This window comes from Streptomyces sp. SM18, from assembly GCF_002910775.2.
Taxonomy (GTDB): Bacteria; Actinomycetota; Actinomycetes; order Streptomycetales; family Streptomycetaceae; genus Streptomyces; species Streptomyces halstedii.
Window position 1 is genome coordinate 5,428,277 of sequence record NZ_CP029342.1, and the last position, 57,671, is coordinate 5,485,947.

The following is a 57,671-nucleotide window of genomic DNA, read 5'->3' on the forward strand; positions in this document are numbered from 1 at the left end:
GTACTACAACAAGCCCCCGCAGGAAGGCCTCCTGCGGCACTTCGGCGCCATCGCCGACTCCACCGGGCTCCCGGTCATGCTGTACGACATCCCCGGCCGCAGCGGCGTGCCGATCGACACGGAGACGCTCGTACGGCTCGCCGAGCACCCCCGCATCGTCGCCAACAAGGACGCCAAGGGAGACCTGGGGCGCGCCAGCTGGGCCATCGCCCAGTCGGGCCTCGCCTGGTACTCCGGCGACGACATGCTGAACCTCCCGCTGCTGTCGGTCGGGGCCGTCGGCTTCGTCTCCGTAGTCGGCCACGTCGTCACCCCCGACCTGCGCGCGCTCATCGAGGCGTTCCGCGGCGGGGACGTGCAGAAGGCCACCGAGATCCACCAGAAGCTGCTCCCGGTCTTCACCGGCATGTTCCGCACCCAGGGTGTGATCACCACCAAGGCCGCCCTCACCCTTCAGGGCCTGCCCGCGGGCCCGCTGCGCCTGCCTCTGGTGGAACTCTCCGCCCAGGAGACGGCCCAGCTCAAGATCGATCTCGCGGCCGGCGGGGTACAGCTGTAACCACTGACTTCACAACTGAATACGCGAGGACACTCGCACGGAAACATCATCCGACAACAGCAAGTGCACGAATGACACGCGCGCCACGTGCCCTCCGCGGTACGTGGCGCGCGTGGGTAAGGAGAGTCTTTTGAGTCATCCGCATCCTGAACTCGGTACCCCGCCGAAGCTCCCGAAGGGCGGTCTGCGGGTCACCCCGCTCGGCGGCCTGGGGGAGATCGGCCGCAACATGACGGTCTTCGAATACGGCGGCCGTCTGCTCATCGTCGACTGCGGTGTGCTCTTCCCCGAGGAGGAGCAGCCCGGCATCGACCTGATCCTTCCGGACTTCACCACGATCCGGGACCGCCTGGACGACGTCGAGGGCATCGTCCTCACGCACGGCCACGAGGACCACATCGGCGGTGTCCCCTACCTGCTCCGGCTGAAGCCGGACATCCCGCTCATCGGCTCCAAGCTGACCCTCGCGCTCATCGAGGCCAAGCTCCAGGAGCACCGCATCCGCCCGTACACCCTGGAGGTGGCCGAGGGGCAGCGGGAGCGCATCGGTGTCTTCGACTGCGAGTTCATCGCGGTCAACCACTCCATCCCGGACGCGCTCGCGGTCGCCATCCGCACGCCTGCGGGCATGGCCGTCGCCACCGGCGACTTCAAGATGGACCAGCTCCCGCTGGACGGCCGTCTCACCGACCTGCACGCCTTCGCGCGGCTGAGCGAGGAGGGCATCGACCTGCTGCTCTCCGACTCGACCAATGCCGAGGTCCCCGGCTTCGTGCCGCCGGAGCGGGACATCTCCAACGTGCTGCGCACGGTCTTCGCGAACGCGCAGAAGCGCATCATCGTGGCCAGTTTCGCCAGCCACGTGCACCGCATCCAGCAGATCCTGGACGCCGCCCACGAGTACGGACGGCGCGTCGCCTTCGTGGGGCGCTCCATGGTCCGCAACATGGGCATCGCCCGTGACCTGGGCTACCTGCGGGTTCCCGCGGGGCTGGTGGTGGACGTCAAGACGCTCGACGACCTGCCGGACGACGAGGTCGTCCTGGTCTGCACGGGCTCCCAGGGCGAGCCGATGGCGGCCCTGTCCCGGATGGCCAACCGCGACCACCAGATCCGGATCGTCCCGGGTGACACGGTGATCCTGGCGTCGTCGCTCATCCCGGGCAACGAGAACGCGGTCTACCGCGTGATCAACGGCCTGACCCGGTGGGGCGCGAACGTCGTCCACAAGGGCAACGCCAAGGTCCACGTCTCGGGCCACGCCTCGGCCGGCGAGCTGCTGTACTTCTACAACATCTGCAAGCCCAAGAACCTGATGCCGGTCCACGGCGAGTGGCGTCACCTGCGGGCCAACGCCGAACTCGGCGCGCTGACCGGTGTGCCCAAGGACCACATCGTCATCGCCGAGGACGGCGTGGTCGTCGACCTGATCGACGGCAAGGCGAAGATCGTCGGCAAGGTGCAGGCCGGCTATGTGTACGTCGACGGGCTCTCGGTAGGCGACGTCACGGAGACCCACCTCAAGGACCGCCGCATCCTCGGCGACGAGGGGATCATCTCGGTCTTCATCGTGGTGGACAGCTCGTCCGGCAAGATCGTGGGCGGGCCGCACATCCAGGCCCGCGGCTCGGGCATCGACGACGGCGCGTTCACCGCGGTGGTGCCCAAGGTCGAGGACGCCCTCAACAAGTCGGCGCAGGACGGCGTGATGGAGCCGCACCAGCTCCAGCAGCTCGTCCGCCGCACGGTGGGCAAGTGGGTCTCGGACACCTACCGCCGGCGCCCGATGATCCTTCCGGTGGTCGTCGAGGTCTGACCGACAGGCCGTGACCAGGGGCGGGGCACCTCGATTTGCATCGGGGTGCCCCGCTCCAGTAGGTTTCAGGTTCCGCCTGAACGGGAAGCACCGCGCACAGTCATGTGTGCAGGGCGCTCCCTCACCGGGTTGGGAATTCCGACGCAGAATCTCTGATAACGTCGGGCCCGCCGAAAGGCAGCCGAAAGGCAAAGGCCGATCCACAGGCCATCGGATTCAGTATGCGAACCGGAAACGGAACGGATAAAGAGTCTGGTAAGGTTGGAACCGCCGGAAAGGGAAACGCGAAAGCGAAGAACTGGAAAGCGGAACATGCGGGACCCGCTTCGACCGGGAATCGGACACGAAAGAGTCTGATAGAGTCGGAAACGCAAGAACGAAGGGAAGCGCCCGGAGGGCCCCGGTGAAACGGGACCGAAGGAAGCGTCCGTTCCTTGAGAACTCAACAGCGTGCCAAAAGTCAACGCCAGATATGTTGATACCCCGGCCTGCTTCGGCAGGTTGGTGGTTCCTTTGAAAAGACCTGCCCGGTCCCTTCGGGGGTGCGGGTAGGCGAAACACAGCGAGGACGCTGTGAACGACCGGTCTTATTCCGACCTGGTCGTTCCGCTCTCGTGGTGTTCATCCCGATTACGGGAAAACATTCACGGAGAGTTTGATCCTGGCTCAGGACGAACGCTGGCGGCGTGCTTAACACATGCAAGTCGAACGATGAAGCCTTTCGGGGTGGATTAGTGGCGAACGGGTGAGTAACACGTGGGCAATCTGCCCTTCACTCTGGGACAAGCCCTGGAAACGGGGTCTAATACCGGATAACACTCTGTCCCGCATGGGACGGGGTTAAAAGCTCCGGCGGTGAAGGATGAGCCCGCGGCCTATCAGCTTGTTGGTGGGGTGATGGCCTACCAAGGCGACGACGGGTAGCCGGCCTGAGAGGGCGACCGGCCACACTGGGACTGAGACACGGCCCAGACTCCTACGGGAGGCAGCAGTGGGGAATATTGCACAATGGGCGAAAGCCTGATGCAGCGACGCCGCGTGAGGGATGACGGCCTTCGGGTTGTAAACCTCTTTCAGCAGGGAAGAAGCGAAAGTGACGGTACCTGCAGAAGAAGCGCCGGCTAACTACGTGCCAGCAGCCGCGGTAATACGTAGGGCGCAAGCGTTGTCCGGAATTATTGGGCGTAAAGAGCTCGTAGGCGGCTTGTCACGTCGGATGTGAAAGCCCGGGGCTTAACCCCGGGTCTGCATTCGATACGGGCTAGCTAGAGTGTGGTAGGGGAGATCGGAATTCCTGGTGTAGCGGTGAAATGCGCAGATATCAGGAGGAACACCGGTGGCGAAGGCGGATCTCTGGGCCATTACTGACGCTGAGGAGCGAAAGCGTGGGGAGCGAACAGGATTAGATACCCTGGTAGTCCACGCCGTAAACGTTGGGAACTAGGTGTTGGCGACATTCCACGTCGTCGGTGCCGCAGCTAACGCATTAAGTTCCCCGCCTGGGGAGTACGGCCGCAAGGCTAAAACTCAAAGGAATTGACGGGGGCCCGCACAAGCAGCGGAGCATGTGGCTTAATTCGACGCAACGCGAAGAACCTTACCAAGGCTTGACATATACCGGAAAGCATCAGAGATGGTGCCCCCCTTGTGGTCGGTATACAGGTGGTGCATGGCTGTCGTCAGCTCGTGTCGTGAGATGTTGGGTTAAGTCCCGCAACGAGCGCAACCCTTGTTCTGTGTTGCCAGCATGCCCTTCGGGGTGATGGGGACTCACAGGAGACTGCCGGGGTCAACTCGGAGGAAGGTGGGGACGACGTCAAGTCATCATGCCCCTTATGTCTTGGGCTGCACACGTGCTACAATGGCCGGTACAATGAGCTGCGATGTCGCAAGGCGGAGCGAATCTCAAAAAGCCGGTCTCAGTTCGGATTGGGGTCTGCAACTCGACCCCATGAAGTCGGAGTTGCTAGTAATCGCAGATCAGCATTGCTGCGGTGAATACGTTCCCGGGCCTTGTACACACCGCCCGTCACGTCACGAAAGTCGGTAACACCCGAAGCCGGTGGCCCAACCCCTTGTGGGAGGGAGCTGTCGAAGGTGGGACTGGCGATTGGGACGAAGTCGTAACAAGGTAGCCGTACCGGAAGGTGCGGCTGGATCACCTCCTTTCTAAGGAGCATTTCTTACCCGGCTTCGGTTGGGTCAGAGGCCAGTACACCGGCGAATGTTCGGTGCTGGTTGCTCATGGGTGGAACGTTGACTACTCGGCACGGTGGACACGGTTTTGTGAGTACTGCTTCGGCGTGGAAAACGGGATCGGGTTGATCGGGTCGGGCACGCTGTTGGGTATCTGAAGGTACGGGCTCGTTGAGTCTGTTCCTTTGGTTGCCGGCCCCAGTGCACTCGTCCGTGAGGACGGGGTGATGGGTGGCTGGTCGTTGTTTGAGAACTGCACAGTGGACGCGAGCATCTGTGGCCAAGTTTTTAAGGGCGCACGGTGGATGCCTTGGCACCAGGAACCGATGAAGGACGTGGGAGGCCACGATAGTCCCCGGGGAGCTGTCAACCAAGCTTTGATCCGGGGGTTTCCGAATGGGGAAACCCGGCAGTCGTCATGGGCTGTCACCCGCTGCTGAACACATAGGCAGTGTGGAGGGAACGAGGGGAAGTGAAACATCTCAGTACCCTCAGGAAGAGAAAACAACCGTGATTCCGGGAGTAGTGGCGAGCGAAACTGGATGAGGCCAAACCGTATGCGTGTGATACCCGGCAGGGGTTGCGCATGCGGGGTTGTGGGATCTCTCTTTCACAGTCTGCCGGCTGTGAGGCGAGTCAGAAACCGTTGATGTAGGCGAAGGACATGCGAAAGGTCCGGCGTAGAGGGTAAGACCCCCGTAGCTGAAACATTGACGGCTCGTTTGAGAGACACCCAAGTAGCACGGGGCCCGAGAAATCCCGTGTGAATCTGGCGGGACCACCCGCTAAGCCTAAATATTCCCTGGTGACCGATAGCGGATAGTACCGTGAGGGAATGGTGAAAAGTACCGCGGGAGCGGAGTGAAATAGTACCTGAAACCGTGTGCCTACAAGCCGTGGGAGCGTCGCTGTTGTTCTTCGGAACAGCAGTCGTGACTGCGTGCCTTTTGAAGAATGAGCCTGCGAGTTAGCGGTGTGTAGCGAGGTTAACCCGTGTGGGGAAGCCGTAGCGAAAGCGAGTCCGAACAGGGCGTTTGAGTTGCACGCTCTAGACCCGAAGCGGAGTGATCTAGCCATGGGCAGGTTGAAGCGGAGGTAAGACTTCGTGGAGGACCGAACCCACCAGGGTTGAAAACCTGGGGGATGACCTGTGGTTAGGGGTGAAAGGCCAATCAAACTCCGTGATAGCTGGTTCTCCCCGAAATGCATTTAGGTGCAGCGTCGTGTGTTTCTTGCCGGAGGTAGAGCACTGGATAGGCGATGGGCCCTACCGGGTTACTGACCTTAGCCAAACTCCGAATGCCGGTAAGTGAGAGCGCGGCAGTGAGACTGTGGGGGATAAGCTCCATGGTCGAGAGGGAAACAGCCCAGAGCATCGACTAAGGCCCCTAAGCGTACGCTAAGTGGGAAAGGATGTGGAGTCGCAGAGACAACCAGGAGGTTGGCTTAGAAGCAGCCACCCTTGAAAGAGTGCGTAATAGCTCACTGGTCAAGTGATTCCGCGCCGACAATGTAGCGGGGCTCAAGCGTACCGCCGAAGTCGTGTCATTCCAGCATGAGGGCCAACGCCCGCTGGGATGGGTAGGGGAGCGTCGTGTGCCGGGTGAAGCAGCCGCGGAAGCGAGTTGTGGACGGTTCACGAGTGAGAATGCAGGCATGAGTAGCGATACACACGTGAGAAACGTGTGCGCCGATTGACTAAGGGTTCCTGGGTCAAGCTGATCTGCCCAGGGTAAGTCGGGACCTAAGGCGAGGCCGACAGGCGTAGTCGATGGACAACCGGTTGATATTCCGGTACCCGCTTTGAAACGCCCAGTACTGAATCAGGCGATGCTAAGTCCGTGAAGCCGGCCTGATCTCTTCGGAGTTGAGGGTAGTGGTGGAGCCGATGAACCAGACTTGTAGTAGGTAAGCGATGGGGTGACGCAGGAAGGTAGTCCAGCCCGGGCGGTGGTTGTCCCGGGGTAAGGGTGTAGGCCGTGTGGTAGGTAAATCCGTCACACGTTAAGGCTGAGACCTGATGCCGAGCCGATTGTGGTGAAGTGGATGATCCTATGCTGTCGAGAAAAGCCTCTAGCGAGTTTCATGGCGGCCCGTACCCTAAACCGACTCAGGTAGTCAGGTAGAGAATACCGAGGCGTTCGGGTGAACTATGGTTAAGGAACTCGGCAAAATGCCCCCGTAACTTCGGGAGAAGGGGGGCCATCTCTGGTGAGGGGACTTGCTTCCTGAGCTGGGGGTGGCCGCAGAGACCAGCGAGAAGCGACTGTTTACTAAAAACACAGGTCCGTGCGAAGCCGTAAGGCGATGTATACGGACTGACGCCTGCCCGGTGCTGGAACGTTAAGGGGACCGGTTAGTGCACTTTCGGGTGTGCGAAGCTGAGAACTTAAGCGCCAGTAAACGGCGGTGGTAACTATAACCATCCTAAGGTAGCGAAATTCCTTGTCGGGTAAGTTCCGACCTGCACGAATGGCGTAACGACTTCTCGACTGTCTCAACCATAGGCCCGGTGAAATTGCACTACGAGTAAAGATGCTCGTTTCGCGCAGCAGGACGGAAAGACCCCGGGACCTTTACTATAGTTTGATATTGGTGTTCGGTTCGGCTTGTGTAGGATAGGTGGGAGACTTTGAAGCGGCCACGCCAGTGGTTGTGGAGTCGTCGTTGAAATACCACTCTGGTCGTGCTGGATGTCTAACCTGGGTCCGTGATCCGGATCAGGGACAGTGTCTGATGGGTAGTTTAACTGGGGCGGTTGCCTCCTAAAGAGTAACGGAGGCGCCCAAAGGTTCCCTCAGCCTGGTTGGCAATCAGGTGTTGAGTGTAAGTGCACAAGGGAGCTTGACTGTGAGACCGACGGGTCGAGCAGGGACGAAAGTCGGGACTAGTGATCCGGCAGTGGCTTGTGGAAGCGCTGTCGCTCAACGGATAAAAGGTACCCCGGGGATAACAGGCTGATCTTCCCCAAGAGTCCATATCGACGGGATGGTTTGGCACCTCGATGTCGGCTCGTCGCATCCTGGGGCTGGAGTCGGTCCCAAGGGTTGGGCTGTTCGCCCATTAAAGCGGTACGCGAGCTGGGTTTAGAACGTCGTGAGACAGTTCGGTCCCTATCCGCTGTGCGCGTAGGAATATTGAGAAGGGCTGTCCCTAGTACGAGAGGACCGGGACGGACGAACCTCTGGTGTGCCAGTTGTTCTGCCAAGGGCATGGCTGGTTGGCTACGTTCGGAAAGGATAACCGCTGAAAGCATCTAAGCGGGAAGCCTGCTTCGAGATGAGTGTTCCCACCACCTTGAGTGGTTAAGGCTCCCAGTAGACGACTGGGTTGATAGGCCAGATGTGGAAGCCCGGTAACGGGTGGAGCTGACTGGTACTAATAGGCCGAGGGCTTGTCCTCAGTTGCTCGCGTCCACTGTGTTGGTTCTGAAATAACGAACTGCCGTGTTGTTGCCCGGTGTTGGTTAATTTCATAGTGTTTCGGTGGTCATTGCGTTAGGGAAACGCCCGGTTACATTCCGAACCCGGAAGCTAAGCCTTTCAGCGCCGATGGTACTGCAGGGGGGACCCTGTGGGAGAGTAGGACGCCGCCGAACTATTATTCCGGGAAAGCCCCGTGCCTTTGTGGCACGGGGCTTTCCTGCGTTTCGGATCCCCCACCACGTTTCTGATCCCCAGCCCACCTCAGGGCGATCCGGCCGGACAAGGGCAGGGGCAGGTACAGGGACCGTCGCGCTGCCGAGAAGGCCCCCGAGGTGCCGGTGCCGGCAGGAGAAAAGACGGGTGAGCAGGTGGTTCTGAGCACCCCTCTGCTGGGGTATGCTTTATCTCGTCGCCGCAGGGTGACACGCAACAGGCCCCAATAGCTCAGTCGGTAGAGCGTCTCCATGGTAAGGAGAAGGTCTGCGGTTCGATTCCGCATTGGGGCTCGGACAAGAAGAAAGGCCCCCGCCTCAGGCGGGGGCCTTTCTCGTAGGTGGTGTGCGTGTACTAGAAGGTGTCCGGCTCCGGGACGCGCATGGCCAGGATCGCCATGTCGTCCGAAGCGGGCTCGGCGGCGAAGCGTTCGACCGCCCGCAGGATGCGGCCCGCGACCGCGCCGGCCGTCAGGCCCGTACACACCGAGAGGACGTCCGCCAGGCCGTCGTCGCCCAACATGCGGGTCCCCTCGCGGCGTTCGGTCACGCCGTCCGTCACGCAGAGCAGGACATCGCCCGGCTCCAGGGTGACCTCCTGCTCGTACAGCTCCAGATCGTCCATGACGCCCAGCAGCGGTTGGGGATCGGCGGCGGCCTCCACGGAGCCGTCCTGGCGCAGTCGCAGCGGGAGGGGATGACCGGCGCAGACCACCTTCAGCAGGGCACTGCCGTCCTCCTGCGGCCACAACTCCCCGTACAGCAGGGTGAGGAAGCGGCTGCGCTCTCCTTCGTCCATGATCGCCGCGTTGAGGCGCTCCAGTACCGCCGGGCCCCCGAACCCCTCCCGGGCCAGCAGGCGCAGTGCGTGACGGGCCAGACCCGTCACCGCCGCCGCCTCCGGCCCCGTACCGCAGACGTCCCCGATGGCGAAGCCGTAGGCGCCGTCGCGGATCGGGAACACGTCGTAGAAGTCGCCGCCGACCTCGTTGCCCTCGCCCGCGGCGCGGTAGATCACCTCGATCTCCACGTTGGGTACGTCCGGCAGGCCCGGCGGCAGCAGACTGCGCTGGAGGGACTGGCTGATGGACACGCGCTCCGAGTACAGGCGGGCGTTGTCGAGCGCCAGGGCCGCCCGGCGGGACAGGTCCTCGGCCAGTTCCAGGATCTCCTGGCGGAAATGCTCGTCGGACGGCTTGCCCAGGGTGAGCATGCCGATCACACGGTTGCGTGCCACGAGCGGCAGGACCACCGTCTCGCCGCCCACCGCGGACGCCGTCTCCAGCGTCGTGCGCGCGGCCGCCCCCATGCTCAACGGGGCGTCCCTGCCCAGGGTGCGCGTGGAGACGCGCAGAGCCGCCTCGTGGCCGGCCTGGGCCGGCGCGGGCCAGATACGCGCGCCCGGGGTCGGCACCGGATCCGGCGGGGCGATGGAGGCCAGCAGCTCCTTCAGGCCGTCGATGCGCTCCTCGTCCTCGTGCAGGACGTAGGAGAGATACGGCTCCGCGAGCTGGTCGGCGATCGTGTACACCGCGCACCAGGTGGCCAGCGTCGGCACCGTCATCTGGGCCATGAGCGCCAGTGTCTGGTCCCGGTCCAGCGTGCCCGCCAGCAGGTCGGACGCCTCCACCAGGAAGGAGAGGGAGCCACGCCGCAGCCGCTCCAGCTCACCGAGCCTGGCCGACTCCACGGCCAGCGCGATGCGGTCGGCCGCGAACTGGAGGCGCAGCGCCTCCTCGTTCGAGTACCGGCCGGCGGCCTCCGCCGCGACCCCCAGGGAACCGGTGAGCCGGCCCTCGACCTTGAGGGGCACGGTGACGACCGAACGCATCCCCGTGTCCGTGAGCAGCGGCACGGCGCCCGGGACGGCCGTCAGGTCCTCGTGGACCGCGGGCATCCGGGCCGAGCTGTACCGGTTGGTGCCCGCCTCGACGGGCACCCGGGCGAAACGCTGGCGGGCGGAGGGAAGACCGGTCGTCGCCCGGACCTCCAGCTCCGTCTCGTCGTCGGTGGCCAGCAGCAGGAACGCGGCGTCGGCGTCGAGCATGTCCCGTGCGCGCTCCACCGTGCGCTGGAGGAGGCCGTCGAGGTCGTCGGGGGCGGGAGAGCCGATGAAGACCTCGAAGGGGTCCGCGGTGCGGCTGTCGTTCGAGGAGTCCACCGGGGCCCGCACCGGTGTCTGCAGCACGGCGCGCTCGTGGTCGCGGACGAGGAGGCAGACCGTCGAGGGCTCGCCCTGCGTGTCGCGGACCCTGAGGTGTGAGGCGTACACCGGGATCACGCGGCCGTCCGCGCCCCGGATGCCGTAGCTGCCCTCCCAGCGGGAGAGCCGCAGGGCGTCGGCGATGCCCGTGCTCGTGCCCGGGGTGTGCGGCCACGCCGCGAAGTCCGTGAGCTGCTTGCCGGCGACCTGGTCCGCCGCGTACCCGAAGAGGAAGGCGGCGTCGTCGTTCCAGGAGGCGATGGCCCCGGAGCCGTCGATCTGGACGACCGCCACCCGTACCCGCTCGTCGGCGACCGGGAGCAGGGCCGTGGGCAGCACCGGGCCCGCCGAGCGGATGCCGACCGGGCGTTCGGGAAGATCGAGCTGGAACCAGACGTGTTTGTGCTCCGGGGTGTACTCCACTCCCCAGCGCGAGGCGAGGGCGGCGCAGAGCAGCAGTCCGCGTCCGCCCTCCCGGTCGGGGCTGCCGAAGTCCAGTCCGGAACTCTGGAGCGGGATCTCCCGCTCCGGGTAGTGGTCGGATACTTCGACGCGGACGCCGTCCTCGGTGCGCAGGCACAGCACATCGGCGGCGGTGCCCGCGTGCACGACCGCGTTGGTCACGAGTTCGCTGGTCAGGACGACGGCGTCGTCGACGACGTCGGTGTAGCCCCACCCCTGCAAGGTGTCGCGGACGAACGCCCGGGCGGTCGCCACCGAGCGTCCGACCGGATCGAAGGTGGCAGCCGCACGCGCGGTGATCACAGCACTCCCCATATGGTGTCTCGTCGCTTCCCCGAGTCCTGTGCCCGTTTCTCGCCGCTTCGATTCGCTTGCCAGGCTAGACGCTCGCCCCGCGTCCCGGGTACACGAGGGCGTACTTGGGTCCGGGGCGCCCGACGGGTGGTGCGGCGGCCCCTCGGCTGTGAACTCCCGGTGGGAGAAGAGGGGCAACCGCGGGACCTTGTCCCCCCGTCCGGTTACGGCCTGGTAGTTTCAACGATTTGACGTCCGCATAGTCACCCGTCGACGGTGTGCTGTGGCGGTGAGCCAAAGTGGAAGTGGGCAAGCTTCCGACAGCGGGCCCCGGAACGGTCCGAGCGAACGGTCAAACCCCTGCGGGAGGGACACGGTGGAGTCTGTGGCGGCGCGGGGTTCAGAAACGCGCACTAAAGGCGGACAGCCCGTGAAGAAACAGCGCAACGGCACCATCGAAGTGGACGCGGCGGCTCTCAACAGACTGCTGTCGGCCCTCGGGGCGATGCGCGACGGGAACTTCCGCAGGCGGCTGACCGTCTCGGGCGACGGCCCGCTCACGGAGATCGCGGCGGTCTTCAACGAGGTCGCCGACCGCAACCTCCATCTGACCGGTGAGCTGGCCCGGGTGCGCCGCGTGGTCGGCCGGGAGGGCAAGCTCACCGAACGCCTGGAGACCGGCGCCTGTGAGGGCTCCTGGGCCTCGGCCATCGATGCCTCCAACGAGCTCGTCGACGACCTGGCACGGCCCGTGTCCGAGGTCGGACGGGTGCTGTCGGCGATCGCCGACGGTGACCTGGAGCAGCGGATGGAGCTGCGGACGCACACGGCCGACGAGACGGTGCGGCCCCTGCGCGGTGAGTTCCTGAAGGTCGCCCGCACGGTCAACAACCTGGTGGACCAGCTGTCCGCGTTCACCGAGCAGGTGACGCGCGTAGCGGTCGAGGTGGGCACCGAGGGCAAGCTCGGCGGTCAGGCGCAGGTGCGGGGGATGTCGGGGTCCTGGAAGGACCTCACGGACTCCGTGAACACCATGGCGTACCGGCTGACCGCACAGGTGCGTGACATCGCCCTGGTGACGACCGCCGTCGCCAAGGGGGACCTGTCGCGGAAGGTCACCGTCCATGTGGCCGGCGAGATGCTCCAGCTGAAGAACACCGTCAACACGATGGTCGACCAGCTGTCGTCGTTCTCCTCCGAGGTGACCCGGGTCGCCCGCGAGGTGGGTACCGAGGGCGAGCTGGGCGGCCAGGCGACGGTGCCCGGTGTCGCCGGGGTCTGGAAGGACCTCACCGACTCCGTCAACACGATGGCGGGCAACCTCACCTCCCAGGTGCGGGGTATCGCCGAGGTGACGACGGCCGTCGCCAACGGCGACCTGTCGCAGAAGGTCACGGTGAGCGCGCGCGGCGAGGTCGCCCAGCTCGCCGAGACGATCAACCAGATGACCGAGACGCTGCGGACCTTCGCCGACGAGGTGACGCGGGTGGCGAGCGAGGTCGGCGGCGAGGGCCTGCTCGGCGGTCAGGCCCAGGTGCCGGGGGCGGCGGGGACCTGGAAGGACCTCACCGACTCGGTGAACACGGTCTTCCGGAACCTGACGACGCAGGTGCGGGACATCGCGCAGGTGACCACGGCGGTGGCCAGCGGTGACATGACGCAGAAGGTCACCGTGGACGTGGCCGGGGAGATGCTGGAGCTGAAGAACACCGTCAACACGATGGTGGACCAGCTTCAGTCGTTCGGGTCCGAGGTGACCCGGGTCGCCCGGGAGGTCGGTGTCGAGGGCCGCCTCGGCGGCCAGGCCGAGGTGCCCGGGGCGGCGGGGACCTGGAAGGACCTCACCGACTCGGTGAACACCGCCTTCCGCAACCTGACCGGCCAGGTCCGGGACATCGCCCAGGTGACGACGGCCGTCGCGAACGGCGACCTCTCGCAGAAGGTCACCGTCGACGTGGCCGGCGAGATGCTGGAGCTCAAGAACACCGTCAACACCATGGTGGCGCAGCTGTCCAACTTCGCCGACCAGGTGACCCGGATGGCACGCGACGTGGGCACCGAAGGCCGCCTCGGCGGTCAGGCACGCGTCGACGGCGTGTCGGGTACGTGGAAGGAACTCACCGACTCCGTCAACTTCATGGCGGGCAATCTCACCTCCCAGGTGCGGCAGATCGCCCAGGTGACGACGGCGGTGGCGCGGGGTGACCTGTCGCAGAAGATCGACGTGGACGCCCGGGGCGAGATCCTGGAGCTGAAGAACACCATCAACACGATGGTCGACCAGCTCTCCGCCTTCGCGGACCAGGTGACCCGGGTGGCACGCGAGGTGGGCACCGACGGGCGGCTGGGCGGTCAGGCGCAGGTACCGGGCGTGGCCGGTGTGTGGCGCGACCTGACGGACTCCGTGAACGGCATGGCCGGGAACCTCACCGCCCAGGTCCGCAACATCGCGCAGGTCGCCACGGCGGTGGCGCGGGGTGACCTGTCGCAGAAGATCGACGTGGACGCCCGGGGCGAGATCCTGGAACTGAAGAACACGCTGAACACGATGGTCGACCAGCTCTCGAACTTCGCGGAGCAGGTCACCCGGGTCGCCCGCGAGGTGGGCACGGAGGGCATCCTCGGCGGCCAGGCAGAGGTGCAGGGGGTCTCCGGTACGTGGAAGGACCTCACCCAGTCCGTCAACGGCATGGCGAACAACCTCACCCTCCAGGTGCGCAACATCGCGGAGGTGACGACGGCGGTCGCCAAGGGCGACCTCTCCAAGAAGATCACCGTCGATGCCAAGGGCGAGATCCTCGAACTGGTCACGACGGTCAACACCATGGTCGACCAGCTGCTCAACTTCGCCGACGAGGTGACGAGGGTCGCCCGTGAGGTGGGTACCGAGGGCATCCTCGGAGGGCAGGCCCGGGTGCGCGGTGCCACGGGCATCTGGAAGGACCTCAGCGACAACGTCAACCTGATGGCCAACAACCTGACCAGTCAGGTGCGCAACATCTCGCGGGTCTCGTCCGCGGTCGCCAACGGCGACCTGACGAAGAAGGTGACCGTCGAGGCGCGTGGCGAGGTGGCCGAACTCGCCGACACGGTCAACACGATGGTGACGACGCTGTCCTCGTTCGCCGACGAGGTGACCCGGGTGGCGCGCGAGGTGGGCACCGAGGGCGAGCTGGGCGGGCAGGCACGTGTCCCGGGTGTCTCGGGCACCTGGAAGGACCTCACCGAGTCGGTGAACTCCATGGCGTCCAACCTGACCGGCCAGGTGCGCCAGATCGCCACGGTGACCACGGCCATCGCCAAGGGCGACCTCACGAAGAAGATCGACATCGACGCCCGGGGTGAGATCCAGGAGTTGAAGAACACCATCAACACGATGGTGGACCAGCTCTCCTCCTTCGCCGAGCAGGTGACCCGGGTGGCGCGCGAGGTGGGCACCGAGGGCCAGCTGGGCGGGCAGGCCCGGGTGCGCGACGTGGACGGCACCTGGCGCGACCTCACCGAGTCGGTGAACGAGATGGCCGGGAACCTCACCCGTCAGGTGCGCGCCATCGCGGCGGTCGCCACCGCGGTGACCCGGGGCGATCTCAACCTCAAGATCGACGTCGACGCGGCCGGCGAGATCCAGGTGCTGCAGGACAACATCAACACGATGATCGCCAACCTGCGCGACACCACCCTGGCCAACAAGGAGCAGGACTGGCTCAAGGGCAACCTCGCCCGGATCTCCGGTCTGATGCAGGGCCGCCGGGACCTGGACGACGTGGCCTCGCTGATCATGAGCGAGCTGACCCCGGTCGTCTCGGCCCAGCACGGGGCGTTCTTCCTGGCCGTGTCCACGGGTGACAGCGACGAGGTGGGCGCGGCCGACGACGGCAGCTCCAGCGCGTACGAGCTGCGGATGCGCGGCAGTTACGGCTACTCGGCGGGCTCGATGCCGACGTCCTTCCGGCCCGGCGAGACGCTCATCGGTACGGCGGCCGAGGAGAAGCGGACGATCCAGGTGGACAACGTGCCGCCCGGCTACCTGAAGATCTCCTCCGGTCTCGGCGAGGCGCCCCCGGCCCATGTGATCGTGCTGCCGGTGCTCTTCGAGGGCAAGGTGCTCGGGGTGATCGAGCTGGCCTCGTTCCAGCCGTTCACCCACATCCAGCGGGACTTCCTCAACCAGCTCGCCGAGATGATCGCGACGAGCGTCAACACCATCAGCGTCAACACGAAGACGGAGAAGCTCCTCGAACAGTCCCAGGAGCTCACCGAGCAACTCCGGGACCGCTCCCAGGAGCTGGAGAACCGGCAGAAGGCGCTTCAGGCCTCCAACGCCGAACTGGAGGAGAAGGCCGAGCTGCTGGCGCAGCAGAACCGCGACATCGAGGTGAAGAACACCGAGATCGAGGAGGCCCGGCAGGTCCTGGAGGAGCGTGCCGAGCAGCTGGCGGTCTCGATGCGCTACAAGTCGGAGTTCCTGGCGAACATGTCGCACGAGCTGCGTACGCCGCTCAACTCGCTGCTCATCCTGGCGAAGCTGCTCGCCGACAACGCCGAGGGGAATCTCTCCCCGAAGCAGGTGGAGTTCGCCGAGACGATCCACGGGGCGGGCTCCGACCTGCTCCAGCTGATCAACGACATCCTGGACCTGTCCAAGGTCGAGGCCGGCAAGATGGACGTGAGCCCGACCCGGATCGCCCTGGTCCAGCTGGTCGACTACGTGGAGGCGACGTTCCGGCCGCTCACCGCGGAGAAGGGGCTCGACTTCTCCGTACGCGTGTCGCCGGAGCTGCCGGCGACCCTGCACACCGACGAGCAGAGGCTGCTCCAGGTCCTGCGCAACCTGCTGTCCAACGCGGTGAAGTTCACCGACAGCGGTGCCGTGGAGCTGGTGATCCGGCCCGCCGGGGCGGACGTGCCGAACTCCATCAGGGAGCACCTGCTGGAGGCCGGTTCCCTGCGGGACGCCGACGCGGACCTGATCGCGTTCTCCGTGACGGACACCGGGATCGGTATCGCGTCGAGCAAGATGCTGGTGATCTTCGAGGCGTTCAAGCAGGCGGACGGCACCACCAGCCGCAAGTACGGGGGCACGGGGCTCGGGCTGTCCATCAGCCGGGAGATCGCGCGGCTGCTGGGCGGCGAGATCCACGCCGCGAGCGAACCGGGGCGTGGGTCGACCTTCACGCTGTACCTGCCGCTGCACCCCAGCGGGCTGCCGCCGCACGGGTATCCGCAGCTGGGTCCGGGGAACGTGGAGATCCCCGCGGGCGCCGGGGAGGAGGGGCTCCCGGAGCCGGCCGCGGAGAGCGGGTCCGAGCCGCCGCTCGGTGATCCGGCGGGGAGCGCCGGGGTGTTCCGGCGCCGGCGCAAGGCCCTGGGGACGGCGGCGCAGCGCCCGGCCCTGGCGAACGGCGCGTCCGGCGAGGCGAACACGGCCAAGGCCGCCCCCGCCGAGGAGTGGGTGCGGGCACCGCAGGAGGAGCAGGAGCCCCGGCCGGTGTTCCGCTTCCACGGCGAGAAGGTGCTGATCGTCGACGACGACATCCGCAACGTCTTCGCGCTCACCAGCGTCCTGGAGCAGCACGGGCTGTCGGTGCTGTACGCGGAGAACGGGCGTGAGGGCATCGAAGTCCTGGAGCAGCACGACGATGTGACGATCGTGCTGATGGACATCATGATGCCCGAGCTGGACGGTTACGCCACGACGACGGCGATCCGCAGGATGCCCCAGTTCGCCGGGCTGCCCATCGTCGCGCTGACGGCCAAGGCGATGAAGGGCGACCGCGAGAAGGCGATCGACAGCGGAGCTTCCGACTATGTCACCAAGCCCGTCGACTCCGATCACCTGCTGTCGGTGATGGAGAGGTGGATGCGCGGAGAGTGATCGGTGAGTGGCTTCTCCGCCGTGATCCGTTGACCGGGTGTGCTCGAACGGGTGTGGGCGCGGGGAATCCGGGGAACCTTCTGGTCTCCCCCCACGTTTTCGCTTCGTGCACAGTGACATCGCGGTGACAGGGTGTGGCGACGGGCGGGGTGCGGCTACCATGACCGGCACAAGGACGGACGGCGTAAGGGAGTCGTCCCCTGGGGCGGCACCCGGTGCGATTCCGGGGCGAGGAGGGCGGGCCATGATGCAGAAGGCCAAGATCCTCCTGGTCGATGACCGGCCGGAGAATCTGCTGGCGCTGGAGGCGATCCTCTCCGCGCTCGATCAGACGCTGGTGCGGGCATCGTCAGGGGAGGAAGCGCTCAAAGCGCTGCTCACGGACGATTTCGCGGTCATTCTGCTGGATGTCCAGATGCCGGGCATGGACGGATTCGAGACGGCCGCGCACATCAAGCGGCGGGAGCGGACCCGGGACATCCCGATCATCTTCCTCACCGCGATCAACCACGGTCCGCACCACACCTTCCGGGGATACGCGGCGGGCGCGGTGGACTACATCTCGAAGCCGTTCGACCCCTGGGTGCTGCGCGCCAAGGTCTCGGTCTTCGTCGAGCTGTACATGAAGAACTGCCAGCTGCGCGAACAGGCGGCGCTGCTGCGCCTCCAGCTCGAAGGCGGTGTGCGGCCGGGCTCCGACGACAAGGAGCCCGCGGGTCTGCTGGCCGAACTCTCGGCGCGGCTGGCCGCGGTCGAGGAGCAGGCGGAAGCCCTCTCCAAGCAGTTGGACGACGACGCGGCCGACGCCGCGGCGGTGGCCACCGCCGCTCATCTGGAGCGCAAGCTCACCGGACTGCGCCGCGCGTTGGACGCCCTGGAGCCGGGCACCGGTGGCTCGGCTAGCGTTCTTCCGTCGTGACGGGGCGCCTGCCCGGCGGACGGCGCCGTCAGGACCGGCGGTCGCCTGAGGGGGCGTCAGTTTCGCGCCTCGGCAGGGCGACACGGACGGGTGAAGCCGTAGGCACACGTGTCCACCGAGGTCGACACCGGTAACCTCAGTCACATGGCCTCACGTACGTCCGGCAAGGGTTCCCAGGGCGCGGCGGGCACCGGGAAGGCTGCCGGCCGTACCCAGGGGCCGGCGAAGAAAGCCGTCCCCGCCAAGAAGCCCGCAGCGAAGAAGACCGCGCCCGCGAAGAAGGCACCCGCCAGGAAGGCGGCGGCCAGGAAGCCGGCGCCCAAACCCGCGCCGTCCCCCACCGGGGGCGTGTACCGGCTGGCCCGCGCCGTCTGGCTCGGCACAGCCCACGGCGTCGGGGCGGTGTTCCGTTCCATAGGGCGGGGCGCGAAGGGGCTCGACCCCGCGCACCGCAAGGACGGCCTCGCGCTGCTCCTCCTCGGCCTCGCGCTGATCGTGGCGGCGGGCACCTGGTCGCACCTCCAGGGACCCGTCGGCGATCTCGTCGAGATGCTGGTCACGGGAGCCTTCGGGCGGCTGGACCTGGTCGTACCGATCCTGCTGGGCGCGGTGGCCGTGCGGCTGATCCTGTATCCGGAGAAGCCCGAGGCCAACGGCCGTATCGTCATCGGTCTTTCCGCCCTCGTCGTCGGGGTGCTCGGCCAGGTGCACATCGCCTGCGGCTCGCCCGGCCGGGAGGACGGCACCGACGCCATGCAGGGCGCGGGCGGACTCATCGGCTGGGCGGCCTCCAAGCCCCTGATCTTCGCCATGGGGGAGGTCCTCGCCGTACCGCTGCTGTTGCTGCTCACCGTCTTCGGCCTGCTGGTCGTCACCGCCACCCCCGTCAACGCGATCCCGCAGCGCCTGCGGCAGCTCGGCGTCCGGCTGGGGCTCGTCGCGCCGCCTGAGGAGTTCGCGGGCGACACCGACGACGACGAGCGGTACGACGAGCAGTGGCGCGAAGCGCTGCCCGAGCGCTCGGCGCGCACCCCGGGCCGCCGCCAGGACCACGACGGTGTGTACGACGTGGACCGGGACGAGGCGGAGCCCCCGGGCAAGCGCCGCCGGACCCGCAAGCCGTCCGCGCAACCGGCGATGAACCGCACCCTGGACGCGGTGGACGTCGCGGCCGCCGCCGCTGCCGCCCTCGACGGGGCCGTACTCAACGGCATGCCGCCCTCACCGGTCGTCGCCGACCTCACCCAGGGCGTCTCCACGGACCGCGAGCGCACCGGCGGCACCCCGGTGCCCGGTGCCAGAGCGGCCGAGAGGAGCACACCGGGGGCCCGTGGCAAGCCGGCCGGCGGCTCCGGTGGCGTCCCCGATCTCACCAAGCCCGCCCCCGAGCGCTCCGAGCCGTTGCCGGCGCGCGCCGAACAGCTCCAGCTCTCCGGCGACATCACCTACGCCCTGCCCTCCCTGGACCTCCTGGAGCGCGGCGGCCCCGGCAAGACGCGCAGCGCGGCCAACGACGCCGTCGTGGCCTCACTGACCAACGTCTTCACGGAGTTCAAGGTCGACGCCGCCGTCACCGGCTTCACCCGCGGTCCGACGGTCACCCGGTACGAAGTCGAACTCGGCCCGGCCGTCAAGGTCGAGAGGATCACGGCCCTCACCAAGAACATCGCGTACGCGGTGGCGAGCCCGGACGTCCGGATCATCTCGCCGATCCCCGGCAAGTCCGCGGTCGGCATCGAAATCCCCAACTCCGACCGGGAGATGGTCAACCTCGGCGACGTGCTGCGCCTCGCGGACGCGGCCGAGGACGACCATCCGATGCTGGTGGCGCTCGGCAAGAACGTCGAGGGCGGCTACGAGATGGCCAACCTGGCGAAGATGCCGCACGTGCTGGTCGCCGGTGCGACCGGTTCCGGCAAGTCCTCCTGCATCAACTGCCTGATCACCTCGGTGATGGTCCGGGCGACCCCGGAGGACGTCCGGATGGTGCTCGTGGACCCCAAGCGGGTGGAGCTCACCGCCTACGAGGGCATCCCGCACCTGATCACGCCGATCATCACCAACCCGAAGAAGGCCGCCGAGGCCCTCCAGTGGGTCGTCCGGGAGATGGACCTGCGCTACGACGACCTCGCGGCCTACGGCTACCGGCACATCGACGACTTCAACCACGCCGTGCGCGGCGGCAAGGCCAAGGCCCCCGAGGGCAGCGAGCGGGAGCTCTCGCCCTACCCGTACCTGCTGGTGATCGTCGACGAGCTGGCGGACCTGATGATGGTGGCGCCCCGGGACGTCGAGGACTCCATCGTCCGCATCACCCAGCTCGCCCGCGCGGCCGGCATCCACCTGGTGCTCGCCACACAGCGTCCCTCGGTGGACGTGGTCACCGGCCTCATCAAGGCCAACGTGCCCTCGCGGCTCGCCTTCGCCACCTCCTCGCTCGCCGACAGCAGGGTCATCCTCGACCAGCCCGGCGCGGAGAAGCTGATCGGGAAGGGTGACGGGCTGTTCCTGCCGATGGGCGCGAACAAGCCGACCCGCATGCAGGGGGCCTTCGTCACCGAGGACGAGGTCGCGGCCGTCGTCCAGCACTGCAAGGATCAGATGGCCCCGGTCTTCCGCGAGGACGTGGTGGCGGGGACGAAGCAGAAGAAGGAGATCGACGAGGACATCGGTGACGACCTGGATCTGCTCTGCCAGGCCGCCGAGCTGGTCGTCTCGACCCAGTTCGGATCCACCTCGATGCTCCAGCGCAAGCTGAGGGTGGGCTTCGCCAAGGCCGGGCGGCTGATGGACCTGATGGAGTCGCGCAACATCGTGGGCCCCAGCGAGGGTTCCAAGGCGCGCGACGTCCTGGTGAAGGCCGACGAACTCGACGGGGTGTTGGCCGTCATCCGGGGGGAAAACGCTCCGTAGGACCATGCCGGGCAACCGTTCGGCCCGGTCGTACGTCAACGTGGAAGGAGAGCAGCGAAATGATCTGCCCGCCGCTCCGTTCTGTGCCCTGTCCAAGGGGCTGTCCGGCGAACCCGATGGCGTACAAAGTCGTCCCTCCCGGTTGCCCCACCCTTTCGTACCACCCCTAGACTGAACATCCAGCAGGTGGCTCACGCTCGAAAGGCGCCCCCGTGTCCATCGGCAACTCCCCCGAAGACGACCGGCCTTCGATCGGTCACGCGCTTCAGCAGGCTCGTATCGCCGCAGGTCTGACGGTCGAGGAAGTCAGCAGTTCCACCCGGGTGCGCATCCCCATCGTGCACGCGATCGAGACGGACGACTTCTCCCGCTGCGGCGGCGACGTCTACGCGCGCGGCCACATCCGCATGATCGCCCACGCCGTCCGGCTCGACCCCGAGCCGTTGATCGCCCGGTACGACGCCGAGCACGGGGGCCGGCCCGCGCCCACCCCCGCGGCGCCGCTGTTCGAGGCGGAGCGCATCCGCTCCGAGCCCCGCCGCCCCAACTGGACCGCGGCCATGGTCGCGGCCATCGTCGCCGTGGTGGGGTTCGTCGGATTCACGTTCGTCAAGAGCGGCGACGACTCCGGTACGGCCCCCGTCGCCGAGGGCTCGGCCCCCGACAACGCCACGGCCCGGCCGACGCCCAGCAAGACCGCCGACCCCAAGCCCGCCCCCTCCGAGAGCGCCATCGCCGCCGCCCCCCGGGACAAGGTGACCGTCAAGCTCAGCGCCACCGGAAAGAGCTGGATCTCGGCCAAGGACCACAACGGGCGCCAGCTCTTCGACGGCCTGCTGAACAAGGGCGACTCCAAGACCTTCCAGGACAAGGAGCGGATCGACCTCGTCCTGGGAGACGCGGGTTCCATCGAGCTCTTCGTGAACGGCAAGAAGGTGGACGACCAGTTCGAGGCGGGACAGGTCGAACGGCTCTCCTACACCAAGGGCGACCCCGAGGTCGGCTGACCTCTCCGCCCCTTCCGCCCCGGTTCTTCCCGGTGAGCGCCCGGCCCTGTGCCGGGCGCTCAGCCGGTTCACGGGCCCCGGGCCGCACACCTGTGCGGTCACTCCCCGTAGCATCCAACCCTGCACGCCGGGGCGGGGTGCGGGACAAAGTAGTCTTGAGCCCATGCCCGAACGCCGTACCGTCGCCCTTGTCACTCTTGGCTGCGCCCGTAACGAGGTGGACTCGGAGGAGCTGGCAGGCCGCTTGGCAGCGGACGGCTGGGATCTCGTCGAGGACGCCTCGGACGCGGATGTCGCCGTCGTCAACACCTGTGGATTCGTCGAAGCCGCCAAGAAGGACTCGGTCGACGCCCTGCTCGAAGCCAACGATCTCAAGGATCACGGCAGAACCCAGGCCGTGGTGGCCGTCGGCTGCATGGCCGAGCGCTACGGCAAGGACCTCGCCGAGGCGCTGCCCGAGGCGGACGGAGTCCTCGGCTTCGACGACTACGCCGACATCTCCGACCGCCTCCAGACGATCCTCAACGGCGGCATCCACGCCTCGCACACCCCGCGTGACCGGCGCAAGCTGCTGCCGATCAGCCCGGCCGAGCGGCAGGACGCCGCCGTCGCGCTGCCCGGCCACGCCCAGGAGATCGCCCCGGCGCCGGCCGACCTCCCCGAGGGTGTCGCCCCCGTCTCCGGGCCGCGGGCCCCGCTCCGCCGCCGCCTGGGCACCAGCCCGGTGGCCTCGGTGAAGCTCGCCTCCGGATGCGACCGCCGCTGCTCCTTCTGCGCCATCCCCTCCTTCCGGGGCTCCTTCATCTCGCGGCGCCCCTCGGACGTCCTGGGGGAGACCCGCTGGCTGGCCGAGCAGGGGGTCAAGGAGGTCATGCTGGTCTCCGAGAACAACACCTCCTACGGCAAGGACCTCGGCGACATCAGGCTCCTGGAGACCCTGCTGCCCGAGCTCGCCGACGTCGAGGGCATCGAGCGGATCCGCGTCAGCTACCTCCAGCCCGCCGAGATGCGCCCCGGACTGATCGACGTACTCACCTCGACACCGAAGGTCGCGCCGTACTTCGACCTCTCCTTCCAGCACTCCGCACCCGGGGTGCTGAGGGCCATGCGACGCTTCGGCGACACGGACCGTTTCCTGGAGCTCCTGGACACCATCCGGGGCAAGGCACCGCAGGCCGGCGCCCGGTCGAACTTCATCGTGGGCTTCCCCGGTGAGACGGAGGCCGACCTCGCGGAGCTGGAACGCTTCCTCACCGGTGCGCGCCTCGACGCCATCGGGGTCTTCGGCTACTCCGACGAGGAGGGCACCGAAGCCGTCGGCTACGAGGACAAGCTGCACGCCGACGTGATCGCCGAGCGGCTCGCGCACATCTCCCAGCTGGCCGAGGAACTGACCTCGCAGCGCGCCGAGGAGAGGGTCGGCGAGACCCTTCAGGTCCTGGTCGAATCCGTGGAGTCCGAGGAGGACGGACCGGTCGCGGTGGGCCGTGCGGCCCATCAGGCACCGGAAACGGACGGCCAGGTCGTCTTCACCGCACGCGAGGGCCTCGTCCCGGGCCGTATGGTCGAAGCGAAGGCAGTGGGCACCGAGGGAGTGGACCTCGTGGCCGAACACCACGAGCTTGCGGAGGCAGCCAGATGACGGGAGCCCCGGCATCCGCGGCAGGCGGCTCCGGCGCGACGCCGGTACCCCGCGGCGGCAAGCTGGGCGCGGCGGCCGTCAACCAGGCCGGCCTGTGGAACATCGCCAACATCCTCACCATGGCGCGGCTCCTGCTGGTCCCGGGCTTCGTCCTGCTGCTCCTGCACAACGGCGGCGACGACCCGGTCTGGCGCTCGTTCGCCTGGGCGGCCTTCGCCGTGGCGATGATCACGGACCTCTTCGACGGCCATCTCGCGCGCACGTACAACCTGGTCACCGACTTCGGCAAGATCGCCGACCCGATCGCCGACAAGGCGATCATGGGGGCGGCCCTGATCTGCCTGTCCGTCCTCGGGGACCTGCCCTGGTGGATCACCTCGGTCATCCTGTTCCGGGAGATCGGGATCACCCTCATGCGGTTCTGGGTCATCCGGCACGCGGTGATCCCGGCCAGCCGCGGCGGGAAGCTGAAGACCCTGGCCCAGGGCACGGCCGCCGGCATGTACGTCCTGGCGTTGACGGGGCCGCTGGCGACCTTGCGCTTCTGGGTGATGATGGCGGCCGTCGCGCTGACCGTCGTCACCGGGCTCGACTACGTGCGGCAGGCCGTCGTGCTGCGCCGCAGGGGCCTGGCGGCCGAGCGGGCCGCGGCCCTGGAGGCGGTCGTCGTGGCCGCGGACGGCGCGGCCCCCGTCGCCGCCGTGGTGCCGTCCGAGTCGCCCGAGGTGGTCGCCGTGGTGACCGCGACGGGCACGGCTGAGGGTGCGGGCACCGAAGACGGGGGCCCCGAGAGCGTGGAAGACGCGGCCGGGCGCGCCGGTACGGTCCCGGGTGTGCCCCAGGGCGCCGGGGAGCAGGTCGCCGGGGCCCGTGGCGCGACGGACGTCGAGCGGTGACCTCGGCGGCGGCCCGGGTGCTGGGGCGGTTGCGGGAGCGCGGTGAGACGCTCGCGGTCGCGGAGTCCCTGACCGGCGGCCTGGTGGCCGCGGAGCTCACGGCGGTCCCCGGTGCCTCCCACTCCTTCCTGGGGTCCGTCACGGCCTATGCCACGCTCCTGAAGCGGGACGTGCTGAAGGTGGACGGGGACCTGCTCGCCGAGCGGGGCGCGGTGGACCCCGACGTGGCGGCGGCGATGGCCGCCGGAGTACGCCGGGTGCTGGGAGCGGACTGGGGGGTGTCCACGACGGGGGTCGCCGGACCGGAGCCCCAGGACGGGAAGCCGGTCGGCACCGTCTTCGTGGCGGTCTCCGGACCCGGCGGGGTGCGGAAAACGGCCGAGCTGCGGTTGAACGGCGGACGGGCGGACATTCGTAGAGAGAGCGTACGGAGCCTGCTCGAACTGCTCTCCGGCGAACTCGCCGGTAACGCGGGGGCACAGGATACGGAACAGAACGGGGGGAATTGATGTTTACAGCCCTGAGTGAACACGACATCGCTCCCCGCACGGCCGCAGCACAAGGCGGTACGGTGGGGCGTGAAGGATGCGGCTACGCGGTCCGAGGAGGGAGCCACCGATGATTCTGCTCCGTCGCCTGCTGGGTGACGTGCTGCGTCGGCAGCGCCAGCGCCAAGGCCGTACTCTGCGCGAAGTCTCCTCGTCCGCCCGAGTCTCGCTCGGCTATCTCTCCGAGGTGGAGCGGGGGCAGAAGGAGGCATCCTCCGAACTGCTCTCCGCCATTTGCGACGCGTTGGACGTACGGATGTCCGAGCTCATGCGTGAAGTGAGCGATGAACTGTCGCTGGCTGAGCTGGCCGCGTCGGCGGCGGCCAGTGATCCGGTGCCTGTGCCGGTACGCCCGATGCTCAATTCCGTCTCCGTCACATCGGTCACAGGCGTGCCGACGGGACGGGTGACCATCAAGGCGCCCGCGGAAGCGGTGGATGTCGTCGCCGCCTGACCTGCGCGGTTCCTGGTGAACTGAAAGCCCCGGTCAACCCTTCAAGGCCGGCCGGGGCTTTGTCGTGGGCAGGTGTGCCAGGCGGTTCGCGGGGCAGGTGGGGGGTGAGGCAGGGAGGCGTTCTGCGGAACAACCTCCCCGAATGACTCTTTTGTGTGATTTGTGCCATCGTGGACGGGTGGTACGCCGCACAGCGATCTGATCGGAGAAGTGGATGTCTGTCGTGAAGAGCCCCCTGTCAGAGAGCGACCGCGCGGTCGTGGGCGACGCCCTGCAAGGCGCGCTCGTCGACCTGATCGACCTCTCCCTCGTGGCCAAGCAGGTCCACTGGAATGTGGTCGGACCGCGATTCCGGTCCGTTCACCTCCAGCTCGACGAGGTCGTGGACACGGCGCGGCAGCACTCGGACACGGTCGCGGAGCGGGCCTCCGCGGTCGGGGTCAACCCCGACGGGCGCTCCAGGACCCTGGCGAAGACCACGGCCATCGATGTGGTGCCGGACGGCTGGATCAAGGATTCGGACGCGGTACGGGTGCTCGTCGACGCCCTCAAGGTGGTCATCGACCGGATGCGGGAGCGGATCGAGGCGACCGACGCCCCCGACCCCGTCAGCCAGGACATCCTGATCACGCTGACGGCGGATCTGGAGAAGCACGCGTGGATGTTCCAGGCGGAGAGCGCCTGACCGTCCCGCCCCCCACGTAACGGAACCCGAGGAGAGGAGTCGTCATGACCGACAAGAACCCCATGGACAAGCTCAAGGGCAAGGCCAAGGAGGCGACCGGGAAGCTCACCGGTGACCGCCGCAAGGAGGCCGAGGGCAAGGGCGACCAGGCGAAGGCGAAGGCGAACGACGCGATGGACGGAGCCCGCGACCGCGCCAAGGGCCTGAAGGACTCGTTGACCGACGACGACGGGCGTTAGCGCCCGCCACGCGGTCCGTACGCCCTCGGCGTGGGGACCGCGCCGTCGTTTCTGTGCCCCTGCCGGTATCCGGCGGGGGCACCGTTGTGCGAGGAGCGCGGGACGCGCGTGGGATGCAGACGGGTCGGCCGCGGGAGAAACTGCCCAGAGTGCGGTGGGCAGGGCGCCCCTGGGGCGGCTTGTGGCTTCCGGTTCCGTGCGGGGCGCGCGCTCGTGCCCCGGGCCGTCGTCGCGCACGCCGGTAGTGCGCCGATGCGCCCTCCCGGCCTGAGACCGGGCCGTACTAGCGTCGGCCGGAGGAGGCAGCCATGGTGCGGCGACGGGTGCCGGCGGTGGTCCTCGGTGGCGTGTGGTGGTGGGCCGTGCTGCGGCTGGCGCTGGAGCCCGACCACGCGGGTCTGGTCGAGGGCGCGGTGGCGGCGGGCGGATGGGGGCTGAGTCTGTTGCCGGTGCATGTGGCGGCGACCGTAGGGCCCGCCGACGACGGGGCGCCTGTGGGAGACCGGCAGCCTGCGGACGAGGAGGCGCCTGTGGAGGGTGGCGGGGCGCCCGTGGAAGGGGGCGGCGAGTGGCCGGCCGCCGGGGGCGGGGCCGCCAGGGAGCCGGAGGCTGAGCGTTCCACCCGTGGCGGGACGGTTCCCTGACGAGGCGGACGTATGAGCGGTGGTACGGGTCCGGCCCGGAGGGGGGCAGCGGCGCGGTCGCCTCAGAGGGTGGGGCCTGTCTGGAGGGGGAGCGGCACGGTCTCCTCAGGGGGTGGGTCCTGCCTGGCAGCCCGGACACCAGTACGTGGGCCGGTTGTCCCGTTCGACTCTCCGCACCGGCGTTCCGCAGCGCAGACATGGGTGACCACCCCTGCCGTAGACGAACAGCTTGTCCCGGAACCGACCGGGCTCGTTCCGGGGACCGGGTTCATGAGAGCGGCCCGGCTCCCGTAGGCGGCTCCGGGCGGAGGTGACGACAGGCGCGGTCGTGGTGCGCACGGGCCGGTCGCGGTTGGCTTCCAGCAGGTGCTGGGCGGTGCGGACCAGACGGGGCACCGTGGACGGTGGAAGTCCGCCCACGGGCAGCCAGGGCGTGACACGGGCCAGGAAGCAGAGCTCGCACATGTAGACATTGCCGATTCCGGCGAGGTTGCGCTGGTCCAGCAGCGCCTCTCCCAGCGGGCGGCCGGGGGTGGCCAGCAGATTGCGCTCGGCGGTCTCCGGGTCCCAGTCCGGGCCCAGCAGGTCGGGGCCGAGATGGCCGACGACCTGGTCCTCGTCCCGGGTGCGGAGAAGCTCCAGCACGGGCAGGCGGTAGCCGACGGCCGTACGCTCCGCCGTCTGGAGGACGGCACGGATCTGATGCGCGGGACCGCCGTTCCAGCGCTCTCCCGGGGCGTAGAGGCGCCACGCCCCCTCCATCCGCAGATGGCTGTGCAGCGTGAGGCCGCCCTCGACGCGGGTGAGGAGGTGCTTCCCGCGCGCGGTGACGTCGAGGACCGCGCGGCCGCTCAGATCGGCCGTGGCGAACCGGGGGACCCGCAGATCCGAACGGGTCAGGACGTGGCCTGCCAGCGCGGTGTCGAGACGCCTGGCCGTCTGCAGGACGGTGTCACCTTCGGGCATGCCTCCATCATGCGCGGCCCGGCACGTGCCCGGCAGGCGCTCGGCACGTGCCTGTACCGCGTGCGGGACGCCGACGGCTCGCGGGATGTTGCCGGTATACGGCAGGGTCGGCGGCTTGCGGCACGGCTGCGGGGCTGCGGGGTCACGTCGGGCGAGGGGCCGGGGCCGCGCGCGGTCGCTGTCAGGCGCGCAGGCGCAGTCCTCTCGGTGTGGCGAGGAAACCGGCGGCCTCCAGAGTGCGGCCCAGCGGCGAGGTGAGGGAGGAGGCGCCGTTGGTGCGCTCCACCGTGACCGTGCCCAGCCTCCCCGCACGCGCCGCCGCCGCGAGCGCCTCCGCCGCGGCGACGAGTGCGGGCGCGTCCGGTTCGGTCGTCCACGCCAGGAGGGACTTTCCGCCGCGCTCCATGTACAGCGTCAGCTCACCCTCGACGAGGACCACCAAGGCCCCGGCCTTGCGCCCCGGCTTGTGTCCCGCCCCGTCCGGGGACTCCGGCCAGGGCAGGGCCGCACCGTAGGCGTTGGCCGGGTCGGCCGCGGCGAGTACCACCGCGCGGGGCGCGGCGTCCGGGTCTCTGCGCTCGCGGGCGGTGGACACCGACCTGAGCCGGTCCACCGCGCCGTCCATCGCGAACTGCGCCGCCCCCAGCCCCTCGACGACGTACCCCCGGCGGGCCTGGCCGCTGTCCTCGAACGCGGCGAGCACGCGGTACGTCGCGGAGAACCCGCCCTCGACGCCCTCGGCCTGCACCGCTCCACGGGTCACCACGCCGTGCCGGTCGAGGAGCGTACGGGCCAGGGCATGCGCGCGGTGGGTGGGGTCGGGCCGGGCCGTGGGAAACAGGGACCAGCGGCCCGAGACCGTGGGCGGGCCGGTACGGGAAGCGGGGCGGGCCGCTCCCGTCAGCGTCCCGTAACGCCCGCGCGGGACACCGCGCTTCGCCCGGTGCGCGGTGGAACCGGCCGTGCGGCCCGACCCCAGGAGCGAGCGCAGCGGTGCGAGGGTGTCGTTGGTGAGCCGGCCGGACCAGGCCAGGTCCCAGAGCGCGTCGGCGAGTTGGGGATCGGTGCAGTCCGGGTGGGTGGTGGCCCGCACCTGATCGGCGATCTGACGGAAGAACAGGCCGTATCCGCCGGAGAGGACGCCGAGGACCGACGCGTGCAGGGCGGTCTCCTCCAGCGGGCGCGCCGGCGGCAGCAACAGGGGCGCGCTGTCGGCGAGGTAGAGGGAGAGCCAGCCGTCCTTGCCCGGGAGCGCCCCCGAACCGGCCCACACGACTTCGCCGGTCGTGGTGAGTTCGTCGAGCAGGGCGGGGGTGTAGCCCGCCACCCGGCTCGGCAGGATCAGCTTCTCCAGGGCCGACGCGGGCACCGGGGCGCCCTGCAACTGCTCGACGGCCCGAGCCAGTCCGTCGATTCCACGCAGACCGGTGTCGCCCACGTGCTGCCACTGGGGGAGGAACCCGGCCAGCGCGGCGGGCGGCACCGGCTCCAGCTCCTGGCGGAGGGCGGCCAGCGAACGGCGGCGCAGACGCCGCAGGACGGTGGAGTCGCACCACTCCTGGCCGATTCCGGCCGGATGGAACTCACCCTGGACCACCCGTCCCGAGGCGGCGAGCCTCTGCAACGCCCCTTCCGTGACCGCTGTGCCGAGACCGAAGCGGCTCGCCGCACCGCTGGTGGTGAACGGACCGTGCGTACGGGCGTAGCGGGCGAGGAGGTCGCCGAGCGGGTCCTTCACCGGTTCGGTGAACGCCTCCGGAACGCCTACGGGCAGCGCGGTGCCCAGGGCGTCCCGCAGCCGGCCCGCGTCCTCGATCGCCGCCCAGTGGGCCGCCCCGCCGATGCGGACCTCGATGGCCCGGCGGGCCGCCGCCAGCTCCGGTGCCCACTGCGGCCGCGCGCCGCGCTCGGTGAGTTCCGCGGTGGTGAGGGGGCCCAGGACGCGCAGGAGGTCGGCGATTCCCTCGACGTCCTTGATCTTCCGGTCGTCGGTCAGCCACTGGAGCTCCCGCTCCAGCTCGCCGAGGACGTCGGCGTCCAGCAGCTCGCGCAGCTCGGCCTGGCCGAGCAGTTCGGCCAGGAGACGGGAGTCGAGCGAGAGGGCGGCGGCCCGCCGCTCGGCCAGCGGGGAGTCGCCCTCGTAGAGGAACTGGGCGACATAGCCGAAGAGAAGTGAGCGGGCGAACGGCGAGGGCTCCTGGGTGGTCACCTCGACGAGGCTGACCCGGCGGGCCTCCAGGTCGCCCATCAGTTCCGTGAGGCCCGGGACGTCGAAGACGTCCTGGAGGCATTCGCGGACCGCTTCCAGGACGATCGGGAACGAACCGAACTCGGACGCCACCTGGAGAAGCTGGGACGCCCGCTGCCGCTGCTGCCACAGAGGGGTGCGCTTTCCCGGGCTCCGGCGGGGCAGCAGCAGGGCCCGCGCCGCGCACTCGCGGAAGCGGGAGGCGAACAGGGCCGACCCGCCCACCTGGTCGGTGACGACCTGGCCGATCTCGCCCTTGTCGAAGACCACGTCGGCGGCGCCCACAGGAGGCTGCTCGCCGTCGGACCCGCCGGGGAGGACGGGGGCCCGTGTGCCGCCGGGGTCCTCCGCCCTCCCGCCGGATTCCGCCTGGACCGGGTCGAAGTCGAGGAGGTCGAGGCCCATCAGGTCGGCGTCCGGCAGCCGCAGCACGATGCCGTCGTCCGCGTGCATGACCTGTGCGTCCATGCCGTACCGCTCGCCGAGCCGGGCGGACAGGGCGAGCGCCCAGGGGGCGTGCACCTGGGCGCCGAACGGCGAGTGCACCACGACGCGCCAGTCGCCCAGTTCGTCGCGGAACCGCTCGACGAGGACGGTCCGGTCGTCGGGGACGTGACCGCACGCGCGGCGCTGCTCGTCCACGTACGACAGGATGTTGTCGGCGGCCCAGGCGTCGAGCCCGGCGGCGAGCAGCCGGAGCCTGGCGTCCTCGGCGGACAGCGCGCCGATCTCGCGGAGGAACGCGCCCAGCGCACGCCCCAGCTCCAGCGGGCGGCCCAGTTGGTCGCCCTTCCAGAACGGCAGCCGGCCCGGTACACCCGGGGCCGGCGAGACCAGGACCCGGTCCCGGGTGATGTCCTCGATCCGCCAGGACGTGGTGCCCAGCGTGAAGACATCGCCCACCCGGGACTCGTAGACCATCTCCTCGTCCAGCTCACCGACCCGGCCGCCGCCCTTCTTGGGGTCGGCGCCGGCCAGGAAGACCCCGAAGAGCCCGCGGTCGGGAATGGTCCCGCCGGAGGTCACGGCGAGCCGCTGGGCACCGGGGCGGCCCGTGACCGTGCCCGCGATACGGTCCCAGACCACCCGGGGACGCAGCTCGGCGAAGGCGTCGGAGGGATAGCGGCCGGCGAGCATGTCGAGCACGGCCGTGAACGCCGACTCGGGCAGCGAGGCGAACGGGGCGGCGCGGCGGACCAGGGCCAGCAGGTCGTCGGCCTGCCAGCTGTCGAGCGCCACCATGGCGACGAGCTGCTGGGCGAGCACGTCCAGCGGATTGGACGGGATGCGCAGGGCCTCGATGGCCCCCTCACGCATCCGTTCGGTGACGACGGCGGCCTGGACGAGGTCGCCGCGGTACTTCGGGAAGACCACCCCGGTGGACACCGCGCCGACCTGGTGTCCGGCCCGGCCGACCCGCTGGAGCCCGGAGGCCACGGACGGCGGCGACTCGACCTGGATCACCAGATCGACGGCGCCCATGTCGATACCGAGCTCCAGACTCGACGTGGCGACCACGGCGGGCAGCCTGCCCGCCTTCAGGTCCTCCTCGACCTGGGAACGCTGTTCCTTGGACACCGAACCGTGGTGCGCGCGGGCGAGGACCGCGGGCGCCCCCCTGGCCGCGCCGGACTGGGCCATGACCTCGGCCGGGGCGTGTGCCTCGGGCAGCGGCACGGCGGGGCCGTCCGCGTCGAAGGCGGTGCCGGTGGCCCGCTCGTAGGCGATCTCGTTGAGCCGGTTGCACAGGCGCTCCGCCAGCCGCCGGGAATTGGCGAACACGATGGTCGAGCGGTGGGACTGGACGAGATCGACGATCCGCTCCTCGACGTGCGGCCAGATCGAGGGCTTCTCCGCCTGTCCGGCCCCGTCGTCCGTCGCGGGGGAGCCGCCGAGCTCCCCGAGATCCTCCACGGGCACCACGACGGAGAGGTCGAACTCCTTGGCCGACCGGGGCTGGACGATCTCCACCTTCCGCTGCGGCGACAGGTACCGCGCCACCTCGTCGACCGGGCGGACCGTCGCCGACAGGCCGATACGCCGCGCGGGCCTGGCCAGCAGCTCGTCCAGCCGCTCCAGCGACAGGGCGAGATGGGCACCCCGCTTGGTGCCCGCGACCGCGTGCACCTCGTCCAGGATCACCGTCTCGACCCCCGCGAGCGCCTCCCGGGCCGACGAGGTCAGCATCAGGAAGAGGGATTCGGGGGTGGTGATCAGGATGTCCGGAGGCCTCGTCGCCATCGAACGCCGCTCGGCCTGAGGGGTGTCCCCGGAACGGATCCCCACCCGCACCTCGGGCTCCGGAAGTCCCAGGCGCACCGACTCCTGACGGATACCGGTCAGCGGTGAGCGCAGATTGCGCTCCACGTCCACCGCGAGGGCCTTCAGCGGGGAGACGTACAGCACACGGCAGCGCTTCTTCGCCTCGGCGGGTGGTGGTACGGCCGCCAGCCGGTCCAGCGAGGCGAGGAAGGCGGCCAGGGTCTTGCCCGAACCGGTCGGCGCGACGACCAGCACGTCCGAGCCCTCGCCGATCGCCCGCCAGGCACCCTCCTGAGCCGCGGTGGGCGCGTCGAAGGCGCCCGTGAACCAGCCACGGGTCGCGGGCGAGAACGAATCGAGTGCTGAGCCGGCCATGCCCACCATCGTGCACCCCGGCACTGACATCGACCGGGCGCACGCCCCCCGCGTCCTCCGCGCTCCACCCCACAGGGCAGCCGCCGCCCGCCCCGGACCTGCGAGAATCCAGCCATGACGGCACCAGGAGCGGCGAAGGAGTGGGCACGGCACTGGCAGTACGCCGAACTGCCGGACCTCGACCTGCTGCGGGCCCGCTACGTACGCCACACCTTTCCCCGGCACAGCCACGAGGGGTACGTCTTCGGCTCCGTCACCCGGGGCATCGAGGACGTCGGACTGCCGGGCGGCACCGTCCACGCCGGTCCCGGCAGCGTCGTCATGATCAATCCCGAGGTGCCGCACACCGCCCGCGCGGGCGTGCCCGACGGCTGGGTGTACGCCACGCTCTACCCCTCGGTCCGGGTGGTCAACGACATCGCCGCGGATCTGACGAGCCTGCGCGGCACGGTCGGGTTCTCCAGGACCAGCGTGATGGACCCGCACGCCGCTCGGCTGATCGCGGAGGTCCACCGGGCGGCCGAGGAGGGCAACGCGCTGGCCGCGGACAGTGTGCTGCGCGTCCTGGTCGCACGGTTGCTGGAGAGCCACGGCACCGCGCTGCCCGCCCGGACGCCCCACTCGGCCGGTTCCCGGGACGCGGACCGCGCCCGCGCGGTGCTGGAGGAGCGGATGGACCGGCCTCCGACCCTGGAGACGCTCGCGGCCGAGCTGGGCACCAGGCCCTTCGCGCTGCTGCGTGCCTTCAAGAAGCGGTACGGGATGCCGCCGCACACCTGGCTCACCGACGCCCGGGTGCGGCGCGCCCGCCGCATGCTCGACGAAGGGACGGCCCCCGCCGAGGCCGCCGTCGCGGTCGGCTTCGCCGACCAGCCCCACCTCAACCGGCACTTCACCCGCATCGTGGGTGTGCCCCCGGGCGCCTACCAGCGGGAACGCGCAAGAACGTACAAGACGGGCCCGGAGCCCCCGCCGTAGCGTCCCGGGTGTGGCAGAACAGACAGCATCATTCCCCCAGCCCACCGGAGCCCCCGGTGCCCCACCGCCGCCGGACGGTGGGAAACCGGACGCCGCGGTCGTCCGGGACGCCCTCGGCGTCGGTATCGCCGTGGGCCTGTCCGGCTTCGCCTTCGGAGTCACCTCGGCGGGATCCGGCCTCACCCTGCTCCAGACCTGCGCCCTGAGCCTCCTCGTCTTCACCGGGGCCTCGCAGTTCGCCCTCGTGGGCGCGCTCGCGGCCGGCGGCAACCCGTACACCGCGGCGGCCGGCGCGTTCTTCCTCGGCGTACGCAACGCCCTCTACGGGCTGCGGCTCTCCCAACTGCTCTCCCTGCCACGCCCGCTGAAGCCGCTCGCCGCCCAGTGGGTCATCGACGAGACGACCGCCGTCACCCTGCCCCAGCCCACCCGGCGGGCCGCGCGCATCGCCTTCTCCGTCACCGGGCTCACCCTCTACGTCCTGTGGAACCTCACCACCCTGCTGGGCGCGCTCGGAGCGGAGGCGCTCGGCGACACCGAGACCTGGGGGCTGGACGCGGCCGGCCCGGCCGTGTTCCTGGCCCTGCTCGCGCCGATGCTCAAGAGCGCCACGGAACGCGTGACGGCGGGACTGGCCGTCCTGCTCGCCCTGGGACTGCTGCCGGTGCTGCCCGCGGGCGTGCCGGTCCTGGTGTCCGCACTCTCCGCCCCGGTCGTGCTCTTCCTCATGGGGCGGGGCGGCGACAGGGGCCCGGACGTGTCCGGGCCCACGACGAAGCCCCGGGAGGGCGCGTGAACATCTGGATCGCCGTCGGGCTCACCGCGGTGGGCTGCTACCTGGCCAAGCTCCTGGGACTGCTGATCCCCGCGGGTGTCCTGGAACGTCCGCTCGTCCAGCGGCTCGCGGCGCTCCTGCCGGTCGCGCTGCTCGCGGCCCTCACCGCCCAGCAGACCTTCGCCGACGCACAGCAACCGGTGCTGGACGCCAGGGCGGCGGGGCTCGCCGCAGCGGCTCTGGCCCTTGTCCTGAGGGCGCCCTTCCTGGTCGTCGTCGGGGTGGCGGTCGTGGTCACCGCGGGCGTACGGGCGCTGATGTAGGCCCGGCGCCTCTCGGCACAGGTGTACGGGGGCCTCCTGCGGGCCCGGCGCCTCAGCGTGGGCGGCGCCCGTAGGCCCGCAAGGTCCGCAGGGCCCTGAGTGTCACCAGGGGCCGCCCTTCGAGCTCGGTGCCGGGCGCCCACTGCCGCCAGGTGACCGGCCAGCCGCCGTCCGGACACTGTTCGGCCTCCAGCCGGTCCAGCGACCCGTCCAACTCGTCCTCGCTGAACCAGCGGCGCGCGAGCGACCCGGGCGTGCGCGCGTAGTCGTACGGGAAGTGGTGCTCCCCCGGGGCGTAACCGGGCGCCACCGGGTACTCCGCCCGCCGCCGGGGGTCCAGCACCACGAGGCGCTGTTCACGCACCAGCTGGCCGAGCCGGTCGGCGGCGGCCTCCGCTCGTGCCCGGTCCGGCACACCGTCCAGGAAGGCGAGGGCCGCCTCGATCTCGTACGGATGAGACCGCTCCAGCGCGTCGACGGCGGCCCAGCAGAAGTCGGTGGCCCGGAACAGCCACGCGTGCCACACCCGGTTGCGGTGCAGCAGTCCGACCACCGGGCCGGTCGCCAGTAGTTCGGCCGGCGGGTCGTCGACGACGGGGACGAAGGGCGCGGCGGGGTAGCCGCGCTGCGACGGGAGCACGGCGGGCAGCGCGCCCTCCTTGGTCGACACCCCGGTCAGGTAGCGGCAGACGCGTTCCACCCGGGGACCCGCGCACCGGCCGATCGAGTCGAGGACGCTGAGCGCGTGAGCCGTGTGCGTCGGCTGGCTCACGGGCCCCCGGAGATCGGGTTCCAGGGCGTGCCCGTAGCCGCCGTCCTCGTTGAGGTAGGCGGCGAGCGCGGTCTCGACCGCGTCCGCGCTCCCGTCCAGGAAGAGGTGGGAGAACCGCCGCTGTTCCAGGACGCGTGCGGTGAGCCAGATGAACTGTTCGGCGCGGGCGAGGGAGTGTGCTCCGGTTCCAGCCATGGACCGACCGTAGAGGGGAACGGGCCGCCCGCAGGGCGTACCGGCCCGGCTGCACTCTCAGGAGCGGGATACTGGAGTCATGCGGTTGACGATTTTCTGGGAGCGGATGGCCGACCACTTCGGCGAGGCCTACGCGGACTCCTTCGCTCGCGATCATGTGATGGCCGAGCTCGGCGGACGTACGGTCCAGGAGGCGCTGGCCGCGGGCTGGGAGACGAAGGACGTCTGGCGCGGGGTCTGCGCGGCGGTCGGCATCCCCGCGGACCGGCGCTGACCCGGGATCCGTGTGCTCCCCTGACTGACGCGCTTTCCGAACCGGCAGGCTCCGGGGCAGCGGAGCGGGCAGGGCAGGGCGACGGGTAGGCGAGACTTGTCCCGTGGCATCGACAGACGAGATCGACCAGAACCAGCAGCCCACCACACCGCCCGTTCCGCCGGCCGCGCCGCCCCACCGGCCCGGTCCCGTGCGCATGCCGGGGTGGCTGCCACGCGCGATGCTCCTGGCCCTGGTGTTCTACGGATGCTTCCAGCTGGGCAGCTGGGCGTTCTACCAGCTCATCGGATTGCTGACGAACATCGTCATCGCCTTCTTCCTGGCCCTCGCGGTCGAACCCGCCGTCGGGCGCATGGCCGACCGGGGGATGCGCCGCGGGCTCGCCACGTTCCTGGTGTTCCTGGCGGTGCTGATCGCCGGAGTCGGCTTCGTCGTGCTGCTCGGCTCGATGCTCGCCGGGCAGATCGCCACCATGATCGAGGACTTCCCCAAGTACCTCGACTCGGTGATCAACTGGAGCAACCAGACCTTCGACACCGAGCTGTCCCGGGTCGGGGTGCAGGACAGCCTGCTGCACTCCGACTGGCTGCAGAAGTACGTCCAGAACAGCGCCACCGGGGTGCTCGACATCTCCACCACGGTGCTCGGCGGGCTCTTCCGGCTGCTCACGATCTTCCTGTTCTCGTTCTACTTCGCCGCGGACGGCCCGAGGCTGCGGCGGGCGCTGTGCTCCGTGCTGCCGCCCGCCCGGCAGGCCGAGGTGCTGCGGGCCTGGGAGATCGCGGTCGACAAGACCGGTGGCTACCTCTACTCACGTGGCCTGATGGCGCTGGTCTCCGGTGTCGCCCACTACGTCCTGCTGGTGTTCCTCGACGTGCCCTACGCGCCCGCACTCGCCGTCTGGGTCGGCCTGGTCTCCCAGTTCATCCCCACCATCGGCACCTATCTGGCCGGCGCGCTGCCCATGCTGATCGCCTTCACCGTCGATCCCTGGTACGCGGTGTGGGTACTCGCGTTCGTCGTGATCTACCAGCAGTTCGAGAACTACATGCTCCAGCCGAAGCTCACCGCCAGGACGGTCGACATCCATCCCGCCGTCGCCTTCGGCTCGGTCATCGCCGGCACCGCGCTGATGGGTGCCGTCGGCGCGCTGGTCGCCATCCCGGCCGTTGCCACCCTCCAGGCATTCCTGGGCGCCTACGTGAAGCGCTACGACGTCACGGACGATCCGAGGGTGACCGGTGGGCACCGCTGGCGGCGTGGTGAGCCGGTGCTGTCGCGGGTCCTGAGCGGGATGCGGAGGAGGGGGAGCGCGGGCGAGGGCGGCCACCGCGACGAGACCGGCGGGGACGGTACGGCGGGGGACGGCGCGCCGAGTGGCGCTTGACACCAAAATCGAACATCCATTCATATGGAGGTTCCGGCCGGTGTTTCCCGGTCCCCGGCCGCGGAGTTTTCCACAGGCCGGAAGGACGTCGAGGCCCATTGTCAGTGGCAGGGGTTAGCGTCTGTGACGTGAAGCGATCGACACAAGCAAATCGGGTGGAACCCATGGCAGGAACCGACCGCGAGAAGGCGCTGGACGCCGCGCTCGCACAGATTGAACGCCAGTTCGGCAAGGGTGCGGTGATGCGCCTCGGCGAGCGGCCGAACGAACCGGTCGAGGTGATCCCCACCGGATCGACCGCGCTCGACGTCGCGCTGGGCGTCGGCGGCCTGCCGCGCGGCCGTGTGGTGGAGGTGTACGGGCCGGAGTCGTCCGGTAAGACGACGCTGACGCTGCACGCCGTGGCGAACGCCCAGAAGCTCGGCGGATCCGTGGCGTTCATCGACGCGGAGCACGCTCTGGACCCTGAGTACGCGAAGAAGCTCGGCGTCGACATCGACAACCTCATCCTGTCGCAGCCGGACAACGGCGAGCAGGCGCTGGAGATCGTGGACATGCTGGTCCGCTCCGGCGCGCTGGACCTGATCGTCATCGACTCCGTCGCGGCCCTGGTGCCCCGTGCGGAGATCGAGGGCGAGATGGGCGACTCGCACGTGGGTCTGCAGGCCCGCCTCATGAGCCAGGCGCTCCGTAAGATCACCAGCGCGCTCAACCAGTCCAAGACCACCGCGATCTTCATCAACCAGCTCCGCGAGAAGATCGGTGTGATGTTCGGCTCACCGGAGACCACGACCGGTGGCCGGGCGCTGAAGTTCTACGCCTCCGTGCGTCTGGACATCCGGCGCATCGAGACCCTCAAGGACGGCACCGAGGCCGTGGGCAACCGCACCCGCGTCAAGGTCGTCAAGAACAAGGTCGCACCGCCGTTCAAGCAGGCCGAGTTCGACATCCTCTACGGCCAGGGCATCAGCCGTGAGGGCGGCCTGATCGACATGGGCGTGGAGCACGGCTTCGTCCGCAAGGCCGGCGCCTGGTACACGTACGAGGGCGACCAGCTGGGCCAGGGCAAGGAGAACGCCCGCAACTTCCTCAAGGACAACCCGGACCTCGCCAACGAGATCGAGAGGAAGATCCTCGAAAAGCTCGGTGTCGGTGTCCACGCGGAGACCTCGGCGGCGGAGCCCGCGGCAGACGGCGCGGTGACGGCCGGGGCCACGGCCGACCCGGCGGCGAAGTCGGTGCCGGCTCCCGCGACCAAGGCCAAGCCCGCCAAGGCCGCAGCGGCCAAGAGCTAGGCCGTGACGCGCCGTACGGAGTGGCCGGGCACCGAAGGCGGCGGTGCCGGGAGCGAATCCGCCGTGGAGCCGGTCGCGAGCGCCTCGGGGCCCGGTGCGGAGGCCGGGTCCGGCCGGGGGGCGGGCCGCAGGTCCCGCTCCCGTACCGAAGACCGCGGTTCCCCCCTCTCGTCGAGGGCCGGGAAGGGGGAGCCGCTCGACCCCGCCGAGCAGGCGCGCAACATCTGCCTGAGGCTGCTCACCGGGACGCCGCGCACCCGTAAGCAGCTCGCGGACGCCCTGCGGAAGCGGGAGATCCCGGACGAGGCGGCGGAGGAGGTGCTCTCGCGGTTCGAGGACGTCGGCCTGATCGACGACGCCGCGTTCGCCGACGCCTGGGTCGAGTCCCGGCACCACGGCAGGGGGCTGGCGAGGCGCGCGCTCGTGCGGGAACTGCGCACCAAGGGCGTGGACTCGACGGTGATCGACGAGGCGGTCGGGCAACTCGACTCCGAGCAGGAGGAGGAGACCGCCAGAGCGCTCGTGGCCCGCAAGCTGCGTTCGACCCGAGGCCTGGACCGCGACAAGCGGCTGCGCCGGCTGGCGGGCATGCTCGCACGGAAGGGATACGGGGAGGGAATGGCCCTGCGTGTGGTGCGTCAGGCGCTTGAGGAGGAGGGGGAGGACACGGAAGGGCTGGACGAGCCCTTCTGACACCGGGCGGCCGGGGCCCGGCGGAGGTGGTTCTCGACGAGTGAGCGATCGGGGTGTGAGCAGGGGGCGCGAGCGAGGACGCGGGGGAGGGCTGCGGGGTGCGGGGGCTGGCACGCGGTGAGCGGGACGGTGGTTGAGGGGGCGACGCGTGCGGGAGCCGGTGGTGTGACGAGGGGGCCCGAGGCAGGGCATGTTCCGAGGCGGGGCGTGTGCGGTACGGGGCAGCGTGACGACGGGTTTCAGGGCCATGCGCCGCGCGTAGGGGCGGGGCGCTGAGACTGGCTCGGCGGTGGCGGAGGGGGCCATCGCGGAGCCGGAGAACCCTGCGGCGTCCTGGGCCGGCCCGCCCGGCGGGGGCCGGGCGACACCGGGTCCGGTGAGCGGGGCCGGGCGAGACCGGGCCAGGTGAGCGAAGCGGGTTCGGGCCGTGCGTGGGGGGCGGCTGCCCGGCCTGTCCGGCACTCTCGGTCGACCGGTCCGGGTGTTGTCTCCGGTCGGACGGTCCGCCCTGCGGGGAGAGCGCGAGAGTCAGTGTCCCGCCCGTGAGGCCCGGAGGATCGTGGCGTCGAGCAGGGACAGGGCGTCCGATGCCGTGCGTCCCGGCTGACGGTTCCAGGGGCCGATCAAGTCGTTCCAGCCCTGGGAGCGGAGTTCGGTGATCAGCCAGGCTCCGGCCCGGTCCACGGTTTCCAGCGAGCCGTAGCCCAGCCGGTGCGCCGTCAGCATGGCCCCGCACAGGCAGCGTGCGCCCCGGGCGTTCCGCAACCGGTAGGGGGTGTTCTGCCAGCCCCACTCCGTGAGGATCTTCCGTGCGTAGCCGAGGTGTGTGGAGGGCCGTACATCGGGCTGCCCGATCCGCCGCCATGTGTGAAGGAGATCCGGCACCAGCGCGCCCAGGCGGCCGGGGAGCGGGCGCTCGCGCGGGAGTGAGGAAGGCAGGGCTCGCAGGGTTTCCTCCACGAGGCTGCTGACGGGCACCGAGAGCAGCCCACGCCACTCGGCCGGCTGACCGGCCTGACCGGGGTGTGCGGCGGCCTGACCGGTCTGACCGGGGTGTGCCGCCTGACCGGGGTGCGCGGGGTGTGTTGCCGGTGCCGGTGCTCGTGTTGGCGCCGGGGTGGCTGAGCCGGGGCGGGGCTTCGGCGGTACCCGTTCCGGTAGGAACGGCTCCGGCAGAACAGGTTCCGGCAGGACCGGGCGTGGGGCGGGTTCCGGAAACACCGGATCCGCAGCGGTGTACCGCAGGCCCAGGACGATCTGCCGCCACGCCTCCGTGTCATGGAGGCGGGCGGCCTGGGCGTCGAGTTGTTCGGGGGTGAGGGGAACGGTTTCCATCGCCACGACATCTCCGTACATTTCGGCCACATTGCTGAGCCGAATGTCCGTCGCGCGAGGAGATCGCTCCACCGGGGAGCGGCGTTCGGGTGTGTCAGGGCAGGAAGGCCGTCACGGGGGTACCGGATGTCACGCGGTGCTGGACGGCAGACGGCATGCGATACCAGAGGCCGGATACCGGAGGCCATGTCGCACCGGACGGCGTGAGGGTCCGGTGCGACACGCCGGTCGGGAGGTCAGCCGGGTCAGGGAGCGTGCGGGGGGACGACGACCGGCAGTCCGGCCGCGCGCCAGGCCTGGAAGCCGCCGATCAGGTCGGTGACCCGGTGCAGCCCCAGCTGTCGCAGGGACGCGACCGCGAGACTCGACGCGTATCCCTCGTTGCAGATCACCACGATCCGCAGGTCATGGCTCACCGCCTCGGGGGCGCGATGGCTGCCCCGGGGATCGAGACGCCACTCCAGTTCGTTGCGTTCGACGACCAGTGCGCCGGGTATGAGGCCGTCCTTTTCGCGCAGGGCCGCGTAACGGATGTCCACCAGCAGGGCTCCTTCGGCCGCGGCGGCTGCGGCCTGGGGCGGGGAGAGTCGTTCGTAGCCGGCCCGGATCCGCTCCAGCAGTTCGTCGATCCCCACCGGCTCCCGTCGGTCCGCGTCGTTGTCCCCGTACCCCGCGTGGTTCTCGCTCACTTCCAGTCCTCCGGGCGCTCGGTCTGCTCCAGGCGGAGCGTCGCGCCCGTGCGGCTGTACCGGCGGATCTGCGGCAGGGGCGGGTAGTAGGCGTGCACCGAGACGGCGTGTGCCCGCTCGGACTCGTTGAGGACCTCGTGCACGTGGTGCCGGCCGAACCCCCGGCCCTCACCTGCCCTCAACTCCCGGGTGCGGTCGATGCCTTCGTGCAGTTCCAGTGACTTCCAGCCGTCCGTGGGCAGTCGTGCGGCGAGGGAGTGCTCCCGCAAGGCGCCCGTGGCCACCGTGAAGGCCCCTGCCGACTCGGCGTGGTCGTGCCAGCCCGTGCCCGTGCCGGGCGGCCAGCCGATCAGCCATGCCTCGCTGCCCCCGGGGCCCTCCAGCCGGAGCCAGGTGCGGCCCTCGGGGTCGAGCGGCAGGGAGGCGACGAGAGCGGCGTCGTCAGCGGTCCGGCGGACGAAGTCGAGGAGTTCCGCGACGGTCGGGCCGCCGGAACCGGTGTCGGGCGACGCGGACGCGCGCAGTGCGGGAACGGGAGTGGTCGCCTGGCCAGGGGCAGGCGTGGGCATGGGCGTGGAGAGGGAAGACGTGGACACAGGGACCGTCCTGAGGGTTCGCGTGGAGGCGCGCCCGTGCGCGGAAGACAGCGCGAAGGGAGTACGGGGCGCGAGGGAAGGCGATTCAGCAGGACGGACGACACACGCAGCCCGCATAGCGGACGAGGTCCATATGGACTCTCCGCCACAGGCGCACATCGGTGTCGGTCATGATCTGGAGTACACCATGTGCGCCTGCGGCGGTCAATCGACGTCCGTGGTTCACCGGCGTCCGTGGTTCACCGTCAATCGACGTTCGTGGTCAATCGATGTCCGCGGTCCGGTCGGAACCTCGTCGGCGGGAGCCGCCGGCCGTCCGGCGCCTGCCCCCGGTTGTCTCCATGCCCGCCTCCCCCTTCCCGTGCCCTTTCCTGTCCCTGTTCCCGTCCGTGTTCTCGTCCCCGGGCTCCGCCTCCGCCTCGACGGGGCCGCCGCTGGCCGCGTCCGCCGCCGTGAGGAGTTCCCCGGGCCGGACCCCGTCGAACGCCGCCACCAGGTGCCCGTCCGGCCGCACCAGCAGCACCGTGTGGGCCGTCGCCCCCGGATAGCTCTCGGTCACCAGGAGTTCGGCCTTCACGGGCAGCGCGTCCACGGCCTCCACGAGCCGGGGCATGACGCCCGCCGTCAGCCAGTGCCGCCGGTCCCACACCCCGGTACCCGGCGCGACCAGGACCACCAACAGGTGTCCCCGGCCCAGCCGTTCGCGCAGCCGCACCGACATGCCGTCCGGTGCCGTCACCCGTACGTCGGTGACCGGCGCACCGGGGGGCGTACTCACGGGAGTGTGCGCCCCGGCGCGTTGAAGCGAAAGAGGGGAGTGCGTGTACGAGGGGGGCGCACCCAGCGGGCCGCAGCCCAGGTGACCGTCCGCGAGCAAGGTGTCGTACCCGCGCGCACTGCCCGGTACGAGCGTCCGCAGGCCCCCCCCGCCCCGCAGTATCGGCAGCGACTGGTCGGCGGCGCGCAGCCGGGAGGCGACCGCGGCACGCCGCTCCGCCTGGTAGCTGTCGAGGAGCAGTTCGGAGGCGCCCTGGTGCCAGGCCTGCGCCAGCTTCCAGGCGAGGTTCTCGGCGTCCCGGAGGCCCTCGTCCAGCCCCTGGGTGCCGAGCGCCCCCAGGAGGTGGGCGGCGTCCCCGGCAAGGAAGGCCCGCCCGGAACGCCATCGCCGGGCCAGCCGGTGGTGAAGCGTGTACACGCCGGTGTCGAGCAGTTCGTAGGGCGGGGTCTCGCCGCACCAGCCCGCGAGGGTGTCGCGGATCCGGGTGATCAGGGCGTCGGGGGTGACCAGTTCACCGCGCGGCGGAAGGAGCCAGTCGAGCCGCCAGACCCCGTCCGGCAGCGGGCGTGCCGTGACCTCGGCGCCTCCGGTACGCCATGGCGGGGAGCGGTGCAGCACGGCCTCGTCCGGCCAGGGCAGTTCGGCGCGGAGAGCGGCGACGGCGTGGCGTTCCACCGCCGTACGGCCCGGGAACCTGATGTCCAGGAGCTTGCGCACCGTGGACCGGGCGCCGTCGCAGCCCACCAGGTAGCTTCCGCGCCACCAGGTCGTACCCGGCCCCTTGGTGTGGGCGGTGACGCCGCGCGCGTCCTGTTCCAGCGTGTCGAGCCGGCTGAGGGGCACCAGGCGCACCAGCTCGCGGGTCGCGGCCGCGCCTCTCAGGCCTCGCGTCAGGGCGTGCTGGGGCAGGTGGACGGGCGACGGCAGCGGGACGGCGGCGTCCTCCTCGCCCAGCGGCACGGCCCGGACCAGCTGCTTGCGGCGGACCGACCGCCAGCCGGTCCAGCGCAGGCCCTCCTCGTACAGCGACGAGAAGCCGAGCCGTAGCACCAGGTCCGCGGTGTCCTCACGCAGGACGACGGTGCGGGCGGGGCGTGGTTCGTCCTTCCCCGGTCCCTCGTCGAGCACGACGGAGGGTACGCCCTGATCCGCGAGGGCGAGCGACAGCGCCAGGCCCACCGGGCCGGCACCGACGACGATCACCGGGTCCACGGCGAGACTCCTCGGTGTGGTGCGGCGGCGGGCAGGGAAGAGGAGGTCATCGAGGGTGCGGAGGACGAGACCGTCGAAGGTACGGAGGCGGATGCTCGGGGCGCGATCACAGAACGTATGCAACTCACTGCCGGTGCTTGCGTCAAGTGACAGCCGTGTCCCGGCGGTGGCGCGGGTGCTCCGGGGCGCGTGTCCACGCCGGTGCGGACCCCGCGCCCCGGCGGCGGATCCCGCGCCGGAGACGGACGGCGAGGGCGCGTCGTCCTCCCCGCGCCCCGCCCGCACGTGCCCCGCCCGCACATGCCGGAGGGGCCCCCGGCCGAAACCGGTGGGCCCGTCCGCCCGCGCCGGGGCGGTTCGCGACACAGCCGGCCGCGGATGCCCCTCACACCCGTGGGCTACTCCTTGGGAGCGTCCCCGCGCGGACCCGGCGTACCGTCGGGGGCGTCCAGGACACCCGGGGCCTCCGTGGGCTCCGCCGCCCCGGCCATCACGATGCCGGTCTTGGCGCGGCGGCCGCGCTTCTCGATCCAGGTGGCGAGCGCCGACAGCAGCAGGCACATCGCGACGTAGATGACGCCGATGACGACGATCGTCGAGACGTACGGGTACTGGCCGTTCACCAGGGTGTTGGACGCGATCAGGCGGGCGGTGTTCAGCAGCTCCGGGTACAGGATGATGTAACCGAGCGAGGTGTCCTTGAGGGTCACCACGAGCTGGCTGATGATCGTCGGCAGCATCGCCCGGACCGCCTGCGGCATCAGGACGCCGAGCATCACCTGGGTCTTGCTCATGCCCAGGGCGTACGCCGCCTCACTCTGGCCCTTGGGCACCGAGTTGATTCCGGCCCGCAGCACCTCGGCCTGGACACAGCCGTTGTAGACCGACAGGCCCGTGGCCAGCGCCCACATCGAGTAGTCGGTCAGGAAGCCGACCCAGATGGCGTAGATCGTGATCAGCAGCGGGATGGAGCGGAACAGCTCGATGAACCCGGTGGCCAGCCAGCGGACCGGCTTGTGGTCGGAGAGCCGGCCGACGGCGAGCACCACGCCGAGCACCAGGGAGCCGACCGCGGCCAGCCCGAACACCTTGAGGGTGGCGAGCACGCCGTCGGCGATGTTCTGCCGGATGCCCGTGTAGTTGAAGATGTCCCACATCTCGGGGGCGAGGTGCCCCTTGTCCGCCAGCCGCATCACACCGACGGCGAGGAGGGCGACGATCGCGAGGGACCCGACGACCGCGTAGACGCGGTTGCGGACGACGGCCTTGGGGCCCGGGGCGTCGTAGAGAACGCTGGCACTCATCGGGCGACCTCCATACGGCGCTCGAGCAGCCGGAACAGACCGCTGATGGCAAAGGTGACGACCAGGTAGCCGAGGGCCACCCAGATGAAGACGGGGACGATGTCGTAGCCCCTGTCACTCATCAGCTTCTGCCAGCCGAAGAGTTCGGTGACACTGAAGGCCCCGGCGATCGCGGAGTTCTTGGTGAGCGCGATGAAGATGCTGCTCAGCGGCGGGATGACGGTCCGGGTCGCCTGCGGGAGGATCACCATGCGCAGGGTCTGGGCGAACGTCATACCGATGGACCGCGCGGCCTCGGCCTGTCCCAGGGGGACGGTGTTGATGCCCGAACGGACGGCCTCGCACACGAAGGACGAGGTGTAGAGGCCGAGCGCGAGCGAGCCGAGCAGGAAGGGGCTCATACCGGGGAAGAGGATTTCCGGTACGACGAAGAAGAAGATCAGGAAGAGCAGGGTCAGCGGGGTGTTGCGCAGCAGGGTCACCCAGGCGGTGCCGAAGACTCGCAGCGGCGGTACGGGCGAGACCCGGAAGCCGGCGATGAGGACACCCAGGACCAGGGCGATGACCGAGCTGACGACGGTGATCGACACAGTTCCTATGAAGCCGTCGCGGAACTCTGGGAAGTTGTCGAGCAATACGTTCATGAGGTCTCCGCGTCGGCGGTCAGCGGCATCAGGGCAGGGGAAGGGGCGCCCCGTACGCGCGCCGTGCTCAGTGAGGGCGGTGTACGGGACGCCTCACCGGCACGCGCGGTGCCGGTGACGGGTCGTCGGTGACGAGACGGTCAGCGTCAGCGTCAGTACTTCTCGATGGCCGGCGGCTCGGTGTAGTCCGAACCGGACAGCCCCAGGGTCGCCTCGTAGATCTTCTTGTACGTGCCGTCCTGGACGTGGGTCTCCAGGGAGGCGTTGATGGCCTCACGGAGGACCTTGTCGTCCTTGTTCAGGCCGATGCCGTAGGGCTCCTCGGTGAACGGCTGGCCGACGACCTTGAGCTTGCCGGAGTTGGCGGCCGCGTAGCCCTTGAGGATCGAGTCGTCCGTGGTGACGGCGTCGACCTGCTTGGTGAGGAGCTGCTGCACGCAGTCCGAGTACTTGGCCAGCTCGACGACCGAGGCACCGTACTCGGGCTTCTTGATCTCCTGGAGCGGGGTGGAGCCCACGATCGAGCAGACCTTCTTGCCCTTCACCGCGTCCTTGCCGGTGATGGCCGTCTCGTCCTTGCGCACCAGCAGGTCGGCGCCCGCCTTGTAGTACGGGCCGGCGAAGCCGACCTGCTTCTTGCGCTCGTCGTTGATCGTGTACGTGCCGACGAGGTAGTCGACCTGGCCCTTGGCGATCGCCGTCTCACGGATGCCGGAGTCGACGGTCTTCCACTCGATCTGCTTGTCGGAGAAGCCGAGGTCCGCCGCGATCATCTTGGCGATCTCGATGTCGAAGCCGGAGCGCTCCTTGGTCGACTGGTCCTCGAAGCCCAGGTACGGCTGGTCGGCCTTGGCGCCGATGATCAGCTTGCCGCGCTTCTTGGCCGCCTTGAAGGCCGGCGAGTCGAGGTCGACACCGGTCGCCACGGTGTACTTCGGGAGTTCGGGAGCCTCGGACGTGCCGGGCTTGACACCCGACGGCTTGTCACCGGCGGAGCCGTCCTTGCCGCCGCAGGCGGTCGCGGTCAGGGCGAGTACGGCGATGGCCGCGACGGCGGCCGACTTGCGGAGCTTCATGGGAACAGTCCTCGTGTCGTGGGTCGTTGGTGGTGCTGACAGGCGTCCGGCCGCGCGGGCGGTCAGTGGTGAAGGATCTTCGACAGGAAGTCCTTGGCACGGTCGCTGCGCGGAGCGCTGAAGAACTGGTCGGGCGTGGCCTCTTCGACGATCTTTCCGTCCGCCATGAAGACGACCCGGTTGGCGGCCGAACGGGCGAAGCCCATCTCGTGGGTGACGACGACCATCGTCATCCCCTCCCGGGCCAACTGCTGCATGACCTCGAGCACTTCGTTGATCATCTCAGGGTCGAGCGCCGACGTGGGCTCGTCGAAGAGCATGACCTTGGGGTCCATCGCCAGAGCACGGGCGATGGCCACACGCTGCTGCTGGCCGCCGGAGAGCTGCGCCGGGTACTTGTCGGCCTGCACGCCGACGCCCACCCGGTCGAGCAGGGCCCGTGCCTTCTCCTCGGCGGCCTTCTTGTCCGCCTTGCGGACCTTGATCTGGCCCAGCATGACGTTCTCGAGCACCGTCTTGTGCGCGAAGAGATTGAACGACTGGAAGACCATGCCGACGTCGGCACGCAGCCTGGCCAGCTCCTTGCCCTCCTGGGGCAGCGGCTTGCCGTCGATCGTGATCGCGCCCGAGTCGATCGTCTCCAAGCGGTTGATCGTGCGGCACAGCGTGGACTTCCCGGACCCGGAGGGCCCGATGACGACGACGACCTCGCCACGGGCGATGGTCAGGTCGATGTCCTGGAGCACATGCAGCGCGCCGAAGTGCTTGTTGACGTTGCTCAGTACGACAAGGTCGTCCGCCACAGGCGCGGCATCCTCGGGGGCCTTGTTCACTGAAACTCCGCTCATCGGCTCTTGCTCCGTCCTCCTCGGTTAGGTAGGGACCCTAGTGACGCAGTGCGATCAGCGTCATTACATCTGAGCGGAAATTGAGCATAACGATCCGGCCTCAACCGGACACTCCGTGTGAACGGGGCGCAGCGGACCGCACGTCGGCGTACCGGGTGCATAACGGAAACCCGGTGGTAACGGGCAGGGTCTTGACGCGCGTACCCCTCATCGGCGTGGATGCCCTGTACACACCATCACGCATAGTTCCAACCGTCCGTGCACACGCGAGGCGGAGAGGAGGGCCATGAGGCTGCTGCTCGTCGAGGACGACGACCACGTCGCGGCGGCCCTGTCCGCCGTGCTCGCACGGCACGGATTCAAGGTCGTGCACGCGCGCAGCGGCGAGGAGGCCCTGCGGGCCCTGCTCCCCGCCGACCAGGAGCCCTTCGGGGTCGTCCTGCTCGACCTCGGGCTGCCCGACCAGGACGGCTACGAGGTGTGCGGGAAGATCCGCAAGCGCTCCACGACACCCGTGATCATGGTGACCGCCCGCGCCGACGTCCGCTCGCGGATCCACGGCCTCAACCTCGGCGCGGACGACTACGTCGTCAAGCCCTACGACACCGGCGAACTCCTCGCCCGGATCCACGCCGTCGCCCGGCGCAGGACGGCCGGCGAGGACACCGGCGCGACCCCGGCGGCCGCCCTGCTGCTCGGACCGGTCCGCATCGAGCTGCCCACCCGGAGGGTCAGCGTCGGCGACCAGGAGATCCAGCTCACCCGCAAGGAGTTCGACCTGCTCGCCCTGCTCGCGCAGCGCCCCGGGGTGGTCTTCCGCCGCGAACAGATCATCAGCGAGGTGTGGCGCACCAGCTGGGAGGGGACCGGGCGGACCCTGGAGGTGCACGTGGCGTCGCTCCGGTCCAAGCTGCGGCTGCCCGCCCTGATCGAGACCGTGCGGGGCGTCGGCTACCGACTCGTCACGCCGTCCCGCTGAGGCGTCCGGCACCGGTGCGTACCCGCCTGCTCCCGCTGCTCATCGTGCTGATGGCCGCCGTTCTGCTCGCCCTCGGCCTGCCGTTGGCCGACCGGGTCGCCGCCGCCGAGCAGCAGCGGGTCGTCATCGACCGGATCGACGACACGGCCCGGTTCGCCGCGCTCGCCCAGTTCGTGAGCGAGCCCCTCGCGGGCTCCGACGAACGGCAGCGCGTCCTGCAGACCGAGCTGGAGGCCTACGAGTCGGTGTACGGGATCAGGGTCGGGGTCTTCTACCGGGACGACCGGGCCCTCGCCAAGGCCCCCGCGGCATGGTTCCTGCCCGTCGAGGGGGAGGGGCGCGAGGCGTTCAAGGAGGCGCTGCTGGGGCGCCGCTCGCACGACCCGCCGCAGGTCTGGCCCTGGCAGGACGGCCGGGTCGTCGTCGCCTCACCGGTCGTACGGGACGGTGACGTGGTCGCCGTGGTGGTGACCGACTCGCCCACCGGTGAGATGCGCTCCCGGATCCTGCGCGGCTGGCTGCTCATCGCCCTCGGCGAGGCGGTCGCCATGCTGGTGGCGCTGGGGGCGGCGTTCCGGCTGGCCGGGTGGGTGCTCCTGCCCGTACGGATCCTGGACGCGGCCACCCACGACATCGCCAGCGGGCGGATGAGGTCGCGGGTCGCGGCGTCCGGTGGGCCCCCGGAACTGCGGCGGCTGGCCCGCTCGTTCAACGAGATGGCCGACAACGTCGAGGACGTCCTGGAGCAGCAGCGCGCCTTCGTCGCCGACGCCTCGCACCAGTTGCGCAACCCGCTGGCCGCCCTGCTGCTGCGGATCGAGCTCCTGGCCCTGGAACTGCCGGACGGCAACGAGGAGATCGCCTCCGTCCGTACGGAAGGCAAGCGCCTCGCCCGGGTCCTGGACGACCTGCTCGACCTGGCGCTGGCCGAGCACGCCGCGGCCGACCTCCAGCTCACCGACATCGCGGCACTCACCGCCGAACGCGTCTCCTCCTGGCGCCCGCTGGCCGACGAGAAGGGCGTACGGCTCACGCTGGACGGCTCGCCGGCCGTCACCGGGTGGGCCGATCCGGTGGCCCTCTCCAGCGCGCTGGACGCCGTCATCGACAACGCGCTGAAGTTCACGCCCCCCGGCGAGGAAGTCCGGGTCACCGCCGGGACCGACGGCGACGGCACGACGGTCGTCGTCGCCGACCGGGGGCCCGGACTGAGCGAACAGGAGCTGGAGCGCGTCGGCGACCGCTTCTGGCGCAGCGGCCGGCACCAGAACGTCCAGGGGTCCGGCCTCGGTCTGTCCATCTCGCGCACCCTGCTCACGGCGGGCGGCGGATCGATCGGCTACGGCGTGCACGAGCCGCACGGCCTGCGGGTCACGGTCACCGTGCCGCGCAACCCGCCGCACGTCTGACGGCCCCCGGGGCGCCCGCCCAGGACCGTCACCCTGGGGCCGGTCACCCGTCGTCCGTCACCCGGGACCCGAAGCCAGGGCCCGTCGCGCGGGCCCGCCGGGTCAGGGCTTCGCCGAGCGGTAGTAGCGCTTGGCCCCTTCGTGCAGCGGCAGCGGATCGGTGTAGATCGCTGTACGCAGGTCCACCAGCTGGGCCGCGTGCACCTCGCGCCCGATCCGGTCCCGGCTGTCGATCACGGTCCGGGTGAACGCCTCGGTCATCAGCGGATCCGTACGGTCCGTCGTGATCAGCAGGTTGGCCACCGCGACCGTCCGCACGGCCTGCCCCTGCTGCGCGTCCCGGTAGGCGTCCGCCGGCATCACGGCCGAGCGGTAGTGGCGGGTCGAGCCCCCGGCCGTCTGGAGCGTGTGGATGAGCGCGTCCTCCAGCGGCACCAGCCGGACGGCGAACTTCTTCGAGAGGTCCTCCAGCGCACCCGTCGGCAGCCCGCCGGACCAGAAGAAGGCGTCCAGCAGCCCGTCCGCGAGCCTCTGGGGCATCGTGTCGATACCCGCCTCGACCGGTGTGATCCCGTCCTGCGGGTCCACACCCGCCGCGGCCATCAGCCGGTCCGCGACGAGCGTCACCCCGGAGCCCTTCTGGCCCACGCCGACCCGCTTGCCCCGCAGATCGGCGACCTCCCGTACGTCGGAGTCCCGGGGGACCACCAACTGCACGTAGTCGTCGTACAGACGCACACACCCGCGCAGCCGCTCGCCCCCGGGCCTGCCGCTCTGGAGGTAGGTGGCCACGGCGTCGGCGGTGGCGATGGTGAAGTCGGCCTCGCCCGTCGCCACCCGTTCGATGTTCTGCTGCGAACCCTCGCTGGTCCGCAGCCGTATCGACACCTTCGGCATGTCCTTGGCCAGCGCGCCCTCCAACCGCTGCCCGTAGCGCTCGTAGACCCCGCTGCGCACCCCGGTGGAGAACGTGAGCGTCCCGCTCGGCTCCGGCTTCCCGAGCGGCAGCACCCACCACACCAGGAGGCCCAGGACGACGACGGCGGCCGCGCCCCCCTGAAAGGCGCGCCGACGGGCGAAACGGGACAGTGCGTGCGGCATGGCGCGATACTGCCAGGCCGGTCCCCGTCCTGGCCAGGCCCGATCCCGGGCGAAGGCTCCGGCGGCCGGGGGAGCCCCGCCACCGCCTACCCTTGTCCCATGAGCAGCGGCAACCGGAGCGAAGCAGTGGACGTCCAGAAGAGCTACGAGGTACGCACCTACGGGTGCCAGATGAACGTCCACGACTCCGAACGGCTGTCGGGCCTGCTGGAGGACGCCGGATACGTGCGCGCCCCGGAGGGCTCCGACGGGGACGCCGACGTCGTCGTCTTCAACACCTGTGCCGTGCGCGAGAACGCCGACAACAAGCTCTACGGCAACCTCGGCCGCCTCGCCCCGATGAAGACCAGGCGCCCCGGGATGCAGATCGCCGTCGGCGGGTGCCTGGCCCAGAAGGACCGCGACACCATCGTCGCCCGTGCCCCCTGGGTGGACGTCGTCTTCGGTACGCACAACATCGGCAAGCTGCCGGTGCTCCTGGAGCGCGCCCGGGTCCAGGAGGAGGCCCAGGTGGAGATCGCGGAGTCCCTGGAGGCCTTTCCCTCCACGCTGCCCACCCGCCGCGAGTCCGCGTACGCCGCCTGGGTGTCGATCTCGGTGGGCTGCAACAACACCTGCACCTTCTGTATCGTCCCCGCCCTGCGCGGCAAGGAGAAGGACCGCCGCACCGGCGACATCCTCGCCGAGATCGAGGCGCTCGTCGCCGAGGGCGTCAGCGAGATCACCCTCCTCGGGCAGAACGTGAACGCCTACGGCTCCGACATCGGCGACCGCGAGGCCTTCTCGAAGCTGCTGCGCGCCTGCGGCACGATCGACGGACTGGAGCGCGTCCGCTTCACCTCGCCCCACCCGCGCGACTTCACCGACGACGTGATCGCGGCGATGGCCGAGACCCCCAACGTCATGCCCCAGCTCCACATGCCGATGCAGTCCGGCTCGGACCGCGTCCTGAAGGCCATGCGCCGCTCCTACCGCCAGGAGCGCTTCCTCGGGATCATCGAGAAGGTGCGGACGGCCATGCCGGACGCGGCTCTCTCCACCGACATCATCGTCGGCTTCCCCGGGGAGACCGAGGAGGACTTCGAGCAGACCATGCACGCCGTGCGCGAGGCCCGGTTCGCCAACGCCTTCACCTTCCAGTACTCCAAGCGCCCCGGGACACCGGCCGCCGACATGGAGGACCAGATCCCCAAGGAGGTCGTCCAGGAGCGCTACATGCGGCTGTCCGCCCTCCAGGAGGCGATCTCCTGGGAGGAGAACAAGAAGCAGGTCGGCCGCACCCTGGACGTCATGGTCGCCGAGGGCGAGGGTCGCAAGGACGGCGCCACCCACCGGCTCTCCGGCCGCGCCCCGGACAACCGCCTGGTCCACTTCACCAAGCCGGACCAGGACGTGCGCCCCGGCGACGTGGTGACCGTCGAGGTCACCTACGCCGCCCCGCACCACCTGCTCGCGGAGGGTGCGCCGCTGGGCGTGCGGCGCACCCGGTCGGGGGACGCCTGGGAGAAGCGCACCGCGGCGGCCCCCGAGCCGGCCGGAGTGATGCTGGGCATCCCCGGCGTCGGCGTCCCGGCCCCGCTGCCCGAGGCGGCCGTCCCGGGGTGCGGCCTCGGCTGACCCCCTGGGGCGGTGCCGTCCGGGAAGCGGCGGCGCCGTCCATGGGCGGCGGCGGGGCCGTTTCCGGGTGCCTGCGGTGCTGTCCCGGGTGGCCGCCTCCCGCGCACCCTCGCGCAGTACGCTGACCGGCATGCTCGTCGCCGCCGCCGTCTGTCCCTGTCCGCCGCTCCTGGTGCCCGAGGTGGCCGCCGGAGCCGCGCCCGAACTCGATGCCGCGAGGGCCGCGTGCGCCGACGCCGTGGGCGTGCTCGCCGCCGCACGGCCCGACCTGCTGATCGTGGCGGGCCCCGCGGGCCCGGACCACCTCGGGCCCTTCCCGGCGGGCTCGCCGGGCTCCTTCGCAGGGTTCGGCGTGGGGCTCACGGTCCGGCTCGGACCGGCCCCCGCCCCGTCCCCGGCCCCAGCTCGCCCGCTCCCCGCCTCCCTCGCCGTCGGCGCCTGGCTGCTGGAGCACGCCCGCTGGTCCGGCGCGCCGGTGGAAGGGTTCGGAGTCGCCGAACGGCTGGAGCCGGACCGCTGCGTCCGGGCCGGACGGGAACTCGCGGCGCGGGCGGAGCGGGTGGCCATGCTGGTGATGGGCGACGGAAGCGCCTGCCGCACGGTCAAGGCGCCCGGCTACCTCGACGAACGGGCGGCGGACTTCGACGCGGAGGCCGCCCGCGCCCTGGGTGCCGCTGACCTCGCCGCGCTGAGGGCGCTGGACGAGTCGCTCGCACACGAACTGTCGGTCGCCGGACGGGCCCCCTGGCAGGTCCTCGCGGGCGCGGCGGAGGGTGCGGGCCTGGGCGGACAACCGCTGTACGAGGACGCCCCGTACGGCGTGGGCTACGTCGTCGCCTCCTGGTCCTGACGGTCCCGCTCCGTCCCGACCGCCCCACTCCGCCCTGGTCGCACGGAGAACACAGGGAACACAGGGATCCGGCCGCGCAGGCGCGGTCCCGGACATGGCCGAGGGCCGTGGGGCAACGGCTCCACGGCCCTCGGCCCACCCGGCGCCCGGATCAGGCGGCGGGCGGTGGCGTCGGCGGCGTGCCGCCCTCGTTCTTCTGGCCGAGGCGGTCGACCGCGTCCTTGGCCTTCTGCGTACCCGACACGATCTTGTCGCTGTACTTGCCCTTGGTGCGCTCGTCGACCGTGCGGGCGGCCTTGTCGAGACCCTGGTCGATCTTGTCCCCGTGCTGCTGCGCGAGGTCGCCGACCTTCTCCTTGGCCGGGGCCAGCTTGGCCTTCAGGTTGTCCAGGAAACCCATGGGGTCACCTTCCGTGCTGGGGGACTGTGACCTCGATTTTACCCGGGTGAGGGCGATCGCGCGTGGTCCCGGGGGCGTCCGGCCGCGCACGGCGTCCCGGGTGTCACCCCCCGGTCCGGGGCGTCTTGAAATTTGAGACACTGTCTCGGTGAGAAGACAGGCTCCCACTCCTCGTGTCATCACCGTCGTCGGCCCCACCGCGGCCGGGAAGTCCGATCTCGGGGTGTTCCTCGCCCAGCGGCTCGGCGGTGAGGTGGTCAACGCGGACTCCATGCAGCTCTACCGGGGGATGGACATCGGTACGGCGAAGCTGACGCCCGCCGAGCGCGGAGGGATCCCCCACCACCTCCTGGACGTGTGGGACGTCACCGACACGGCCAGCGTCGCCGAGTACCAGCGGCTCGCGCGCGCTGAGATCGACCGGCTGCTGGCCGCGGGCCGCGTCCCCGTCCTGGTGGGCGGCTCCGGGCTCTACGTGAAGGGCGCCATCGACGCCCTGGAGTTCCCGGGGACCGACCCGGAGGTACGCGCCCGGCTGGAGGAGGAGCTGGCCCGGAACGGCTCCGGCGCGCTGCACGCCCGGCTGGCCGACGCGGACCCACAGGCGGCTCGGGCCATCCTGGCCGGAAACGGCCGCCGTATCGTCCGCGCCCTGGAGGTCATCGAGATCACGGGCAAGCCCTTCACGGCCAACCTCCCGGGCGACGAGGCCGTCTACGACGCCGTACAGATCGGGGTGGACGTCGAACGCCCGGAGCTGGACGCCCGGATCACCGCCCGGGTGGACCGGATGTGGGAGGCGGGCCTGGTGGACGAGGTGCGCCACCTGGAAACCCTCGGGCTGCGGGAGGGACGCACGGCCTCCCGGGCGCTCGGCTACCAGCAGGTGCTGGCCGCGCTCGCCGGTGAGTGCACCGAACAGGAGGCGCGCGCCGAAACCGTGCGCGCCACCAAACGCTTCGCGCGCCGTCAGGACTCGTGGTTCCGGCGCGACGCGCGCGTGCGGTGGCTGAGCGGGGCCGAGGCGCGGCGCCGGGAACTCCCGGGGCTCGCGCTGGCGTTGGTCGAACGGGCGGTCACAGCCTGATCACGTGATGGCATCGGGACGCTCCGACCGTCATTTCGGCCGTCGCGAGCGTGCCATCATCGAGCATCGATCGACCAGTGGAGTCAGAGTGGGGAGGGCGCGTGGCGATGGCGGCCGGCCCTCGTGACACCGACCAGGAAGCACCGGACACGCGGCACGAGGCGGGACGCCTCAGCCCCGACGGGCCTGACGGCCTCGACGGCCCTGACGGGCTCGACGGACCCGATGTGACCCCCGAGGCGGAGGTCGAGGTCGAGCTCCGTCCGGCCCGGCGCCTGCGGATCTGGCAGCTCGCGCCCATCGTGGTCCTGGCGGCGCTCGGCTCCCTGATGTTCGCCTTCCCCCTCGCCTTCGAGTTCGGCGACGGCGGGCCCGTCGTCGCCATGCTCGGACTGCTGATCAGCGGTTGCGCGGCCGGCTGGGGCATGATGGCGGCCCGCCGGGTGGGCCACACCTGGCCCGGCCTGCCGGCCAGGGGATCGGCCGAACGCCCGGACTGGCGCGTCGTCGGCCTCTACGCCGCCGTCTGCGCCGTACTGGTCGCGCTCGCCGTCTGGCGCGTCGCCCGCCTGGGCTGAGACACCGCCTGGACCCGACCCGTCCAGGGCCCGGACCGGGCCGCGGACTGTCGGCGCCGCCTCGTACAGTGGGAGTGTGAGCACCTCCCAGATCGCCTTCCTCAAGGGCCACGGCACCGAGAACGACTTCGTGATCGTTCCCGACCCGGACAACGCCGTGGACCTGCCCGCCTCCGTCGTCGCCCGGCTCTGCGACCGGCGGGCCGGCATCGGCGGTGACGGACTGCTGCACGTCGTGCGCTCCGCCGCGCACCCCGACGCCCGCTCCATGGCCGGACAGGCCGAGTGGTTCATGGACTACCGCAACGCCGACGGCTCGGTCGCCGAGATGTGCGGCAACGGCGTGCGCGTCTTCGCCCGCTACCTGCGGCACGCCGGCCTCGCCGCGGAGGGGGACCTGGCCGTCGCGACCCGAGGGGGCGTCAAGCGGGTCCGCCTCGACGGGGACGGCTCCGTCACCGTCTCCATGGGACGCGCCCAACTCCCCGGAAGCGACGTGCGGGTCACCGTCGGCGACCGCGGCTGGGACGCCCGCAACGTGAACATGGGCAATCCGCACGCCGTCGCGTTCGTCGAGGACCTGGCACACGCCGGTGACCTGCTCTTGGCCCCGTCGTTCACCCCGGCCTCCGTCTACCCGGACGGCGTCAACGTCGAGTTCGTCGTGGACCGCGGACCTGGCCACCTCGCGATGCGCGTGCACGAGCGCGGATCCGGCGAGACCCGCTCCTGCGGCACGGGTGCCTGCGCTGTGGCCGTCGCCGCCGCCCGCCGGGACGGGACGGACCCGGCCGTGACGGGGACCCCCGCCACGTACACCGTGGACCTGCCCGGCGGCACGCTGGTCGTCACCGAATTCCCGGACGGCGGCGTCGAGATGACGGGCCCCGCCGTGATCGTCGCCGAGGGTGTGGTCGACGTGGACCTGCTCGAAACGGTGATCGGGTAGAGCTTCGCTCGAATGGGTGATCCGTTTCACGCTGAGCGAGAGCCGGACTGCGCCACGTGGTGGGCTCGGTAGCATCAAGCACCGGCCCCGAGCGGCGTCCGCCCCTCCTCACCGCCGGTCGACGCTGCCGGAGGTCCCCCCATGAGCGCAGAGGCCACCGATCCAGGTGCTCACGCACGCAAGCGCGGTCGTCCACGGATCGACCTGCGCCGGCTGGGCCGTGTCGCCCTGCTCGGTCCGGTGGCCCGCGACCGGCTGCCCGACGCCATCGGGCACGTGGCGGAGGCCCACCGCGCGCACCACCCGGACGCCGACCTCACCGTCCTGCGCAGGGCCTACGTCCTCGCCGAGTCCTCCCACCGCGGCCAGATGCGCAAGAGCGGCGAGCCGTACATCACCCATCCGCTCGCCGTCACCCTGATCCTCGCCGAACTCGGCGCAGGGACGACGACGCTGACGGCCTCTCTGCTCCACGACACCGTGGAGGACACCGAGGTGACGCTCGATCAGGTACGCGAGCAGTTTGGCGACGAGGTCTGCTACCTGGTGGACGGGGTCACCAAGCTGGAGAAGGTCGACTACGGCGCCGCCGCCGAACCCGAGACCTTCCGCAAGATGCTCGTCGCCACGGGCAACGACGTACGGGTCATGTCGATCAAACTGGCCGACCGGCTGCACAACATGCGC

42 protein-coding genes, 1 tRNA gene, 3 rRNA genes and 1 pseudogene (2 of these 47 running past the window's edge) are annotated in these 57,671 nt (G+C 70.0%); 32 read left to right on the top strand and 15 right to left on the bottom strand.

The genetic code is table 11. From position 1 onward, the window contains the following. The 6 genes from dapA to B9S64_RS24635 all read left to right on the top strand — a co-directional run. Positions 1 to 559, top strand: partial view of a 4-hydroxy-tetrahydrodipicolinate synthase gene (gene dapA / locus B9S64_RS24605; protein ID WP_103491270.1) — the 3' portion only. The gene continues 341 nt to the left of window position 1, outside the view; only the last 559 of its 900 coding nucleotides appear in the window; its start codon lies beyond the left edge, outside the window; the stop codon is at positions 557 to 559. Positions 560 to 689: 130 nt separating this feature from the next. Further along, positions 690 to 2,375, top strand: a complete 1,686-nt coding sequence (locus B9S64_RS24610; protein WP_028443529.1) for a ribonuclease J — start codon at positions 690 to 692, stop codon at positions 2,373 to 2,375. A gap of 643 nt (positions 2,376 to 3,018) precedes the next feature. After that, a 16S ribosomal RNA gene (locus B9S64_RS24620) occupies positions 3,019 to 4,544 on the top strand. 305 nt (positions 4,545 to 4,849) lie between these two features. Beyond that, positions 4,850 to 7,973 (top strand): 23S ribosomal RNA (locus tag B9S64_RS24625). Between the two features lie 79 nt (positions 7,974 to 8,052). After that, a 5S ribosomal RNA gene (rrf, locus tag B9S64_RS24630) occupies positions 8,053 to 8,169 on the top strand. Together the 16S, 23S and 5S rRNA genes with 1 tRNA gene alongside form the textbook arrangement of a ribosomal RNA operon. 260 nt (positions 8,170 to 8,429) lie before the next feature. Continuing rightward, positions 8,430 to 8,502 (top strand) — tRNA-Thr (locus B9S64_RS24635). A gap of 61 nt (positions 8,503 to 8,563) precedes the next feature. Here B9S64_RS24635 and B9S64_RS24640 read toward each other — a convergent pair. Continuing rightward, positions 8,564 to 11,176 carry a SpoIIE family protein phosphatase gene (locus tag B9S64_RS24640; protein ID WP_103491900.1) on the bottom strand — a complete coding sequence of 871 codons (2,613 nt, stop codon included), beginning with the start codon at positions 11,174 to 11,176 and terminating at the stop codon, positions 8,564 to 8,566. Positions 11,177 to 11,597: 421 nt separating this feature from the next. Between B9S64_RS24640 and B9S64_RS24645 the strand changes: the two genes are divergently transcribed. The 11 genes and pseudogenes from B9S64_RS24645 (at position 11,598) to B9S64_RS24695 (ending at position 26,958) form a co-directional block, all read left to right on the top strand. Further along, entirely contained in the window at positions 11,598 to 17,042 is a 5,445-nt protein-coding gene (locus tag B9S64_RS24645) for a HAMP domain-containing protein (RefSeq protein WP_103491901.1), read from the top strand. 244 nt (positions 17,043 to 17,286) lie between these two features. After that, positions 17,287 to 17,961: a two-component system response regulator gene (locus B9S64_RS24650; RefSeq protein ID WP_103491902.1), complete on the top strand. Its 675-nt coding sequence runs from the start codon at positions 17,287 to 17,289 to the stop codon at positions 17,959 to 17,961. A 144-nt stretch (positions 17,962 to 18,105) separates the two neighbouring features. Beyond that, a complete protein-coding gene (locus B9S64_RS24655; RefSeq protein WP_181012334.1) occupies positions 18,106 to 20,874 on the top strand; it encodes a DNA translocase FtsK in 2,769 nt (922 codons plus the stop codon). A gap of 212 nt (positions 20,875 to 21,086) precedes the next feature. Continuing rightward, positions 21,087 to 21,881 (top strand): helix-turn-helix domain-containing protein, encoded by a 795-nt coding sequence (locus B9S64_RS24660; protein WP_103491904.1) that lies wholly within the window; start codon positions 21,087 to 21,089, stop codon positions 21,879 to 21,881. A 163-nt stretch (positions 21,882 to 22,044) separates the two neighbouring features. Next, a complete protein-coding gene (gene rimO / locus B9S64_RS24665; RefSeq protein WP_028443725.1) occupies positions 22,045 to 23,523 on the top strand; it encodes a 30S ribosomal protein S12 methylthiotransferase RimO in 1,479 nt (492 codons plus the stop codon). Next, the gene (gene pgsA, locus B9S64_RS24670; RefSeq protein ID WP_103491905.1) at positions 23,520 to 24,419 is read left to right on the top strand and encodes a CDP-diacylglycerol--glycerol-3-phosphate 3-phosphatidyltransferase; all 900 of its coding nucleotides are present in this window, start codon (positions 23,520 to 23,522) and stop codon (positions 24,417 to 24,419) included. Before rimO ends, pgsA begins: the two co-directional genes overlap by 4 nt. Continuing rightward, positions 24,416 to 24,928, top strand: a complete 513-nt coding sequence (locus B9S64_RS24675) for a CinA family protein (RefSeq protein ID WP_103491906.1) — start codon at positions 24,416 to 24,418, stop codon at positions 24,926 to 24,928. Before pgsA ends, B9S64_RS24675 begins: the two co-directional genes overlap by 4 nt. A 109-nt stretch (positions 24,929 to 25,037) precedes the next feature. Continuing rightward, complete coding sequence (locus B9S64_RS24680) at positions 25,038 to 25,421, top strand: helix-turn-helix domain-containing protein (RefSeq protein WP_031080794.1); 384 nt, start codon at positions 25,038 to 25,040, stop codon at positions 25,419 to 25,421. Positions 25,422 to 25,635: 214 nt separating this feature from the next. Next, complete coding sequence (locus B9S64_RS24685; protein ID WP_103491907.1) at positions 25,636 to 26,106, top strand: Dps family protein; 471 nt, start codon at positions 25,636 to 25,638, stop codon at positions 26,104 to 26,106. Between the two features lie 44 nt (positions 26,107 to 26,150). Then, positions 26,151 to 26,345, top strand: coding sequence for a CsbD family protein (locus B9S64_RS24690; protein WP_103491908.1), 195 nt, complete (start codon positions 26,151 to 26,153; stop codon positions 26,343 to 26,345). Positions 26,346 to 26,653: 308 nt separating this feature from the next. Then, positions 26,654 to 26,958: pseudogene (locus B9S64_RS24695) on the top strand (hypothetical protein). A gap of 136 nt (positions 26,959 to 27,094) precedes the next feature. On the opposite strand, the gene B9S64_RS24700 reads toward B9S64_RS24695, so the two are convergent. Then, the gene (locus tag B9S64_RS24700; protein WP_103491910.1) at positions 27,095 to 27,955 is read right to left on the bottom strand and encodes an Fpg/Nei family DNA glycosylase; all 861 of its coding nucleotides are present in this window, start codon (positions 27,953 to 27,955) and stop codon (positions 27,095 to 27,097) included. Positions 27,956 to 28,136: 181 nt separating this feature from the next. After that, entirely contained in the window at positions 28,137 to 32,840 is a 4,704-nt protein-coding gene (locus B9S64_RS24705) for a DEAD/DEAH box helicase (protein ID WP_103491911.1), read from the bottom strand. Positions 32,841 to 32,954: 114 nt separating this feature from the next. On the opposite strand from B9S64_RS24705, the gene B9S64_RS24710 reads away from it, so the two are divergent. From B9S64_RS24710 to B9S64_RS24720, 3 genes are read left to right on the top strand one after another with little or no spacing between them, the layout of a single operon-like run. Further along, positions 32,955 to 33,818, top strand: a complete 864-nt coding sequence (locus tag B9S64_RS24710) for an AraC family transcriptional regulator (RefSeq protein WP_103491912.1) — start codon at positions 32,955 to 32,957, stop codon at positions 33,816 to 33,818. Between the two features lie 10 nt (positions 33,819 to 33,828). Further along, positions 33,829 to 34,614, top strand: a complete 786-nt coding sequence (locus B9S64_RS24715) for an AzlC family ABC transporter permease (RefSeq protein ID WP_103491913.1) — start codon at positions 33,829 to 33,831, stop codon at positions 34,612 to 34,614. Further along, positions 34,611 to 34,916 (top strand): AzlD domain-containing protein, encoded by a 306-nt coding sequence (locus B9S64_RS24720; RefSeq protein ID WP_028443715.1) that lies wholly within the window; start codon positions 34,611 to 34,613, stop codon positions 34,914 to 34,916. The genes B9S64_RS24715 and B9S64_RS24720 overlap by 4 nt, the downstream gene beginning before the upstream one ends. 52 nt (positions 34,917 to 34,968) lie before the next feature. Here B9S64_RS24720 and B9S64_RS24725 read toward each other — a convergent pair whose 3' ends face one another. After that, positions 34,969 to 35,883, bottom strand: a complete 915-nt coding sequence (locus B9S64_RS24725; protein ID WP_103491914.1) for a hypothetical protein — start codon at positions 35,881 to 35,883, stop codon at positions 34,969 to 34,971. Between the two features lie 79 nt (positions 35,884 to 35,962). Between B9S64_RS24725 and B9S64_RS24730 the strand changes: the two genes are divergently transcribed. From B9S64_RS24730 to recX, 4 genes are all read left to right on the top strand, one after another. Next, positions 35,963 to 36,157, top strand: coding sequence for a DUF3046 domain-containing protein (locus B9S64_RS24730; RefSeq protein ID WP_028443713.1), 195 nt, complete (start codon positions 35,963 to 35,965; stop codon positions 36,155 to 36,157). Positions 36,158 to 36,353: 196 nt separating this feature from the next. Continuing rightward, positions 36,354 to 37,544 carry an AI-2E family transporter gene (locus B9S64_RS24735; RefSeq protein ID WP_103491946.1) on the top strand — a complete coding sequence of 397 codons (1,191 nt, stop codon included), beginning with the start codon at positions 36,354 to 36,356 and terminating at the stop codon, positions 37,542 to 37,544. Between the two features lie 164 nt (positions 37,545 to 37,708). Beyond that, positions 37,709 to 38,839: a recombinase RecA gene (gene recA, locus B9S64_RS24740; protein WP_103491915.1), complete on the top strand. Its 1,131-nt coding sequence runs from the start codon at positions 37,709 to 37,711 to the stop codon at positions 38,837 to 38,839. A gap of 3 nt (positions 38,840 to 38,842) precedes the next feature. Then, positions 38,843 to 39,532: a recombination regulator RecX gene (gene recX, locus B9S64_RS24745; protein ID WP_103491916.1), complete on the top strand. Its 690-nt coding sequence runs from the start codon at positions 38,843 to 38,845 to the stop codon at positions 39,530 to 39,532. Positions 39,533 to 40,060: 528 nt separating this feature from the next. Here recX and B9S64_RS24750 read toward each other — a convergent pair. The 9 genes from B9S64_RS24750 to B9S64_RS24785 form a co-directional block, all read right to left on the bottom strand. Continuing rightward, positions 40,061 to 40,867: a hypothetical protein gene (locus B9S64_RS24750; protein WP_103491917.1), complete on the bottom strand. Its 807-nt coding sequence runs from the start codon at positions 40,865 to 40,867 to the stop codon at positions 40,061 to 40,063. 245 nt (positions 40,868 to 41,112) lie between these two features. Beyond that, entirely contained in the window at positions 41,113 to 41,562 is a 450-nt protein-coding gene (locus B9S64_RS24755; RefSeq protein ID WP_374936079.1) for a rhodanese-like domain-containing protein, read from the bottom strand. Further along, positions 41,553 to 42,125 (bottom strand): cysteine dioxygenase, encoded by a 573-nt coding sequence (locus B9S64_RS24760; protein WP_103491919.1) that lies wholly within the window; start codon positions 42,123 to 42,125, stop codon positions 41,553 to 41,555. Before B9S64_RS24760 ends, B9S64_RS24755 begins: the two co-directional genes overlap by 10 nt. Positions 42,126 to 42,237: 112 nt before the next feature. Further along, positions 42,238 to 42,324, bottom strand: a complete 87-nt coding sequence (locus B9S64_RS35560; RefSeq protein ID WP_311605579.1) for a putative leader peptide — start codon at positions 42,322 to 42,324, stop codon at positions 42,238 to 42,240. Between the two features lie 90 nt (positions 42,325 to 42,414). Beyond that, positions 42,415 to 44,142, bottom strand: a complete 1,728-nt coding sequence (locus tag B9S64_RS24765) for an FAD-dependent monooxygenase (protein WP_258037907.1) — start codon at positions 44,140 to 44,142, stop codon at positions 42,415 to 42,417. 398 nt (positions 44,143 to 44,540) lie between these two features. After that, entirely contained in the window at positions 44,541 to 45,446 is a 906-nt protein-coding gene (locus tag B9S64_RS24770; RefSeq protein ID WP_103491920.1) for an amino acid ABC transporter permease, read from the bottom strand. Then, positions 45,443 to 46,090 carry an amino acid ABC transporter permease gene (locus B9S64_RS24775; protein ID WP_014048721.1) on the bottom strand — a complete coding sequence of 216 codons (648 nt, stop codon included), beginning with the start codon at positions 46,088 to 46,090 and terminating at the stop codon, positions 45,443 to 45,445. The genes B9S64_RS24770 and B9S64_RS24775 overlap by 4 nt, the downstream gene beginning before the upstream one ends. Before the next feature lie 152 nt (positions 46,091 to 46,242). Beyond that, positions 46,243 to 47,166: a glutamate ABC transporter substrate-binding protein gene (locus B9S64_RS24780; protein WP_103491921.1), complete on the bottom strand. Its 924-nt coding sequence runs from the start codon at positions 47,164 to 47,166 to the stop codon at positions 46,243 to 46,245. A gap of 62 nt (positions 47,167 to 47,228) precedes the next feature. Beyond that, positions 47,229 to 48,014 (bottom strand): amino acid ABC transporter ATP-binding protein, encoded by a 786-nt coding sequence (locus B9S64_RS24785; protein ID WP_103491922.1) that lies wholly within the window; start codon positions 48,012 to 48,014, stop codon positions 47,229 to 47,231. Positions 48,015 to 48,300: 286 nt separating this feature from the next. Here B9S64_RS24785 and B9S64_RS24790 point away from each other — a divergent pair, with 286 nt between their 5' ends. Further along, entirely contained in the window at positions 48,301 to 48,993 is a 693-nt protein-coding gene (locus B9S64_RS24790) for a response regulator transcription factor (protein WP_103491923.1), read from the top strand. A 14-nt stretch (positions 48,994 to 49,007) separates the two neighbouring features. Continuing rightward, positions 49,008 to 50,402, top strand: a complete 1,395-nt coding sequence (locus B9S64_RS24795; protein ID WP_028443703.1) for a HAMP domain-containing sensor histidine kinase — start codon at positions 49,008 to 49,010, stop codon at positions 50,400 to 50,402. Positions 50,403 to 50,504: 102 nt separating this feature from the next. Here B9S64_RS24795 and B9S64_RS24800 read toward each other — a convergent pair whose 3' ends face one another. Next, positions 50,505 to 51,503, bottom strand: coding sequence for a TAXI family TRAP transporter solute-binding subunit (locus B9S64_RS24800; protein ID WP_037879912.1), 999 nt, complete (start codon positions 51,501 to 51,503; stop codon positions 50,505 to 50,507). Positions 51,504 to 51,602: 99 nt separating this feature from the next. On the opposite strand from B9S64_RS24800, the gene miaB reads away from it, so the two are divergent. Both miaB and B9S64_RS24810 read left to right on the top strand, forming a co-directional pair. Further along, a complete protein-coding gene (gene miaB, locus B9S64_RS24805) occupies positions 51,603 to 53,120 on the top strand; it encodes a tRNA (N6-isopentenyl adenosine(37)-C2)-methylthiotransferase MiaB (RefSeq protein ID WP_103491924.1) in 1,518 nt (505 codons plus the stop codon). Between the two features lie 130 nt (positions 53,121 to 53,250). Then, positions 53,251 to 53,970, top strand: a complete 720-nt coding sequence (locus tag B9S64_RS24810; RefSeq protein ID WP_103491947.1) for a hypothetical protein — start codon at positions 53,251 to 53,253, stop codon at positions 53,968 to 53,970. Positions 53,971 to 54,121: 151 nt separating this feature from the next. Here the strand turns inward: B9S64_RS24810 and B9S64_RS24815 are convergent, their stop codons facing one another. Next, on the bottom strand, positions 54,122 to 54,370 hold the full coding sequence (locus B9S64_RS24815; protein ID WP_103491925.1) for an antitoxin: 249 nt from the start codon (positions 54,368 to 54,370) through the stop codon (positions 54,122 to 54,124). A 148-nt stretch (positions 54,371 to 54,518) separates the two neighbouring features. On the opposite strand from B9S64_RS24815, the gene miaA reads away from it, so the two are divergent. The 4 genes from miaA to B9S64_RS24835 all read left to right on the top strand — a co-directional run. Beyond that, positions 54,519 to 55,457 carry a tRNA (adenosine(37)-N6)-dimethylallyltransferase MiaA gene (gene miaA / locus B9S64_RS24820; protein ID WP_103491926.1) on the top strand — a complete coding sequence of 313 codons (939 nt, stop codon included), beginning with the start codon at positions 54,519 to 54,521 and terminating at the stop codon, positions 55,455 to 55,457. A 107-nt stretch (positions 55,458 to 55,564) separates the two neighbouring features. Then, on the top strand, positions 55,565 to 56,035 hold the full coding sequence (locus B9S64_RS24825; RefSeq protein ID WP_103491927.1) for a hypothetical protein: 471 nt from the start codon (positions 55,565 to 55,567) through the stop codon (positions 56,033 to 56,035). Between the two features lie 76 nt (positions 56,036 to 56,111). Next, a complete protein-coding gene (dapF, locus tag B9S64_RS24830; RefSeq protein WP_103491928.1) occupies positions 56,112 to 56,984 on the top strand; it encodes a diaminopimelate epimerase in 873 nt (290 codons plus the stop codon). Between the two features lie 141 nt (positions 56,985 to 57,125). Beyond that, positions 57,126 to 57,671, top strand: the beginning of a protein-coding gene (locus B9S64_RS24835; protein ID WP_103491929.1) for a bifunctional (p)ppGpp synthetase/guanosine-3',5'-bis(diphosphate) 3'-pyrophosphohydrolase. The gene runs 1,599 nt beyond the window's last position; the window shows 546 of its 2,145 coding nt (coding positions 1–546); it begins with the start codon at positions 57,126 to 57,128; its stop codon lies beyond the right edge, outside the window.

What these genes read in the sequence shown, in the direction of transcription:
- B9S64_RS24810 (WP_103491947.1), top strand. Translation starts at nt 53,251, where the DNA reads ATGCTCGTCGCCGCCGCCGTCTGTCCCTGTCCGCCGCTCCTGGTGCCC.
- pgsA (WP_103491905.1), top strand. Translation starts at nt 23,520, where the DNA reads ATGACGGGAGCCCCGGCATCCGCGGCAGGCGGCTCCGGCGCGACGCCG.
- B9S64_RS24650 (WP_103491902.1), top strand. Translation starts at nt 17,287, where the DNA reads ATGATGCAGAAGGCCAAGATCCTCCTGGTCGATGACCGGCCGGAGAAT.
- recA (WP_103491915.1), top strand. Translation starts at nt 37,709, where the DNA reads ATGGCAGGAACCGACCGCGAGAAGGCGCTGGACGCCGCGCTCGCACAG.
- miaB (WP_103491924.1), top strand. Translation starts at nt 51,603, where the DNA reads ATGAGCAGCGGCAACCGGAGCGAAGCAGTGGACGTCCAGAAGAGCTAC.
- B9S64_RS24780 (WP_103491921.1), bottom strand. Translation starts at nt 47,166, where the DNA reads ATGAAGCTCCGCAAGTCGGCCGCCGTCGCGGCCATCGCCGTACTCGCC.
- rimO (WP_028443725.1), top strand. Translation starts at nt 22,045, where the DNA reads ATGCCCGAACGCCGTACCGTCGCCCTTGTCACTCTTGGCTGCGCCCGT.
- B9S64_RS24800 (WP_037879912.1), bottom strand. Translation starts at nt 51,503, where the DNA reads ATGCCGCACGCACTGTCCCGTTTCGCCCGTCGGCGCGCCTTTCAGGGG.
- B9S64_RS24785 (WP_103491922.1), bottom strand. Translation starts at nt 48,014, where the DNA reads ATGAGCGGAGTTTCAGTGAACAAGGCCCCCGAGGATGCCGCGCCTGTG.
- B9S64_RS24690 (WP_103491908.1), top strand. Translation starts at nt 26,151, where the DNA reads ATGACCGACAAGAACCCCATGGACAAGCTCAAGGGCAAGGCCAAGGAG.
- B9S64_RS24770 (WP_103491920.1), bottom strand. Translation starts at nt 45,446, where the DNA reads ATGAGTGCCAGCGTTCTCTACGACGCCCCGGGCCCCAAGGCCGTCGTC.
- B9S64_RS24735 (WP_103491946.1), top strand. Translation starts at nt 36,354, where the DNA reads ATGCCGGGGTGGCTGCCACGCGCGATGCTCCTGGCCCTGGTGTTCTAC.
- B9S64_RS24680 (WP_031080794.1), top strand. Translation starts at nt 25,038, where the DNA reads ATGATTCTGCTCCGTCGCCTGCTGGGTGACGTGCTGCGTCGGCAGCGC.
- B9S64_RS24655 (WP_181012334.1), top strand. Translation starts at nt 18,106, where the DNA reads ATGGCCTCACGTACGTCCGGCAAGGGTTCCCAGGGCGCGGCGGGCACC.
- B9S64_RS24775 (WP_014048721.1), bottom strand. Translation starts at nt 46,090, where the DNA reads ATGAACGTATTGCTCGACAACTTCCCAGAGTTCCGCGACGGCTTCATA.
- B9S64_RS24730 (WP_028443713.1), top strand. Translation starts at nt 35,963, where the DNA reads ATGCGGTTGACGATTTTCTGGGAGCGGATGGCCGACCACTTCGGCGAG.
- B9S64_RS24815 (WP_103491925.1), bottom strand. Translation starts at nt 54,370, where the DNA reads ATGGGTTTCCTGGACAACCTGAAGGCCAAGCTGGCCCCGGCCAAGGAG.
- B9S64_RS24760 (WP_103491919.1), bottom strand. Translation starts at nt 42,125, where the DNA reads ATGCCCACGCCTGCCCCTGGCCAGGCGACCACTCCCGTTCCCGCACTG.
- B9S64_RS24705 (WP_103491911.1), bottom strand. Translation starts at nt 32,840, where the DNA reads ATGGCCGGCTCAGCACTCGATTCGTTCTCGCCCGCGACCCGTGGCTGG.
- B9S64_RS24685 (WP_103491907.1), top strand. Translation starts at nt 25,636, where the DNA reads ATGTCTGTCGTGAAGAGCCCCCTGTCAGAGAGCGACCGCGCGGTCGTG.
- B9S64_RS24750 (WP_103491917.1), bottom strand. Translation starts at nt 40,867, where the DNA reads ATGGAAACCGTTCCCCTCACCCCCGAACAACTCGACGCCCAGGCCGCC.
- B9S64_RS24825 (WP_103491927.1), top strand. Translation starts at nt 55,565, where the DNA reads ATGGCGGCCGGCCCTCGTGACACCGACCAGGAAGCACCGGACACGCGG.
- B9S64_RS24790 (WP_103491923.1), top strand. Translation starts at nt 48,301, where the DNA reads ATGAGGCTGCTGCTCGTCGAGGACGACGACCACGTCGCGGCGGCCCTG.
- B9S64_RS24725 (WP_103491914.1), bottom strand. Translation starts at nt 35,883, where the DNA reads ATGGCTGGAACCGGAGCACACTCCCTCGCCCGCGCCGAACAGTTCATC.
- B9S64_RS24710 (WP_103491912.1), top strand. Translation starts at nt 32,955, where the DNA reads ATGACGGCACCAGGAGCGGCGAAGGAGTGGGCACGGCACTGGCAGTAC.
- B9S64_RS35560 (WP_311605579.1), bottom strand. Translation starts at nt 42,324, where the DNA reads ATGACCGACACCGATGTGCGCCTGTGGCGGAGAGTCCATATGGACCTC.
- B9S64_RS24700 (WP_103491910.1), bottom strand. Translation starts at nt 27,955, where the DNA reads ATGCCCGAAGGTGACACCGTCCTGCAGACGGCCAGGCGTCTCGACACC.